This window comes from Nonomuraea sp. bgisy101, from assembly GCF_057708945.1.
The window spans coordinates 57,004-100,937 of the sequence record NZ_JBYITD010000036.1 but is presented as its reverse complement, the minus strand read 5'-3'; the positions used below and the strand labels follow the sequence as shown (position 1 = coordinate 100,937).

The following is a 43,934-nucleotide window of genomic DNA, read 5'->3' as shown; positions in this document are numbered from 1 at the left end:
CGCCACGGTCGCCGTACGGCCGCCCGCCGAATCCCAGAAGGACAACCCGGTGCCCGCGGTGGCCAGCCAGGTGCCGTCCCTGGCCACCGCCACGGCGTTGGCGATCGTGCGACGGTGGTCCTCGCCCCGGGCAGGGAATCGTGCGGGGTCCCAGACCTGGATCATGCTGGGCTCGATCGCGGTCACCAGCAGCGTGCTGTCCCGGCTGACGGCCAGGTCGTTCACAAGGGCGTGGCGGGCGACGAACCCCATCTCCTCTCGCGGCCGGTCGATCCTGGCCGTGACGAATCCCTCGGGGCGGTTGACGGACGAGGCGAGCCACCGGCCGTCGGACGACATCGCCATGTCGGAACAGTCGTCGAGAGCGGGTTCCACCACGCCCTCCATCGCCCCCTCCGGACTCCAGCAGCGCGCGCGGGAGTCCATGTGGAGTGCCACGATCGCGTCTCGAAGCGGATGGGCCACGACCTCTGCGACCTGCAGATCCTCTGACAGCGGGATGGCGCACCGCTGCGTGCCGTCCCTGTTCCAGACGCGGATGCCATCATCGCAGGGATGCGCCACCCACGCGCTGCCGGCGCCGATGGCGATCTTCGAGTGCTCGTCGGCCTGCGCCTGCACGCGCCACAGCGGGTTGCCCGTGTCGCTCCACGCCATCAGGCTGCCGTCGTCGGTCACCGCGGCGATCCAGGTGCCGTCGGGGGCGATCGCGACCTGCTGCACCTCGCCGTGGGCCGCCTCCATGACCGCGATCGGCGTGCCGTCGGCCAGCCAGGTGCGTACCGTCCGGTCCCAGCTCGCGGTGGCCAGCCACGTCCCGTCGGCGGAGATCGCGACCGAGGAGACGGCGTCCTCGTGACCGCTGAGGGTCGCGCGCAGGCTGCCGTCGAGGTTCCAGATCCTGGCCTTGCCCTCCCAGCTCGCGCCGGCTATCCAGGTGGAGTCCGGGCTGATGGCCACCTGGGTCACCCGCTCGTCGTTGAGCCGCATCGTCCGGACGAGCGCCGGATGGGGCAGGTCAGGCGGCGCCCACAGGCAGTCCAGCCACGGCTCGCCGGCAGCGTGGAGCATCTCGCGCAGCTCGCCGGCGTTGCCGTACAGGCGGGCCGCGAGGGTGGGCAGGAGCGCGCCGCGGTCGCCGTGGGTGAACAGATGCGCGTTCCTGGCCAGCGTACGGCGCAGCCGTTTCGCCTCGGGAGCGCCTGCCCTGGCCAGGTCACGGTCGACGGCGGCGATGCCTAGGGAGGCGAGCTTGGACGCGATCCAGCCCGTCTGGGTCACCAGGTCGGCCAAGTCCTCCCCGGCCGCCACGTAGTGGTCGGGCAGGTGGGCGAGGCAGTACATGACGGCCTCGTCCTTGACCGTCTCCTCGACGATCGCCTCCTCGACGTCCGTGAAGGTGCCGATCAGCGCCTTGGCGGTTCGGGAGACGACCTCCCCGCTCGATGCCTGGCGCAGGTAGTCACGGACCACGTCGGGTACGAGCAGCAGGTCGCGGTCGGGGCGGTGATCCGCTAGCCCGGCCTCGCACAGCTCGGCCAGCAGCCGCTCGGACGCCCCCTTCGACAGGCCCGCCGTCCGCTCCCACACGGCGGGGACGATGCTCGCAGGGATGTCGCTGTCCGCGGCGAAGGCACCGAGCTCCAGCAGACGCGGCAGCGCCCCCGGCGAGAGCGACGGTAGCCCGGCGTCCAGGACCTTCCGTACGGCGTAGGCCCTGGCGGCCGGATCGGCGAGGTCGAACGCGTCGTCCACCGATGTCCCCAGCGATCCGGACAGCCTGGCGAGCAGGGGCCAGCCTCCGTCAGGGACCTTGAGCCGGATGATCGACGGCAGTCCGGGCAGGATGTCCGCGGTCCTGGCGGTCACCAGCACGGTGACGTCCGAGGTCAGGCTCAGGCAGGCGCGCAACTGCTCGGCGGTCCGCACCCCGTCGAGCACGAGCAGGCCAGTGCCGGGCTCCTCGAAATCGGGCTCGGCGTCCGCCGTTATCCACGGGACGCCGAAGGACTCCAGCCGGTCGCGTACGAGGGACTCGACGACGTGGGGCGGGGCCGCGCCGACGGTGAGCCAGTCGATGCCGTCGCCGAAATGCTCGGCCACCTCCGGGATATGGCAGGCGGCGGCGGCCAGCGCGGTAGTGCCGAACCCCTCGACGCCGTCCAATTCGGGGAGGACGGCGACGAAGCCGTGCTCATCGGAGGTGAGCCGCGCGACCAACTCCGTCAAACCAGGAATCTCGTTCATCACCGAGCCCAACGCGCCGGACGGAGATCGGGTTCCGTCACGGGCGCGTCTTCACCAGCCCGTGCCTATCGTCAGCAGCATCACCATGGCCACGATGAGGGCGCCGAAACGGGGAGCCTGCCGCCACTTGCGCTGGAAGAGGCAGATCGCACAGCCCACGACTCCCGCGAGGGCCACGACCAATCCTGGCCGTCCTGATCGCCGGGGCCACCAACCTGGGCCTGACCCGCATGTCGGAAGCGTGCGGGGTGTCCTATGACACCCTCGCCTGGACCCAGGAGTGGTATGTGCGGGAGACGCTGCGCGAGGCGAACACGGTCCTGGTCAACCACCACTACAAGCTGGAGCTGGCCAAGAAGTTCGGCGGCGGCACCATGAGCTCCTCGGACGGGCAGTGCATCCCCGTCCGCGGCAAGAGCCTGACGGCCCGGGACATGACCATCCACGGCGGCCGGGTCCTGTCGACCTATACCCATGTCTCCGACCAGTGGTCGACGTACGGCACAAAGCAGATCGTGCCAACCACCCGCGAGGGCCACTACACCCTGGACGAGATGCTCGGCAACGCCACCGATCTGCCGATCCACGAGCACGCGACCGATACCCACGGCGCCACGCTGGTCAACTTCGGGTTGTTCGATCTGGTCGGCAAGGTCCTCACCCCCAGGATGCGCGATCTGGGCAGGATCACCATGCTGCGGGTCGACACCCCGGCGGCGACCAACGCGCTCTACCCGCACGCCGGGCCGCTGCTGGCCGACCGGTGGAACGAGGACCTGATCTGCGAGTGCTACCCCGACCTGCTGCGGGTGGGCGGATCGCTGAAGTTCGGGGAGGCCACCGCCTCACTCATCGTCGGGAAGTGGTCGGCCGCCTCCCGGCAGAACACCCTGGCCGCGGCGTTGAAGGAATGGAGGCGGATGCGCCGCACCATCCACGCCGCGCGCTACCTTTCGGATCCGGTCTATCGACGCAAGATCTCCCGGCAGCTCAACAAGGGCGAATCGCTGCACGCGCTGTGCCGGGACTTGCACTACGCCCAGCAGGGCACCATCGTCCGGCCCCACCTGCAAGACCAGACCGAGCAGGCATGGTGCGTTACGATCCTGACGAACGCAGTGATCACGTGGACGACCGAGTACTACGGCATGGCAATCAAGGAACTGCGCGTCCAGGTCCGCGAAGTCCCCGACGAACTGCTGTCGTTCATCGCCCCCGGCCACCGCGAGAACATCGACTTCTTCGGCTTCATCGAGGTCGACATCGAAGCCGAACTCGGCAAACTGGACGACGGCTGGCGACCGCTGCGGCCAACCCTGGTGAACGAGTCAGGCACCACCTTCCTGATCAACCCCTGATGCCCGAACCCTGGAAGAACCATGATCGTGGCCGCCTGTCGGCGTGCGGGGCCGTATGAGCGGGGGCTCACCCCTGAAGACCGCCGCAGGCTCAGCCTCTGTTCTGGCCCCCGCGTGTAGCTCTACGGCCGGTTCCGGTTGGACAGGGACATCCGGCTCCACCTCATCACCGCTTGCCGCTCACATCCCCTCACCGAGGGCGGATGTAGCCGGGCCGGCCGGCGGGCTCGCGCCGCGGCCGGCCAGCCTGGTGGCCTTCACTCGGCGGAGGGCGGGGATGGCCGGCTGTCGGTCCAGCCGGACTCCAGCACCCTGTTGACCCGGTCTTTCACCTGTGGCATGCCGCCGGTGAGTTCGAAGGTCAGCACCCTGGAGGTGTCGGGGTCGATGATCAGTCTGCCCTGGGTGGATTGGCCCTGCTGGATCGGGAAGGTCACGGAGACGCCCGGCCGCCCCTGCGGGTCGGTGGTCCGGCCTTCGACCCGCACTGCGGGCAGCGTCGCCAGCGCCTGGTAGGCGGTGCTACGCACCTGTGGGGAGGCGGGCAGTTCGTACAGGAGTGATGCCAAGGTGGGCGGCAGGCCGTCCTCCACCGAACCGGCGAAATCCTGATCGCTACGGATCGCCTCAGCGGCCCGCTTCTTCAGCGCTTCGGGGTCGGCGGGCAGCGCCTCGATCTCCTTCAGGGTCATGGGCATGGCACTCCAGTAGAGCTTCCGCTTCCCCTTGAGCCGGGTGAGCGTGCCCTGACCTGGCGAGGTGGAGTAGACGCCGCCGTCCTTCCCCATCTCCCATTCGGTCGGCGAGCCGTCCCGGCGCCATGCCTCCACATCCAGGGGACGTGCGGCCAGCTGCCTGCGGCCGATCCAGCCTCGGCCATCCTTGGCCACCCACGTCTCCGAGAGGTATGCGGTTTCCAGACGGTAGGTGTTGCCGTTCCGGCCGTACGGTCCCGCCGAGCCCACGTACAGCTGCTTGAGATGCCAGTAGGCGCCTTCTGGGGCGGCTTCGGCCTTGGCAGCGGCAGCCAGCAAGATCGACGTGCCCGACAGGGAGGTGACGCCGGGTGTGACCGTGGGAGAGGGCGCTGCGGTGAGGGTGGCCTGGCCAAGGAAGACCGCCGTCGCGACCGCGGCCGCGGCGAGCCCGATGGCACCGGCCCGCCACGGCAGACGCCGGGCCGTCCGGCCTGGGCGCGCCTGGGTCGCCATGATCGCCTCACGCAGTTCGCGCGCGCCGGGCCCCTGATCCGGCGCGTGTGGTGCCGGGTCGATGGCCCTCACCAGGTTGTCGATGTCGCTCATGCTTCCCCCATCGCGATTGTCAAGGACGCCTGCCGCTCCAGCGCCGCTGCCATCCGTTTGCGCGCCCGATGCAGCCGGGTCCGGGCGGCAATGGCCGTACATCCCATAACTTTGGCGATCCGCTGGCTGGTCAGGCCCTCCCAGCAGGCCAGCGCCAAGACCTCGCGGTCGCGTTCGGGTAACCCGTCGAAGGCGGCGCGAACATGGTCCAGATCGACCGGTCCGACCGGCCGGTCGGCGGCCAGTTCCGCGCGCAGCCGCTCGGTGAGCACAGCTCTGCGCATATCGCCGCGCTGCTGGTTGGCCAGTACGCGGCGGGCCACCCCGTACAGCCACAGCAGCGCCTCCTCACCCTCGGGCACATCCCCGATGCGCCGCCAGGCGGTGAGGAACGTCTCGGAGATGACGTCGGCCGTGTCGTCGGGCGAACCGGTGCGGCGGGCGGCGTACTGGTGTATCGCCGGGTAGTACGCGTCATAGACCGCTTCGAAGCGATCTCGGTGTGTCACAGAGTCTCCTTGCCGAAAGGTGCCGGACACCTGGTAAATGTCCGGCACCTTTCGGAATGTGGCAGCTGGCAATGAGCAGTTTTGCGCTACTCACCCTGCAGTCCGGACGCCATACCGTCGCCGGGGCTGGTGTAGCTGGAGCGCATCAACCGGACACCGACACTGCTGACGCAGGTGCCCGAGGACGGGAACGCCCTCAGGGTTGTGATCGGGGCCCGGGGCTCGACCAGTTCTTAGATAATCAGCGTTATCAGGCAAGATAGCGATCACCGACCTGGCGCGAGCTGGGCGAGCGTCCCTCACTTCGGAGGCTTCGTTTCCCGGTTATCTGGCAACCCGGCGGATCAGGGAGGGCGACACGATGGATCTGGTCATCGCCGAGCAACTCGGCCGCGCCCACCCGCTCGCCCGGCACCTCGATGACTTCCTCACCGACCTGGCCAACGCCGGCGCCTCCGCCCACACCCGGCGTGCCTACCGCGGAGACCTGATCGCCTTCGCCGCCCACCACGGCGAGGAGATCGGCGAGCTGACCGCTGCGCCCGTCCGCGCCTACCTGGCCGAGCTCGCCGACCTGTCGTCGGCCAGCCGCAAGCGCAAGCGCGCCGCCATCGCTTCCTTCGCCAAGTGGGCCGTCCGCCACGACCTCCTGGCCGCCAACCCGATGGACCGCATCGACACTGTCAAGGTGCCCAAGAACCTGCCCCGCCCAGCGTCGGCCACCGACGTCGCCAAGGTCATGGCCGTGATCTGCTCGCGGCGGCCGCGCAAAGATCTGTCGCTGGACCGGCTGCGGGATCGGGTGCTGTTCGAGACCGCCTACGTCTGCGGCGCCCGCGCCTTCGAAGTGTGCGGCCTGTACGTGGAGGACCTCGACTTGCGCCTGGACGACGAACACGTCCGTATCCACGCCAAGGCGGCAGCGTGCGCACCGTCCTGTTGGACGACCGCGGCTACGTCACCCTGCTCAAGCTTTACCTGGCCCGCGCCGGCTACACCGCCGGGCCACTGTTCCGCGCCGGTATCAACGGCCGCGGCGGACCGCTGTCCTACGACGCCGCTCACCACCGCCGGCGGAACTACTGCACCGCCGCACGCGTCGAGATCGACATCCATCAACTGCGGCACGCCCACGCCACCGAGCTCATCAACGCCGGGGTGTCCATCGAGGCCGTTCGCCGCCGCCTCGGCCACGCCTCCACCGAGACCACCCAGCTTTACGCACTGCTGGACGACAAGGTCGCCGACGCCGAGATCCGCGCCGCCCGCCGACGTCGCGACCAAACGATCCACTGACGACAAACCGCTCAGGGCCGTCGCACCCTCTTGCGTCATCAGCGCAGGTCAGAGATGGGTTCGATGAATCCTCCGCGATCTTCACCGATGCGGTGAGATGGGTGCGGGAACGCGACGTGCTACTGCCTGGGGTGACGACGCTGGCACGGGTGCGTGATGAGACGACCCGACGATTGTGGGGCGTGCTGGAGGGGTTGTTGACGGTGGGGCAGCGCTACGTGCTGGACCAGCTGTTGGAGGTGCCGCCGGGATCGCGCATCTCGGACCTGGAGCGCTGGCGCAAGGGACCGGTCCCGCGCGGGTCCGGACCGACGCTGATCAAAGCGCTGGACCAGGTCGCGGAGGTCATGGGGCTGGGCATGGGCGAGCTGGGCGCCGATCGCTTGGTGCCGCCGCGTCGGTTGGCGGAGCTGGCCAAGTACGGGATGAGCGCGGATGCCTCGCAGATTCGCCGCCACCGCGACGGCCGCCGGTTGGCGACGCTGCTTGCCACGGTCGCCTTCCTGGAGGCGAAGTCGATCGACGACACCCTGGAACTGCTGGATCTGCTGATGACGACCGAGCTCTTGAACAAGGCGCAGACGGCCGCGGACAAGGAGAAGATCCGCAAGCACCCGAAACTGGCCAAGGCCTCGGCCCGCCTGGCGGTGGCGGTGGAGGCGTTGTTCGACTCCGACTCCTGGGGCGGCCCGGAGGAGGAGCCGCGGGTCGCGGAGGTCTGGGAGGCGATCGAGGCGGTGGTCTCACGGGCGGAACTGCGGGCCGCGCTGGTGTTGGTGAGTGAGAACGTGCTGCCCGCCGACGCGGAAGATCCCGAGGACTGGCGTAGTGAACTGGTCGGCTGATACGCCACGGTGTCGGGATTCTTGAAGCTGTTGCCCAAGACGATCTGCTTCGGCGCGAACGCCGAAGGGGTGGTAGTACTGGCGGCGATGCAGAAGCTGCCGGATGTGCTGGCCTATCGCAGCCGGCTGACCGCGCCGCTGATCCCCGGCCGCCTTCATAGAGGCAGCCGTGGTGAGCGGCCCGTGGAAGCGTCTGGTGTTCGGCCACCCCGCCCACGCTCCACCCGGTGGCGCAATCCTCAGGCCAGGCTGTTGGAGGGCAAGGCGTGGGAGGCGGTCCGAGTGGACGTGCTCACCCAGACGATCCGGACGCGCTGCTGGCTGACCACACGCGCGCCCTGGACGCGGCCTATCGGAAGTCAGCGGGCGGCTTGACGCCAACACCGAGGTGCGGATCGACGACGCAGGAAAGATCCACCTGACTGGCGTGAAGGCCGTCGAGGAGCCACCGTCGCTGGTCGACCTGCGCAACCGTACGGCGGGCGATGCTGCCGCGGGTGGACCTACCCGAGGTCATCTTGGAAGTGATGACCTGGGAGCCACAAATGGTGGAGGCGTTCACCGCGGTGTCAGGCGGCCGGTCCCGGCTGGAGGACCTGCCAACCTCGATCGCGGCATGCCTGGCCGCGCACTCCATGAACGTCGGGTATCGGCCGATCGCCAAGACCGGCGTGCCTGCCCTGGAGCGCTCACGCTTGTCGCACGTCTTCCAGAACTACTTCCGGCCCGAGACCGCTCAGCCTGGCCGACGCGCCGCTGGTCGCCTGGCAGGCCAGGCTGCCTCTCGCCCAGGCCTGGGGCGGCGGCATGATCGCGGCAGTCGACGGGATGCGGTTCGTGATCCCCATCCCGACTGTCCTACTCACCGACGACGCCCGATCCACCGTACGTCCGGGCCAGGCACGGCGCCGCCATCTGCAGTGGTGACCTGACCGGCGAGCCAGCTTTGCACATACTGCCGGAGCGCGTCGTTGACGGCCAGCTTGCACAGCTTGGGGCGACGAGCTTGGCGGTCGGCGTGCCACTGCGCGACCGAGGCGCGATAGTCCAGACGGCCACCGCGGGTGGCCGCATTGCGCCGCAGTTCCCGCGAGATCGTCGACGGTGCCCGCCCCAGACGGCGGGCGATCTCCCGCACCCCGCACTTTCTGCGCGCGCAAGATGGCGATCTCCTCACGCTCGGCGAACGACAGGCCGCGGCCCGAGGACGGATCAAGGCTAATCGGTGGCATGCCGCCACCTTCACGAAACCACCGTGGTCCCAGCGGCATCGACACGCCGCACGCGACCGCCGCCTCCTCACGCTGCAGCCCTTGGGCGATCAAACGCCAGAACCGCTGCCGCTCCTCTCGCCGGTTGACCGGCGGCCGTCCCGGTGACTGAAGCGGCGGACGCCCAGCCTTGAGCGCCTCACGTGCTCTTCCCTGCGCCACAACATCCTCCTGCGATCAAGGTGTTGCGACGATCAGTTGAATCCGCCCTCCTCGATCGGCAACATCCCGCCGCAGGAGTACGAAGCCCTCTACTACGCTCAACGCCAGCCCAACGAGACCGTTGGAATCAACCCCTGAGCTCTCCATCAAAGTCGGGGCGGTTCATTCCGCGCTGACGACCGCGAACCCGAGGAGGTCTGGGAGAAGGGGCTCGAACCCAATCCCACGGGCTGGTCACGTCCTCTGCGTGTCGTCCACACCTCACTGTGGCTCAGCTGGCGCGGGTGGGGTCCGGCGTACTTGTCGAGCAGGACGTGGGCGCGGTCGTAGCCGAGGCGGGCGCGGTTGGTGTGCGGGCACGTGTCAGCGGCGGTGGTGCAGCGGGCGGGCATCGGTGATCCTCGCCATCGAAGTTCGCCTTCCGGTCAGATCGAAGGGATGGCCCGCGCTCCGGAAAGGACACGGGTCATGATCGTCGCACTATTTCCGGCGCATGGGAGAACTCGTTCTCTACCGAGAACCTGCACGCGCATGTGAGTCCTCAGCAGGCTTACCTGTTGGCCAAGAAGTAGGCCGACATCTCCATGGACGCCTCGATGACGCGGTAGGAAGGCTTGTGCCAGGTGGTCTGCTCGCCATGGCTGCGTGGCTTCTTCGCGTGGCTGCGCGGCGGTTGCCGGCGAGCCTGCGCGGGCTTGTTCTGCTCGTTCATGATCTCTTCCTTGTTTCGGCGGATGCCTCTGCGGTCGCAGCCCGGCGCCGGTTGAGGATTAACCGCTGTACGGCACCGCCAAGATCGCTCCGGTGTTGGCCAGGTTGGTGGTGGGTGCTCCGCGCAGGTCCCTCGTGATCCCGGCGGAGTCAACGGCGATGTACAGGGTCTTGCCGTCAGGATTCAAGGCCGTGTCACGGTAGCGGTTGACGGTTCGATATAGCTTGTCCTTGATCTGGCCGTCGCTGGATGCCCGGTAGACGATGCCTTCCTTGAGCATGGTGATCACCAAGTCGTCGCCTGCGACTTCCAAGCTTGACGGCGCCAAAGTAGGCCAGCACATGTAGGCGGACTTCGGGTCGGTGCACGTCGGTGTGAGGCCGAAGTTGTAGCCGGTCTTGACGGTCGTGCCATAGGTCGACAGCGGCTTCTGGAAGGCTTTGGTGAAGGCGCTCTCCTTGGTCTGTGGCACTTGCGAGGGGATCTTGTTGGGGTCGTAGGGGAGGCTGGCGCAGTCGGGCGCCTGGGCCCAGGCGCCGTAGACGTAGGCCTGGTCGTCCTTGTATCCGGCGATATCGGGCCAGCCGTAGTTCTTGCCGGCCTCTACCTGGTTGATTTCGTCGTCGGTGCTCGGCCCCTGATCGGCCACGAACAGCTGGCCATCCTTGAAGGCCATCCCGTCGGGATTACGGAAGCCGTAGGCGTAGACATGGCTGCGCACCCCATTGATCACGGGATTGTCGCCCGGGACCGAGCCGTCGGGCGCGATCCGCAGCACCTTGCCCTGGTAGGTCACCCAATCCCGTTTGGCGACCTGGTCGACGGTGGGCAGTGTCTGCGCGTGATTGAGGTGGCAGTGATGAGTTTCGTAGTTGTTGCCCTGGTCGCCGATCGTGTAGTACAGCATGCCGTCCGGCCCATAACGCAGGCGAGCAGACTGGTGATCGTTGCTGGACGGCAGTTCGGTGAGGATGTCATGGGCGTCGGCCAGCTTGCCGTCGGCCCAGGTGTAACGAGCGAGCTTGGTCTTGTTCTCGTCCCGGCCCTTGTAGGTGTAGGACAGGTACACGTAGTCAGTGCCCTTTCCCTTACCGAAGTCAGGATGCAAGGCCAGGCCCAACACCCCGTCTTTGCCCATCGGGCTGTGGATCGCCTGGCCGGACAGATCCAGCACGGTACTCACCGTGCCGGTGTCCGGCTTGACCCGGTTAACCTTCAGTCCGCTCTTCTCCGTGAACCACAGGTGACCATCGGGACCCATGATCAGCTCATACGGATCCTTCAAGCCTGCGGCGACGACCGTCGGCTCGGGCCCGGGGCTAGCGCCGGAGCCCGGCACTGGACTGACCACAATTGCCGCCGCGGTTGCCCCTGCGGCGAAGACCTGCAGTATTCCGTCCATGCTGCACTTGTGCCCGTAGCGGGCCACAAAGCAACGCATAAGCGGATATGGCGGGCGATTTTGGGGTGTCTTTAACGCACGTGCCACCAGCCCCAAACGCTGATGATCTAAAGGCTGACCTCCACCTGAGGAGGCGGGACTGTAAGAAGAACGGCTCTGGCACGAATATGCAGACGCCGGCCGTGCCGCGGGCGGCCGGATCGACGTCGCGGGCCGGCGTTGCAAGGCGCCGCGAGCGGCCTGGCGCCATTCGTTGATCGCCACGACGGAGATCGCGGCTTCGTAGCGCACGGCGAGCTTGTCATCGCGAGTGGCCCAGCGCGATGGGGTTTGAGCCGGTTGATGCCGAACTCGACGGCGTGGCAGATGCCGTTGCTCTGTTTCACCGGGGAGTAGCCTCAAAAGAGAGGCCAGGTCGACCGTCGACCTCACACCAAATCGTCCGCTGACAGGACCCGGGTGACGCGCACGACTGCGTAGAAGGGGGAGTCCGATGGGAAGCGCCTCCACGGTGGTGCAGGAGATGCTCGACGCTTTCGGCAAGCGGGACTTCAGTCGGCTACGGGAGCTCTGCCATCCCGAGTACACCAGCATCACCGGCGACGGAGCCGAACGGCGCGGTGCAGACGTCGCCGTCGAGCTTGCCGAGATGTTCACGAACGCGTTCCCCGACCTGTCCTTCGACGTGCGAGGCCGGTACGAGCAGGGCGGCATCGTCGTGACGGAGCTCACATTCCGCGGCACGCACCTGGCCGACTTCCGCGACATTCCTGCCACGGGTCGCAAGATCGAGGTGTGCTCCTGCAATGTGGCCGAGGTGCGTGACGGCAAGATCTATCGGGAGCGGGACTACTACGACATGCTCACCGTCTTGCACCAGCTCGGAGTCCCCGCGGGGTAACGGAGAGCACCGCCTCACAGCAGGTTCGTCAGACGCGCCAGAGAGGGAGACCTGGTTGACGGTGCGGCCGGTGTCCCAGATGGCCGCCACGATGACTGTCCTCCGGCACGCTGCGGCGCCTCACGTTGTTGATCCGACCTGACACGATCCTGCCCCGGCATCGTGATCTGCTGCGGCGCCGGCACGCCGCAGCCAGTGCTCATCGGCGGTGGGGACACCCACGCACCGTCCGATCCATCCGCGTCCTGGTGCTGCTGCCGGTTCGGGAGAACTCCTCGTGGGGCTACCGGCGGATCCACGGCGAACTGGCCGCGCTCGGCATCAAGGTCGCCGCCTCCACGGTCTGGGAGATCCTCAAAGCCCACGGCATCGGCCCCTCTCCAGAACGGGGAGCACACCACCTGGTCCGATTTCTTACGCAGTCAGGCCGATGCGCTGCTGGCCTGCGACTTCTTCGAGGTCCGCACGCTGATGGGGGCGCGACTGTACGTCTTGGCGGTCATCGAGCACGCCATCCGCCGGGTGCGGATCCTCGGTGTCGCTGCGCACCCGACGGGGGAGTGGGTCATCCAGCTCCGGCCGTAGCCTCGTCATTGACCTGCAGGACGCGAGCACCGCAGCGAGACTCCTCATCCGTGACCGAGATGCCAAGTTCACCGCGGCTTTCGACGCCGTGCTGGCAGCGAACACCGGCCTCATCGGGCTCTGACAGGCTGCTCCGGTTCGACCACTCGTTGATCCCGGCATCGACTCGGCCTCGATTGCCTTGTTGGATCTCCGCCGACGTGATCGGCTCGGAGGTGTACTGAAGGAGTACCGACACGCGGCTTGACCTAGTCGGATGATTAATCGGCACCCGCAGGGCTGAACCGTGCGGCGTTCTTGCTCCAGGCGTGCGGTCGCAGCGGGGGGCATATGTGCGTAAAGTTGGATAAGTAAGAAAAGTCGTACTTGGCTCACCGGAGGGTGGGGCGCATGGCAGGGAAGATGATCGAGGGGCCGGACGGCCGGTACATCGTGGGGACCGTGAAGATCGGCGAGAAGGGGCAAATCGTCATTCCGAAGGATGCGCGGGACCTGCTCGGCCTCCAGCCGGGCGACACCCTGCTCGTGCTCGTGGACCGCAAACAGGGCATCGCGCTGGTCGACAACGAGAGGTTCCGGAACTTCGCAACAGGTGTCCTCGCCGTGCAGGAAGAGGCGCACACCGATCCCGGCCAGGAGACGGACCAGTGACCGGCTACCGAAACCCGTTCGAGGGGCAGCGTGAACCGTTGCCACCCGAGCTGGCCAGGGCCGGCTTCCGCCAGGAGTTCGCCGAGTTCGACGGCGTCCTCATCAATTGCGTCCGCGGTCCCGAAGCAGGCGTGCCCGTCCTCCTCATCCCTGGCCAGATGAGCTTGTGGAGCAGTTACCGCCAGGTCATGCCGAAGCTCGCGCGACGGTTCACGGTGTACGCCATCGATGTCCGAGGGCACGGGAACTCCTCCTGGACGCCCGGGGACTATTCATGGGACTCCGCGGGCACGGACGTGGCGCGCTTCGTGCGGCAGGTCGTCGGCAGACCCGCGATTGTCAGCGGGAACTCCTCCGGCGGCATCCTCGCCCTGTGGTGTGCCTCCCACGTCCCTGAACAGGTCGCAGCGATCGTACTGGAGGACCCGCCGATCTTCTCGGCCGAGATGCCGCGCTTCCGCGACCGGGACCGCTGGGTCTACAACAGTCTCGCCCACTACGTACAGGTGCTTGGTGATCTCGATCATCAGCGTCTGGCCGACATCTATCGCCAGGAAATCCCTGTAGCCGAGTCCAAGACCATCCGGATGCCGGATCGATTCGTCGACTTCCTCGACCGCCTGGTGACCCGTTACCAACGGCAGCACCCCGGCCGCCCGGCCAGTCTCGGCGTTCGGTGGTTACCACGGTCCCTGAACGAGCTGATCCGGGCCGCATCGATGTTCGACCCCGACTTCGCCAGGGCGTTCGTCGACGGCCGCTTCTACGGCAGCCTCTCGCACGAGGCCGCCCTACGGACGACGACCGCCCCCGTCCTGCTGCTGCACGCCAATTGGAACCGGTACGACAGGTACGGACTCGTCGGTGCCATGGACGATGACGATGCTGGCCGGGTACGCGAGCTCGCCCCTCAGACCGTCTATCGCCGAATCGACGCCAAGCATGTCATCCACGACGACAAGCCCCGGGAGTTCATCGCTGCCGTGACCGATTTCGCCGACACCCTGCCGTCCTTGAAACAATCTCATCCCATGAGATAGAGCTCGCTCTTGCCTCCACGATCAGGCTGCGCTCGCACAGGTGGATGGGGGCTGCCGCGGACTCGGCGCCCTCCAGCGAGACTGGAGGCGGGGCGAGCGCCGAGGTTCTTGCCGCCGCTCTGGCCGAGCACGCATCGGTCACTCCGTGTCGCCGGCACTCCGGAAGGCGCGGCGGTAGGCGGAGGGCGTGGTGCCGAGGACCTTCGTGAAGTGCCGGCGCAGGCCGTTCTGATCTGTCGACTGGACCTTGCTGGTCTGCCCGCCCCTGGAGCGTCCGATGAGGACGGCCTTCAGCCGGAGTTTCCGCCGGCGCCGGATGTGCCGCCGCTCTTCCCTCTCGGGATCGTCTTCGGTGTCCCGGCCGGTTCGCCGAGGCCGCCCCCTTTGACCTGGTCTTCTCCTGCTCGGCCGCCTTCGCCAGAGCGGCGAGGCCGTCCTGGTCCAGGCGCATCCCGGCAGCGTCGTGATGGGCCCGGGCGGTGGTGGAGTCGATACCGACCAGGGACAGGTCCGCGTCACGCAGCACGATCTACCGGTCCAAGCCCCGACGCGAAGGTGAACTGCCCCTATCGCTGTGATGGATCACCCCAGCGTCTGGCCGGCGCTGATGGATCGCCATCGCCAGCGCGTCGGTCACCAGCTCGGTGCGCATGTGATCGGCCATCGCCCAGCCCACGATCCGCCTGGAGAACACATCCAGCACCACCGCCAGGTAGACGAAGCCCTGCCAGGTCGGCACGTACGTGATGTCGGCGGTCCAGACGCGGTTCGGCTCGGCCGTGGTGAACTGACGCTGAACCAGGTCGGAGGCAGCCGCAACCTGCCGGTCGGAGACGGTGGTGCGACAGCCCTTGCGCCTGCTCACCCCGGCCAGCCCGGCGGCGCGCATCAGCCGGGCCACCCGCTTGCGGCCCACCCGGACACCGTCGATCTCCCGCAGATCAACATGGATGCGCGGCGCCCCATAGATCTCATCGGAGGCCGATCGAAGATTCGCTTGGAGGTGTGCCGCTGTTTGCGGGGAGCGTCAAGGTCGGCCCGCAGCATCTGATCGATAGCGGTCTTGAACGAGTCCAGCACCGACTTTCGCGGCGCCATCTTCTTGCGCGGCGTCGACCAAGCCGACTTCAGTGCGTCCCGGACCGTTCTGCGGTGCACCTTGTACTTGAGCGCGAGAGCTCGGACCGACAGGTGCTCCATCCGAGCATCCCGCCGGATCGCCGCATACAGCTCCACCTTGGTCTTCGGCATCACCCGAACCCCGCAACGTCACGCGCATCTCGAGAGTCTCACGGCTGCTGGAGGGGTGGGGCCAAAACTCGCCGAACACATACCCGCGCCCATGGGGTGGGGCCAGAAGACCTTGGTAGGTGGGGCCTCTTCTCGTCCTTCAAATCAGACGGTGGTGAAGACCCCGCCGCGCACGCCGCGGGCCAACTGCTAGGCCGAGCGGTGGGTACGCACCGTACGGGCCGAGTGCACCGACCGCATGCTGATCTACAACGAACGGCACCTGCGGTCGGTGCTGGCCGAGTATGCCGATCACTTCAACGGCCATCGGCCGCGCCAGTCCCGCGCGCAGCAGCCACCCGATCACGACGAGCAGACCGTGATGCCGCTGGAAGGATGGATCGAACGCCGGAAGGTGCTCGGCGGGCTGATCAACGAGTATCACCGAGCCGCGTAGCCGCTTCGGAGAAATCCCAGCTCAAGCCCTGCATGATGGATTTTGAAGCAGCACAGGAACTGCGATAGCTGGGGCTGCTGTGCAGCACCAGATTCCTGCAGCGGGAGGTTCAGCTTCTACCGGACATGGCGGTGAGTCGTCTGGGATCTAGCACCACGATGATGCCGGGCTCGATACGGATGGCGCCTGCCTCGGCGAGGACTCGCAGAGCGCGGTTAACCGTGACCCGCGACAGACCGATCTCCTCGCCGAGTCCTTGTTGCGCCCCTGGCAGCGTGATCCGGCTCCCTTGTTCGCGCATGGACTCGGCGACCCAGCCTGCGATCTGGACGACCGGCTGCGGCGCGGCGCGGCGGACATGGGCCCGCCGGTCACGGTTCACCTGCCCCGACAGATGGCGCAGTACGTGGTCGCGTAGCGTCGGCACTTCGTCGATGAGACCTCGAAGGAGGCTTGCTGGCAGGAAGCGAACCCGGCAGGCGGCCGAGGCGGTCCAGGTGGCCGTGTGCGCTCCGCCGTCCAGCACCGAGGCTTTGTCGATCACGCAGGGCCCTGTCACCGTCGCGAATCGAACCCTTGAGCCGTCGCCGGTGTCGTAAGTGGCAGACAGGGTCCCCCGCTCAAGAATGACCAGATGCTGAGCCGGGTCACCGAAATGCGCGACAGTGGCGCCCGCGGGGATTTCCCGCGGCGGGCACTGCTCGGCGAGCCAGTCGAGGCGCGCATCCTCGAGCATTGAGAACAGAGGTACCGCCGCCAGTTTCCCCTTGTCCACATCTGGGAGAGTATCTCGCGATACAGCGGCGCGGGCGAGGAGTCCGTACCGTTCCCTCCGTGATCTGCGTAGAACTGTCCTTTACCAACGACCGCGCGCGTCTGGCGGCGCGGCCCGCTCACCGGGAACGGTTGCGCGCCCTGCACGAGCAGGGCGCTCTGCTTCTGGCCGGCCCGTGGGAGGACGACTCGGGAGCGTTGTTGGTATTCACCGTCGACCGTGCGCGGGTGGATCGGATCATGGCCGAGGACCCGTACTACTCCACGTCGGGCGTCGACGTGGTCTCGCTGCGCGTGTGGTGCCCCATTCTGAAGCCTGAACATGGTTGAAAAGAACTGATCTGGTGATATCCGCAGGTCTTCTGGCAATGCCGGTGATTGTCGTGGTGGCGGCTTTCGCTCAGGGGGTCACAGGGTTTGGGTTCGCACTGGTCGCTGCGCCCTTGCTCGCGGTGGTCGCGGGCCCCAAGGAGTCGGTGGTGGCTCTGTGCTTGATCGCCCTGCCGATCAACGCCTGGTCGTCGCTACGTCACCGCCGGGTGGCTTGCCGCGATGTCGCTGTCCGGATGGTGGGGGCTGCCGCGGCAGTTGCGCCAGTCGGTGTGTGGTTGCTATCGGTGCTGAGTGACCGGGTCATGCAGGGGGTGATCGGGGTCGTGGTCCTCTGCCTGACGGTGACAATGATCAAGGGCATCAGGGTCAGCAGTCATGGAGGTCTCCTCGATCTGCTCGGCGGTGCCTGTGCAGGAATCCTGTCGACGAGCACAGGAACGAACGGGCCTCCGCTGGTGATCGCCATGCAGATACAAGGCATTTCCGGGCCTCGACTGCGAGCGACTCTCGCGTGGGTGTTCTTCGCCAGCGGGCTCGTCAGCCTGGCCCTGCTCAACGCTGCCGGGTCCGTGAATACGGAGTCCCTGATCAGTGCCGGCATCGGCTGGCCGTTCGCCTTCGTTGGCCGTCAGCTCGGCGAGCGAGTAGCTGGACTACTGGCCCCTCGTTGCGGCGAAGGTTTCGTGGCCATCCTGCTGTTCGCCAGTGCTGCCACCGCGATCGTCACTGCGATGAAGAGTTGAGGGGTGTCTGGCTGAGATGGGGGTCGGCGCAGATTGGAGAACGCTGGGCCCGGCGACCGAAGGATCCACCGCCAGGAAATGGCGGCAACAAGCCCTGATGAATGCAACAGGAGTAACCATGACCACCCTCATCACCGGCGGCCGCGGCAAGGTCGGTCAGGCGATCATCAAAGCCTCCATTCCACTGGCCTCTCCGTCCGCGCCGCCAGCGCCAAGCCCGACGAGCTGACCGTCCCGGCCGGTGCCGAGATCGTCCTGTTCTGCCGGCGCACTGTGGACGCCGCCCATATCATCCCGGATCGCGAGGTCCGAGGTGTCGCGGCGGTGTCCAGTGGGATGGCGTTGTGCAAGATTCACCACGCTGTTGGGACAGTCGCGTCTCAGTCGGTCTTCGCCACGCGGCGCCGGCGGTAGGCGCTCGCCTTGCGCGGTTCTGGCACGACAGGCCGCAGAACCAGCGGAAGCGTTGCGCGTGGTGTCGAGGAAGGCCCGCTCGCGGCCTCGCAGGACCGGAGTCTCGCTCTCTGACCGACGCCGATCACCATGGCCAGGGCGGTGCCCGCGTCCGCGGTCCAGGCGTCGATCAGGCTCGCATCCGCGCGATGGAAGGCCAGGACGGGGGGCCCGTCCGGATGGCCGTGCAGGTTGGGGACGGCCGCATGCCGTACCAGCAGCTGATTGAGACCTTCGATCATGGACTCGGCGCGTTCCCCCGCGCCGAAGGCGGGTCGCAGCTGGGCTGCGACGGCCGCGAGCGCGTCGGCGCCGGCGGGGGTGAGCGGCTCGCTCCGTGGCAGTCCGGCCGCCGCGAGCGCCTCCTGGATCGCCGCCCGGCGGTCCGGTCCCGCGGTGGGCGGCGTGACCCGCCGCCCGTGTGCCCGGTCGATGGCCAGTTCGTTGACCAGAAGGACGGCGCGCTGCACGTGCCGTTCGACATCGCTCCACCACCCACCGTTTGGGCTGGGGGACGAAACTGGCCTCGGCGGGATTGCGTTCAGCCGAGGCGGGCGCGGCGGCCGCCGCAGGGGCGGCGAGCAGGGGCAGGGCGGTACTTCCCGCAAAGGTAAGACGAACGATCATGGGCAGATCAGTTCCGCAGAGAAGATCGGAACGGCAGTCACTGTGAGAAGCACGATCTCGGCCGTATGCGGCTTTGCCAGTGTGTTGGGCGTCAGGAGGATGACCGCGCTGACGACATGCTCTGTCAGTAGCGGATTGTGATGGCGACGCCACAGGTGTGATCAGTAGGCCGGGTGGTAGCCGTGTGCAAGAGCTCGTCATGGGCTTCGGCGTTATAAGCGGCCTGTAGCGCGTCAAAACACCTTCGCTACCGCATCGAGCTGCGGTTTGACCCAGCCTCCCCGCGCCGACAAGATCACGTCGTGTGCCTCTTCGCCTGCTCTATCTGCTCACGGTCCGGGTGTTCGGCTGGCTGATGTTGCTGGGCCGTCGCCAGGCGTCGAAGGACGTGGAGATCATGGTGTTGCGGCATGAGGTGGCGGTGTTGGGGCGTCAGGTTGGGCGCCCGAAGCCGGACTGGGCTGATCGGGCCGTTCTCGCGGCGTTGGCCCGGTCGCTGCCGGCGGTGCTGCGCGCTCATCGGCTGGTCACTCCGGCGACGTTGCCGGCGTGGCATCGTCGCCTGCTCCGACGCGCATGGATCTACCCGCATCGTGGCGGACGGCCGAGGACGAGCCGGAGACCCGGGACGTGATCGTCCGTCTTGCGCGAGAGGATCCGGCGTGGGGGGAGATCACGCCCAGCGGTATGCCCGTGGCCGACGACGGAGTCTCCGCGAGGTAGGAGATCCACTCCAGGCAGTGGTCGCGGGCCACGGGTCCAGGAGGTGATGTCAGGGTGGTACTGGGTGAGCCAGTCGCCGAAGTTGCGCACCGCCAGCTCCAACTGCGCGGTCGTCGAGGGCGCGTCAGTGAGCCGCCGCGCAGCCGCCCAGCCACCGGCAACGCCGTCTTCCGCGCTGGCGTCGGCCCAACGGTCAGCCAACCGAAACCCAACAGCCGATCCCTAGCCTGATGATCACTCCGTTCGGCCACCACTGGCCGACTTCTCGTGAGGAGATCCGATGAAGATCAGGCACTTCGCGGCCGCCTCTGCCGCCATCGCGGTGGCGCTGGTAACTGCCTCCGCGACTCCGGCCAGCGCCGGGAGTTCCACCTGCTGGCTCAACGGCGACGCCACCTGCACGAGCGGGTCCGTCCCGGCCACCCATGGTTACATCATCGCCAAGCTGGCGGGCGACGTTAAGGGCACTGTGTGGGACACGATCAACAATGTGTCGGTCGGGTCCTTCTCCTGCGACCAGACGACCAAGCCATGCGTGAAGACCATCAGGGGGCTGACCCACCGGTACAAGATCGTCGTCAAGGCTGATTGGGACAACTTCTGGAACAACGGTTGGGGGTCGGTGCAAGACGCATAGCGCTCGGATTCCGATCGTTCGCCCTCCGAGCTAGCGAAGGTGATGATGTCTTCCTGTCGCTCAATCAGGGCGACAGGAGGCAGACGGGTTGCGGCGACGAGGTCGCGGATGCTGGTCATGGGGTGTCCGTTCGGCTGGTCAGGCGTTCGGCTGGCGGGTGAGGCGGCGGGCGAGTTCGGCGCCGCGGTGGGCGACGTCGGGGGTGGGGGCTCGGCGTGGGGTGAGGGGCGCGCGGGCGTCGGGGATGGCCGTGTTGAAGCGTCAGGTCGTCCGGCCGAAGCCGGACTGGGCCGATCGGGCGGTCCTGGCGGCCTTGGCCCGCTTCCTGCCGACGGTGCTGCGAGCACCTCGCCTGGTCACCCCGGGCACCTTCCTGGCTTGGCATCGTCGTTTGATCAAACGCTGGTGGACGTATCCCCAGCGCCCTGGCCGTCCTGGAACGAGTAACGAGGTCCGGGATCTCGTCGTCCGTCTGGCACGCGAGAACCCGAGGTGGGGGTATCGGCGGGTACACGGTGAGCTGGTTCGCCTGGGGTTCCATGTCGGTGAAGCGACGGTGAGACGGATCCTGCGCTCGCGCCGATCCGGCCCGGCTTCCCGAAGCTTGGACGCCTCCTGGAGGAGGTTCCTGCGCCTGCGGGCGAAAGGGTTGTTGGCCTGCGATTTCTTCCACGTCGACACGGTCTTCTTGAAACGTCTGTACGTGTTGTTCGTGATGGGGTGGAGACGCGGCGCGTGCACGTCCTGGGTGTGACCACCCATCCAACAATCTGCTCATGAACCTCGGGCAGAGGGCCGGCTCGTTCCGGTTCCTCATCCGTGACCGGGATGCCAAGTTCACCGCCGTCTTCGATGAGATCTTCGCCGGCGAGGGTGTCGTGGTGCTTAAGACTCCGCCGCGGATGCCGCGAGCCAATTGCTATGCCGAACGCTGGGTGCGTACCGTGCGAGCCGAGTGCACCGGCCAGATGCTGATCTACGGCGAACGTCACCGGACGAGTACGCCGAGCACTACAACGAGCATCGAGCGCACCAGTCCCGTCAGCAACGCCCACCCAACGAAGACAACCACGTCGTCGTGCCACTGGAAGGCCGGATTCAGCGCCGAAAGGTGCTCAGCGGAGCGATCAACGAGTATCACCGAGCCGCGTGACTGACCCGATGAAACGCCAGCTCAGACCACATGCACGAGTTTTGAAGCGCTACACGCGCGCGTCCTGGACGAACATCAACACACCTGCACCCAGCTCCTGCTGTCCTCGATGTCCAGATGGGCTAGGCTCATTCCTAACGAAAATTTCAGTCAGGAGGCTGCTGTGCGGATATCACGACGTCAGACACTACAAACGGCGATCTTGGCGGCTTTCGGCGGCGCGTTGAGCGCCTGCGACTCGTCCTCGGCCGGGAGTGGGGCGACGACCGCCGCGATGAAGGACGCACCGGCCGCGAAGGCGGCCAGATGGCTGATGCCCGAAGAGACGCATCCACACCAGATGACCTTCATGTCGTGGCCGACCCAGCTGATCTGGGAGCCCGACACCGCAGGGGTACGCCGAGACATCGCCGGCATCGCCCGCGCGATCGCCGACTTCGAGCCGGTGGTCCTGCTCGCCAACCCCAAGGACGTCAAGGCCGCCCAGCGCGCCTGCGGCTCCCAGGTCGAGGTCGTCCCGATCCCCGTCGACGACCTGTGGATGCGCGACACCGGCCCCACCTTCGTGCTCGGCGGCAAGAACATCGCAGGAGTCGACTTCAACTTCAACGGCTGGGGCGACAAGCAGGAACACACCCGCGACGCCGGCGTCGCCCGGGAGATCCTGGCCATGGAGAAGGTCACCAGGATCCAGGCGCCGATCGTCGGCGAGGGCGGCTCGATCGAGGTGGATGGCGCGGGCACGCTGATGGCGACGGAGAGCTCGCTGATCAACGACAACCGCAACCCGGGCAAGACCAAGGCCGACATCGAGGCTGTGCTGACGGAGACCGTCGGCGCGACCACCTTCATCTGGGTGAAGGGCGTCAAGGGCAAGGACATCACCGACTACCACATCGACGCGCTGGCCCGCTTCTCCGAGCCCGGTGTCGTGGTGGTCAGTACCCCGCCCAAGGACGCCGCCCAGGACGTCTGGCTCGCCGCCTACGATCAGGCGCGCAAGGTCCTGAACTCGGCCGTTGACGCCCGCGGCAAGCGGCTCGAACTGGTCGACCTGCCGGAACCGGTCGATATCGGCCGCCGGGGCGAGGGCTTCCTGGCCACCTACGTGAACTACTACGTGGTCAACGACGGGGTCATCCTGCCCCGTTTCGGCGACAAGAAGGCCGACAGGGACGCCGTCGCCATCATCCGCGACCTCTACCCCGGCCGCGAGGTCGTCCAGGTGCCCGTCGACACCTTCGGCGAAGGCGGCGGCGGCATCCACTGCGCCACCCAGCAGATGCCCAAGCGGAACTAGACAACCGCTCCGGCCCCGTTGAGCCGCCGCCCGCACGGGGCAGACCACGCTGGGACGGGGGAAGGGATGCCATGAACCGGCGCGTACTGGTGGTGGCGGCCGTCGTGGCCGTTGTCGCGGCGATCGTCGGGGTGTTTGGCTCCAGATCGACGAGCGCCGAACCCTCGGCGTCAGCCACGCCGCCATCAACACCGCCAGGGACCGCATCGACATCAGTGCCTCGATCCAACGCGTGGACCTGACGGCCAGGGAACTCACCCTGCGCCTGCTCGTCGTACCGCGCGGCGACCGTGGCGAGGCCGGCGGCCTGGCCCCAGCCTCCGACCTGACCCTGCTCACCTCTGCATCCGTTCGCGGCGACCTGCGCCTGCCCGCCCACGCCCGCATCTCCAGCGTGGACGTGCCGGTGACACTGGGTGGCAGGACGGTCGCCGACTACCCGTTCGACGCCTACGGGACCGAGATCGAGGTCGTCGCCCAGATGGACGGCGCCGCCGTACCGGTCAACATGACCCTCACCGGCAGCGACCCCCTGTTCACCCAGCTCGTCACGGCTGAGCAGAGCGGCGGCATGGCCTACTTCGACGTGACCGTCGAGCGGACGACCAGCGTGCTGCTGTTCGCGATCTTCTTGATGGCCGCCATGTGGGCACTGGCCAGCGCGGTGGTCACCGCCACCTGGTTCCTCATCTCCCGCCGGCGCGGCCTGGTCTGGCCGGCCCTGGGTTGGATGGCGAGGCACAACGCCGAGGTCGTGCCCGTGGCGTACGGTGAGATCACCAAGAACGGCGGCAGCCTGCACTGCAGCACGATGGAGCTCCGTCGTGATTGGTGAGCGGCAGCATGAGTTCCTGCGCGACTTCGCCTACCTGTCGTCGATCGGCGCGATGCCGAGTGGCGGCGTCGACCGGGAGGCGGCGACCCTCCCAGACGCCATGCAACGGTCGTGGCTTGGCGGCTGGTTGACATCCCGCGGGTTCGACGTGCGGGTAGACGAGATCGGGAACCAATTCGGGCTCGTCGAGCTGGTTCCTGGCGCGCCGTACATCCTCACCGGGTCGCATCTGGACAGCCCGCCGACGGCGGGCCGGTTCGACGGCGCGTACGGGGTCGCCGCGTCCGCTCACGCCGCGGACGCTGTGGCCCGGCTGGCACGCAGCGGGCAGATCACGCCTCGGTACAACCTCGCCGTGGTGAACTGGTTCAACGAGGAGGGGAGCCGGTTCACACCGAGCATGATGGGAAGCTCCGTGTTCACCGGCAAGCTACCGCTGGAGAATGCCTACAGCGTCGAGGACGATCGCGGAATCAGCGTACGCGAGGCGCTGACGCGCATCGGCTCCATCGGCACGCCGCCCGATCTGCCGCTGGCTGGGTACGCCGAGATCCACATCGAGCAGGGAAAGGAACTCGAGGCCGCCGGCGCCCGCATCGGAGTGATGACCGGCACGTGGGGGGCACGAAAGTTCCTCGTCACCGTGGACGGGGAGCAGGCGCACACAGGACCCACACCCATGGCCGACCGGAGGGACGCCCTCCTGGGCGCAGCCCTGGTCATCGTGAGAGCCAGGGAACTGGCGGACGAGCCGGCCTTGCACACGACCGTATCGAAGCTCAACGTCCAGCCGAACTCGCCCGTGGTCGTGGCCAGGCAGGTCATCCGCAATCTCGACCTGCGCAGCCCCGATCCCGACGCGCTGGAAACGGGGGAGCGGCTCCTCAGGCAGGCCTCCGCCGGCTTCGAACGTGCCCACGGGGTGTCCATCACGCTCGACCGTACGCATCACTGGGACCGCAACGATTACGCGGGCGACGGCATCGAGCCTGCGGAGGAGGTGTGCGTGGACCTGGGCCTGGCCAGCCATCGCATCCTGACTGTCGTGGGCCACGATTCGACGAACCTCAAGGACGTCACTCCCACGGTGATGCTGTTCGTCCCCAGCCGCGACGGCATCTCACACAACGAATGCGAGTGCACCAGCGACACCGACATGCTTGAACGCCTCCGCACCGAAGTACCGGCAGTTCCGTCTCTCCTCCTCGCCAGGGGTTATGACTCTCCTCGGTGGCGTGCCGATACGGCGGGGCCGCCCGTACCGGCACGAGAGGGGACGGTCAGAGGCGCGCGTGGCTGGTGATGTCGGCGGGCGTGAACGGCTCGCTCGCGGCAGCCGGCATGTCCAGGTCGACGTCGCCACGCCCGTCCGTAACGCTCCAGATCGCCGTGCGCGCGGCTGCGTCCGGGGTCCCCATCGGCAGCAGATAATCGAACCGGCCGGGCCGCAGAAACGCACAGCCCATAGACAGCGGACAGAGCTCGAACTCCTGCTCCTCCTCGAACTGCAGGAGGAGCAGGAGCTACTCATCAACAGAACCACCTGGGGCGAACTGCGCGCTGCGGCCGCCTTCGAGATCGAACTGCGCGGGCCTTTGCGAGAGCGAACCGACAAATGGACCACCTTGCTCTCCGAGGTGAGCGAGCGGGAGCTTGCGCGACGCGTTCGCGCGGGTCGCCGAGCCGGAACGGGTGCTGGTCTTCATCACCGAGGTCGCGGAGATCGCCGCCGTGCGCGGGGAGCGGCCAGGCTTCGGCAGCCACGGCATCACCAACGAGTCGCTCAAGCTGATCTCCGGCTTCCGCGAGCGAGACGAGCGGTTGCCGATGTGCGACCAACACGACCCGCTCGCTGACCCGGGCAATGGCGGCGGCTTCGCCGGTGTAGGTCTGGGCGGTCTCGTAAACACCCGGGATCGGCGGCGAGAAACCTGGGGTTCAAGCCCCGCCAGGCCGTGCTCGCCGACGAGGCGGATCGCAGCCTCCAGGATCAGTGTCCGGTTCTCCGACATGGCCGTTCACAGGAAGTAGAGCCGGTTGAGGCTGACACTCTGGGCGGGCGGGGAAGAGATAGGCTCCTCGTCGAGGGTGACCCTGCCGGTAGAGACATCCACCTGTACCTGTCCCGTACGGTTGTTGTGGACCATCGCCGAGGACCCGATGCCGCGCGTGTTGCGAACGCCCACCCGGCGGCGGCGGGTGGGCATGAGGTCGGATGCGGCCGCAGCAGCCTGGCTGACGAAGGCCACCGACAGGTCGGCGGCGGTGGCCCCGTGGGCGCCGAACTGCGGGCCGAGCACGAGCGGCTCGCACGCGTCGGTGGAGGCGTTGGGGTCGCCGGTCACACCGAAGGCGGGAAACCCGGCCTTGAGGACGAGCTGCGGCTTGGCCCCGAAGTACTGCGGGCGCCATAGCACGATGTCGGCCAGCTTGCCGACGGTGATCGAGCCGATCTCGTGGGCGAGGCCGTGGGCGATCGCCGGGTTGATGGTGAGCTTGGCGATATAGCGGAGAATCCGGTCGTTGTCATCGGTGCCCTCGGCCCCCAGCTCGGTCTTCATCTTCGCGGCCATCGCGAGAGTCCGGCGGACGGTTTCCCCCGCCCGGCCCATGCCCTGGGCGTCAGAGGAGGTGATGGGGATGACACCAAGGTCGTGCAGGACGTCTTCGGCGCCCATCGTGCCGGCCCGGATCCGGTCACGGGCGATGCTCGCGTCACCAGGTAGGTCGGTTTTGAGACCGTGCGCGTTGACGATCATCCCGAAATGCTCGCCGAGGGCGTCGCGGCCGAACGGCAGGGTGGGGTTGGTGGAGGAGCCGATCACGTTGGGCACGCCGGCCATCCGCATGACGTTGGGGACGTGACCACCACCGCACCCTTCGATGTGAAAGGCGTGGATCGTCCGCCCGTCCAGGACGGCGAGAGTGTCGCTCACCGACAGGCACTCGTTGAGCCCGTCAGAGTGCAACGCGACCTGAACGTCGTATTCTTCGGCGACCCGCAGGGCGGTGTCCAGGGCGCGGGTGTGCGCGCCCATGTCCTCATGCACCTTGAACCCTGAGGCGCCGCCCTCGGCCAGCGCCTCGACCAGCGGCGCGGGGTCGGAGGAGGAGCCACGGGCGAGAAAACCGATGTTGACCGGCCAGGCGTCGAAGGCGTTGAAGGCGTGCCGCAGCGCCCACGGCGAATTGACGCCGACCCCCCAGACCGGGCCGAACTCCTGGCCGATGATGGTGGTCACGCCGGAAGCGAGGGACGCCTGCATGATCCGGGGGGAGAGCAGGTGGACGTGGGTGTCGACGGCACCGGCCGTGGCGATCATCCCTTCTCCCGAGACGATCGTGGTGCCGGTGCCGACGACGATGTCGACTCCGTCGAGCGTGTCGGGATTGCCGGCCCGGCCGATGGCGCAGATCCGCCCGGCCCGGATTCCGATGGAGGTCTTGCGGATCCCGAGCAGGGCATCGATCACCAGGACGTTGCTGATGACCAGGTCGCAGGTGTCGCGTACGGCGGCGGCCTTGAGATGCATGCCGTCTCTGGCCGTCTTGCCGAAGCCCGCAAGGAACTCCTCTCCTGGTCGCTGCGCGTCATGCTCCACCCGGGCGACCAGGCCGGTGTCGCCCAGCCGTACCAGGTCGCCGGTGGTCGGCCCGTGTACCGCCGCGTACTCGAAGGCGTCCAGCGTCATGATGCGATCTCCCTGTCGCTGCGCGGGGTTCCGGGACGGGTTTCTTCACCGGAAGTGGAGTGGGTGTGGGATCCGGTGTCTGAGGGCAGGTCGAGGTAACCGCAGGCACGGGCCCGCCGCAGCGCCTCCTCGCGAGCTCCCGGGGCGTCGAGCGGGCCGTCGACCAGCCCGGCGAATCCCACGGCCACCCGCGCGCCGCCTATAGGTGTCAGCTGGACGGCGACAGTGGCCCCCGGGTCGAAGCGCAGCGTGGACCCGGCCGGGATCGCCGCCCGCCTCCCATAAGCCTCCGCTCTGTCGAAGCGCAGCCTCGGGTTGACCTCGAAGAAGTGGAAGTGGGAGGTGACGCTGATCGGCACCTCGGCGGTGTTGGTGACCTCGACGGTCGCCACCGGCTTGGCCACGGTGGATTGTCCGCCGCCTGCGACGATCGCCCCGGGCGCGAGCGTGCCGAGCGAGCCGGAGCCGATCGGGTCGGTCACCACGGCCAGCCTGGTCCCGTCCTCGAACACCGCCTCCACCTGGATCTCGGCGACGATGTCGGCCACGCCAGGCAGCACGTCGTCCGCTTCGAGGACCGCCCGTCCTGCGGCGATCGCCTCTGCCAGTCGCGCACCGTCCCTGGCGGCCTCGCACACGGTGTCGGCGATCAGCGCGGTCGCCTCGGGGACATTGAGCCGCAATCCGCGTGCTCGCCGGGTCCGGGCCAGTTCCGCGGCGGTGAACAGGAGCAGCCGGTCCTGCTCGGTAGGGGTGAGACGCATGAGCTCTTCCTGGAGTCGGGTGTGAGGTACATCGCCGCGCGTTTCAGGCGAGGGCGCGGCGATCGGCGGCTACCTGGTCCGGGTCCCAGCCAGGGTGGGGCACCGAGTCCAGCAACAGCCGGGTGTAGGGGTGCTCGGGTGTGGCGAGGACTTGGTCGGTGGGGCCGCGTTCGATGATGGCGCCGCGCCACATGACGACCACGTCGTCGGTGACGCAGCGGACCACGCCCAGGTCGTGGGTGATGAACAGGTAGCTGATGCCGGTCTGCTCGCGGATGTCGCCCAGCAGGTTGAGGATCTGGGCCTGTACCGAGACGTCGAGCGCCGCGACTGCCTCGTCGAGCACGAGTACGGCGGGTTCCACAGCCAGGGCGCGGGCGATGGCCACCCGCTGCCGCTGGCCGCCCGACAGTTCGCGGGGCAGTGCCGCGGCCGTCCTCTCGCCGAGGCCCACCTGGTCGAGGAGTTCGATGACGCGGCCGTCGCAGTCGTCGCGGGGGAAGTGCAGCTTGAGGGTCTCGCGCAGCGCGGCACCCACGGTGATCCTCGGGTCCAGAGATAGGAAAGGGTCCTGGAAGACCATCTGCACCTCCCGGGCCCGCCTCAGCCGCGCGACGCGGCCGTGCTGCCTCCCCACCGCGCGGTCGTGGCCGGCCACCATCACCTGCCCGGCGTCGGCGTACTCCAGTCCGACGATGATCCGGGCGGTGGTGGTCTTGCCCGACCCGGACTCCCCGACGATGCCCAGCGAGCGGCCCTGGTTCAGGGCGAACGAGACGTCCTCCACGGCGCGTACCGTCCCATATGCCTTGCGCAGCCCGCTCACCCGTAGGATGGGTTCGGCACGCGGCGAGCCACCGGCCTTCAGCGGCGCTTCATCCATCGCAGCGGTCTCCTTCCAGCAGGGCGCTCAGGACGAGTTCCCCGGCCCGGTGACAGGCGACGCCCTCTTCCGGCTCGGGTCGCTCGGCGCGGCAGCGGTCGATCACATACGGGCACCTGGCGGCGAATGGGCAGCCCGTCAGCTCGGTGTGGAGGTCGGGCGGTTGGCCGGAGATGGCGGCAAGCCGGGCGCTGGGCGCCTCCAGCCTCGGCGTGGAGGCCAGGAGCGCGGCCGTGTAGGGATGGCGGGGCGCGCCGAACAGCGAGTCGGCTGGGCCGTGCTCGACAATTCTCCCCGCGTACATGACGAACACCCGATCGCTGATCGCGGCGGCCAGCCCGAGATCGTGGGTGACGAAGAGCACCCCGGTCCCGAATCGCCTCCGTATCCTTGCGAGCAGCGCCACTATCTCGGCCTGCGTGGTGACGTCCAGCGCGGTGGTCGGCTCGTCGCACAACAACAGTCGCGGATCGCTCATCAGCGCTGAGGCGATCACGATCCGTTGGAGCATGCCGCCGGACAGCTCGTGGGGGTACTGGAGCAGGACCCTGTCGGTGAGCCCGACGGCCGCGAGCAGCTCCCGCGCCCGCGCCGTCGCCAGCTCGTCGGCGACCGCGTGGTTGGTGCGGGTGCTCTCGGTGAGGAAGTCCCCGATCCGCCGCAGCGGGTTGATGGCCGCCCGCGGGTCCTGGAAGACCATAGAGGCTGTGCCGGCCCGCAGGTCTCGCAGGCGGGTGGGCGTCATCGTCAGCACGTCCTCGCCGGCGATCCGTATCGATCCTCGCACGGTGGCCTGGCGGGGCAGCAGCCTCAGCGCCGCCCGTAGCGTGAGTGACTTGCCTGAGCCTGACTCACCGACGAGCGCGACGATCTCGGCGGCGCCGACGGTGAGGTCGACACCGTTCAGGACCGGGCGGGCGGTGCGCGGCAGATGCAGGGCGAGCCCTTCGATCTCCAGTACGTTCGTTTCCACGCTCATCGCTCCCTCCTGGCAACCCGGTCGGCCCAGTGCTCGCCGACGACGTTGAAGGCGACGACCGTCAAGACGATCGCGGCGCAGGGAAGCATGGCCGAGAGCGGTTTGCCTTGCAGGAGGGCAGTCTGCCCGGCATTGATCATCGACCCCCAGTCCGGCGTCAGCGGTGCGACGCCCAAACCGAGGTAGGACAGCGCCGCCAGATCGAGCAGCGCGTACCCGAAATTGACCGTGGACTGTGCCAGGACGACAGGTGCGATGTTGGGGATCAGATGTCGCACGCATACCGACAGGCCGGAGAACCCCTGAACCCGGTAGGCCGCCAGGTAGGGGCGCTGGCGTTCGCTGATGGTGAGGCTGCGGGCCAGCCTGCTGACGAAGGGCAGGTATGCCAGCGACAGTGCGATGACGGGGGCGATGAGGCCGTCGCCGTAAAGGGCGACGAACAGGATCGCCAGCAACAGCCCCGGGAAGGCCAGCAGCAGTTCGCTGCCGCGTGACAGGACGATGTCGATCCATCCACCGCGCCAACCGGCGGTCACCCCGACGGCGACGCCGAGAAGGGTGGAGAAGGCCACGACTCCCAGGGGGCCGAGTAGTGAGGTACGCGCTCCCAGGAGCAGCCGGGACAGGGTGTCGCGGCCAGAGCCGTCCACGCCGAGCAGATGGCCGGGCGACGGGTCGGTCAGCGCGGCGCCCAGGTCGGTGGCGTTGGGGTCTGCGGGCGCCAGCCACGGGGCGGCCAGCGCGATGACGACCACCAGGCCGGCGAATCCCAGGCAGGTCAGGTACAGCCAGTTCCGCCGGGTTCGAAGGTGTTTGAGCCCGGGGCGGCGGATGAGCGCGGTCGCCGTCATCGCGAACTCTCCGTGCTGAGTCCGACCCGCGGGTCGATCAACGGATACAGGAGGTCGACGACCAGGTTGATCAAGGCGAACAGGGCCACGATGAGCATGCAGACGGCCTGAACGACAGGGAAGTCCTTGACCGACACCGAGCGGGCCAGGAGCTCTCCCAGCCCGCCCAGGCCGAACGCCGATTCCACCAGCACGGTGCTGATCACCAGCCCGGAGATGGTCAAGCCGCTCATGGTGGTGATCGGGCCGAGCGCGTTGCGCAGGACGTGCCGGAGGATCACCGTCCGTTCGGGGATGCCGCGACTGCGTGCCACCTCTACGTGCTCCCTTCCGAGCTGGTCAAGCATCGATGCCCTTGTCACCCGGGTCAGGACGCCGATCCAATAGAGGGACAACGCGACGGATGGCAGGACCAGGTGGTAGATCATGTCTCCCAGGCCGTGGCCGCTGCCGATCGTCGGGAACCAGCCGAGCCTCACCGAGAACAACCACAGCAGCACGATCGCCGCCACGAACGATGGAGTTCCCAGCGCCACGGTGGTGGCGACCAGGATGGCCGAGTCGGCGCCGCCGCCCCGCACCGCGCTGACCCAGCCGAGGCCTACGCCGACCACCACGACGAGTACGGCTGCCATCGCGATCAGCAGCAGGGTGCTGGGCAGCCTCGCCTCGATCAGGCCGAGCACCGGGCTGCGGTACTGCACCGACTGGCCGAGATCGCCGGCGACCATCCGCCCCAGCCACTTGCCGTACTGGATGAGGAACGGGTCGTCCAGGTGGTACTGGGCGCGGATCGCCGCCAGCGCCTCGGGGTTGGCCGCGCGACCGCCGAGCAGGAAGGTCTCCGGCCTGCCGGGAGCCAGGTAGACCGCGCCGAACACCAGGAACGAGGCGGCCACCAGGGTGGCGGCCAGCCCCACCAGCCGTCGCATCAGAAAACCGGCGATCATCCTGCCGCACCCACGTCTGCCGCCCACGGGTAGTACATGTAGGAGATGCTGGTCGGCGCGCCGGTGATCCTGTTATTGAGGAACATGGTGGTGGGCCACTCGGCGACCGGTATCCACAGGGCCTGGTCCGTCTCCAGCTTCTGCAGCTGCGCGGTCAGCACCGCCCGCTTGGCCGGGTCGTATTCGGCGAGGGCCTGATCGACGAGCTTGTCATAGGCCGGGTCGCTGAATCCGGTGTAGTTCTCGAAGTCACCGGTGCGGAAGAGCGAGTAGTTCGCCAGCGGGTCGGTGACGGACAGGTAGTAGGTGTTGGGGAACAGGTCCACGGCCTCTCGCGCCTTTGGGTCGGAGAACAGGGCGGTGTAGGCGTCGGGCGCGATCGTCTTGAGTTCCACGTTCAGGCCGATCTCGGTGCCCGCCGCCTGTACGGCGGTGGCCAGCAGCGACACGTCCGGCCCGATCGGGCTGGTCGCCACGACCACCTTCTTACCGGTGGCGCCGGCCTGCTGGACCAATTGCTTGGCCTGCGCGAGATCCCGAGTGGCCGGCGCCAGACCGTTGTACGCGGCGTCGACCGTCGCCTTGGGAACCCCCTGCCAGGCATCGCGTGAGGCCGGTGCGGCGGAGACAGAGCCGAGGCCGCCGAGGCCCGTCTTGAGGAAGCCCTGGCGGTCGAGAGCCAGCATGAGCGCTTTGCGGACCCGGACGTCCCCCACGGCGCCCTTGAGGTTGGTCACGCCCAGGTTGACCGTCGTCAGGCTCTTGCCGAAGTACAGCTTGCCCTTGCCGCTGGACTCCAGCCGAGCGTAGCTGTCGGGCGTGATCAGGTAGCCGCCATCGGTTTCCCCGGTGACCATGGCGGTGGTCCGGGCGGCGATATCGGGGATGAAGCGGAAGGTCACCTTGCCGGCCTTGGCCCGCTTCCCCCAGTAGCCGTCGAAGCGGTCCACGTCTATCGACTGGCCCTTGGTCCAGGTGCCGAGCTTGAACGGGCCAGTGCAGTCCAGCCCGCCGTCGGCGGTGCCGAACTTCTTGCCCATCGCTTTGGCGGCCTTGGCGCTCACCACGGTGCCGGCCGAAGTCGCCATCCACTGCGGGAACAGTGCGTCGGGGCGCTTCAGCTTGACGGTGACCTGCATCGCACCGGTCTTGGTGACCGAGTCGACGTTGCCGACTGCCTTGTTCCAGTACGACCCCAAGGCAGGATCGAGATGCCGGCGGATGCTGTAGACGACATCGTCGGCGGTCATCTCACCGCCTCCGTGGAACTTCACGCCCGGCCGGATGGTGTAGACGAAGGTCTGCGGATCAGGGTTTTCCATCTGTGTGGCGAGGCCCGGTTCCATGGTGAGCTGCGGAGTCCACCGCATCAGGCTCTCGCAGACGTTCGACAGGATCATGTTCTGCGGGTAGTCGAAGGCGTAGATGTAGTCCAGGCCAGGAGGCTCGGCGTACAGCCCCCAGGTGAACGACGCGATGTCCCCCTTGGGCAGCGGGGTGCTCGCCGACAGCGTGTAGGCCCCAGCGCCAGGGGTGCTGGTCGCCGTGGTGCCGCTGCATGCAGCGAGGAGGAGTGAAAGAGCGGCGGCTGCCGCCACGTAGTGCGGCTTCGAAGGTCTGCGCACGGAGGGCTCCCTAGGTAGTGGATCAGTGGAGACGGTCGACGAGCTCACCCCCGCGCGCTCATCCGCCGGCCGGTCGGTGCCGTCACGGGCGAGGCGCGGGGATCTGCTGGGTGATGCAGTGCACACCCCCGCCGCCGAAGGCGACGGCACGTGCACGCACCCCGACGACCTTGTGATCAGGGAAGGCGTCGGCGATGACCGCCAGGGCACCGTCATCCGCCGGAACACCGGCGACCGGCACGACCACACCACCGTTAGCGATGTAGAAGTTCAGATAGCTGACCTCGGTCTCCGCGCCGTCGACCGTCACGAAAGCGCTGTGCGGAATCTCGACGATCTTCAACCTGCGGCCCCGGGCGTCGGTTGCGGCCTCCAGCACCGCCCGGTTGGCACGCATCCGAGCGTGGTCGGGGTGCGCCGGGTCCGAGGGAAGCGAAATGATCACGGTGCCGGGCGCCGTGAAGGCGCAGACCCCGTCCACGTGACCGTCGGTCTCGGTATCCAGCAGACCGCCGTAGGGCAGCCAGATGATCTTCTCGACGCCGAGCAGGCCACGGAGCTCGGCCTCCATCTCGTGGCGGTTCAGGTGCGGATTGCGGTTGGCGTTGAGCAGGCACTGTTCGGTGGTGATCAGGGTGCCCTCGCCGTCGACGGTGACCGCGCCACCCTCCAGCACCATCTCCGAGCGGACGGCCTCGACACCGAGCCGGTCAAGGATCAGCGAGGCGACCCTGTCATCGGAGTCGTAGGGCGTGTGCTTCTCACCCCAGGCGTTGAACCGGAAATCCACCCCGACCCGGTCACCATTGCCGGTCAGAGTGAAGATCGGTCCCGAGTCGCGCAGCCATGAGTCGTCGATCGGCAGCCCGATCACCTCGACGCTCCCGCCGCAGGCGGCGCGGGCATCCTCGACCTGGTCCGGTCTGGCCACCATGGTGACCGGTTCGAAGGCCGCGATCGCCCGAGCCGTCGCGGCGTACTCGGCCCTGGCCTCGGCGAGCACGTCCCCCCACAGATCCTGGCGGGTCGGCCACGCCATCAGGCAACCCTCATGCGCATCCCACTCGGCCGGCATTCGCGTCCGCATGGCAATCCCTTCTGCTGGCTGAAATTTCAGTCAGCGCTATAGTCGTGCTGACTGAAAGTTTGGTCAATACTCGCAAGGCAAATTCCCAGTCACGTGAGGCGATGTGTCAGATCGTCAGGTATTGATCCTTGAGGCCGCGATCCGGGTCATTGCCCGCCGCGGTGTGCGCGGGCTCCGCGTCGGGGAGCTGTCCGCAGAAGCAGGAGTCTCGACCGCGCTGATCTACTACCACTTCGGAGACCGCGCCGGGCTGCTGCGCCGAACCTTGGAGTTCGTCAACGATCGCGCCCGCCGTTACACCGACGATTCCTCCAAGGGCGAGCCGCGTGCAGCCCTGGAGCACGCGCTGATGCTCGAGCTGCAGGACGTACCCCCCGGGCGAGAGAACAGCATCGCCTGGGGCGAACTGCGAGCCAGCGCCATCTTCGAGCCCGACCTGCAGGAGCAGATGCGCACGTCGACCCGGCAGTGGATCAACGACATCGCCGAACTGGTGGAGCGCACGCAGTCGGGTCCGGTGACCGCCGTTGACCTGGACCCTATGGACACCACCGAACGCCTTACCGCCCTGGTTGAGGGACTCAGCGAGCGATGGCTCAGCGGTTCGATCACCTTGGAGCGAGCCCGCGACCTGCTCCGTGGCGCGATCGCCGCCGAGCTCGGCGAAGCCCTGAGGACGAGTTAGTCGGCGCCTGCGAGCCGTACCCGCTAGCAGAATTGACTGACTCTTTCATCAAGAACTCGATCAGGCGAGGGCGCCATGGGCGAGCTGAGTTTGCCGGCCGAGTGAGGGTTGCCTGATGGTGTGGCCGACCCGCCAGGGCTGCGCGGGCCCCAGGCCCTTCCCCTCGTCCGGGACCCGCGCGGCACCACCCGTGTCACCGCACGTTCTCAGGGCGCGCAGGCCGTACTCGATGGGGCAATGGCGGTGGCGCCGCAGCCACCACGCGCTCAGCGCCGCCAGCACCACGTAGATCGCCACGGCCACGCCCATCACCGCGATCGGCGCGAGCCTGCCGCCCAGCGCCAGGCCGTACCCAGTGAAGAGCAGGCACGTCAGCACCGACTGGCCGATGTGGTTGGACGCCGCCAGCCGACCGGGGTTGGACAGGACAGCGCCCACCGCGGGGAAGCGCCTGACCCGCTGGAGCAGCGTGACCACGTAGGCGTCCGACAGGAGCGGCGAGGCCAGGCCGTTTACCGCGAGGCCGACCAGCTGTCAGGCGTCCGAAGCGCTGTTCGACCAAGTGAAAATGACCGGGGCGGGCAGGCCGGCGCCGAAGCCCAGCAGCCGGCCAGGGGAGGCGGGAGACCCGGGCACCGCCGGGCCGGTTCCCGGGTTCTAGATGGGGAGGTCAGAGGGCGGCGAAGAAGGCTCGGGCGTCCTCGACGAACGCCTCGTGCTGCTCCAGCGGCCAAAATTTCCCGCCCGCTCCAGCTCGGTCACCGCGTCACCGGGGGCGTCCCGCTCGGCGAATCTACTGATCGTGATGTCGGTGAGGATGCCCGCGCCGCCTGCGGCGGGAGCGTCGAGGTGATCGGGCTGCCGATCGACGACTCATGGCTGCGCGACTCGGGACCGATCTTCACTCTGACCGGCGATGGGGACCGGGTCGGGGTGGATTTCCGGTTCAACGCCTGGGGTGAGAAGCACACGCCCTACGACTCCGACGACAGGGTCGCCTCGCTGATCCTTGACCGGCTCGGTGTCGAGGCCGTCCGCTCGGAGATGGTGCTGGAGGGTGGCGCGATCACCGTCGACGGCGAGGGCACCCTGATCAAGTGGCCGCGCTGAAGCTGGCGGCCGACCGCCTGGCGGCGGGGTTCGGTGTCATCGCGATCGCCGCTCTACTCGTCGGCCTGTTGTCGATCATGGCCATCAACCAGTACGGCGGAAGCCTCACGATGATCTCCATCGTCGACTCCTTCCGTCCGGTCACGCCCACCAGGACGATCCGGGTCGTGACGATCGGCGTCATGCTCGTCACGGTGGGTTCGATTGCCAACTTCGTCGGCGTCGAACACTTCAACTGGTTCTACGCCAACGTCGTGGTCATCTTGACCTACCTGTTCATCCCTTGGACCGCGATCAACCTGGTGGACTACTTCTTCGTCCGCAAAGGCCAGTACGTCGTCCGTGAGATCTTCAACCCGCACGGGATCTACGGCCGCTGGGGCTGGCGCGGCAACCTGGCCTACCTGTTCGGGCTGGCAGCGATGATGCCCTTCATGGTCATCGCGGGCCTGTATACCGGCCCCATCGCCGCTGCTCTCGACGGCGTCGACTACTCCCTGTTCGTCGGGCTGCCCGTGGCCGGCGGCCTCTACCTGCTCTTCGCCCGCGGCCTGGATCTGGCGACCGAGCGGCGCATGGTCCAGGAGGAGGGCCTGCTGGCACCACGGCACTGAGCGCTCCCACCCCCAACCGAAAGGAAACAGGAGCATGAATGACCTGACCCGCCGGGCGATGCTCGCCCGGACCGGCCTGGCCGCTGCGGGACTGACCGCGGCGCACGTGCTCGGCGACGCCGCGCCGGCACTGGCCGCCACCTGGCGCGTGCCCGGCGAGGAGGTAGCGCACAAGCGGAGCTGGATGTCCTGGCCGCACAGCACGACGATCTGGGGCAACCTGCTTTCCATTATCCAATCGGACATCGCCAAGCTGGCCAGGGAGATCGCCAAGTACGAACCGGTGATCATGTGCGCCAACGGCTCCACCAACGCCTCCAAGGCGCGCACGATGTGCGGCCCCACCGTCACCGTCATCAGCTCGGTCCCGGTCTCCGACTGCTGGATACGCGACACCGGTCCGCTGTTCCGCGTCAACGGCGCCGGCGGACGCGACGCCGTCGGCCTGAACTTCAACGCCTGGGGCGAGAACGCCACCAGCTTCTACGGCATCCCCGCCTCCGCCTACAACAACGACCGCACGCTCGCACAGAACCTGACCGCCCACCTCGGCCTGCCGTTCGCCAAGGCCGGCGTGGTCGGCGAGGGCGGCGGCATCGAGTACGACGGCGACGGCACGCTGATCGCCACCGAGAGCTGCTGGGTCAACCCCAACCGCAACCCCGGCAAGACCCGCGCCCAGATCGAGGCCGAACTGCTGGCCAGATTCGGCGCCAGCAAGATGATCTGGGTGCCGGGCGTCACCGGACAGGACGTCACCGACGGGCACATCGACGGCACCGCCCGCTACATCGCGCCTGGCGTGGTGATGGTGCAGCTGGCAGGAGCGGTCCGCCCCGACGTGTGGACCGAGAACGCGCAGGCCATCCACGACGCCCTGGTCAACGCGACCGACGCCCGCGGACGCAGGCTGCAGGTGCTGACCATCGAGGGCCCCGACACACTGCCCCGCATCCCTGCCGGCAAGCGCAAGGACTTCCTCAGCTCCTACATGAACTGGACGGTGACCAACCAGGCCATCATCACCGCGCAGTTCGGCGACACCGCCAAGGACGCGGCGGCCAAGACGGCGATCGAGGGCGCCTTCAGCCGCCCGGTGGTTCAGCTCAACCTCGACAACCTGTACGGCAACGGCGGCGGTGGCGCGCACTGCGTCACGATGCAGGAGCCACAGCCCTGACAACGGACTTCAGGGGCGATCGAATTCGACTTCGATCGCCCCTGACAGCAGCCGCTGCGCCCGCTCCAGGCTCATCGTGCCGCTCAGCCACCGCTCGCTCAATCCCTCGACCAGCGAGGTGAGACGTTCGGCGGCGTCCACTGGCTCCACCTTCGCCGAGACCAGACCGGCGGCGCGGGCCTGCTCGACCAAAGCGACCAAGTCGCCGACCCACTCGCGGGTCGCGGCCAGTAGCGGCTCGCGCAGGTCGGGATCGAAGGTGGCGCTGGCCCGCAGCTCACCCCAGGCGGAGCTGTTCTCCCGGACAGAGGGAGTGTCCTGCAGCTCCAGTGTCAGCAGCAACTCGATCTGGGCGCGCGGGTTTTCGCCTTGCTCCAGGGCGTCCTTGGTGTAGCGCCCGGCCCGCTCGCTGACGAACTCCAGGGTGCGCCGCATCAGGCCGGCCCGGTTCTCGAAGTGGTAGTAAATCAACGAGGTCGACACCTTGGCCTCGGCGGCCAACTTCTCCACCCGCAGGCCACGCACGCCGTCACGGGCGATCACCCGGACGGCTGCTTCGAGGATCAGTTGCTGACGCTCAGACATGGCACCTCACGTTACCTTGATCACACACTCATCGTTGACTGAAACTTCAATAAGTATCACTCTAGGCTGACGACATCCGTGCGGCTGCGTGTCCCGATCGGGATCCCGAGCTTGAGTGGTGGGTATGGCGGCGCAAGGGTGCCCAGGACCTGGCGCTGAGGGCCAGGCTGATCCTGGCGCGTGAAGCTGTCGGCGAGGACGGTTTCCCAGTCTCCACCACAGGTGATCGCGGACCAGGTCGGGGTGTCGCGCGAGACGGTCTGCTCGGAGACGTTCAAGCTGTCTACCGGCCCGTTCTTGGTCGACAAGATGCATGACGTGGACGGCCTGTACCTGGATCCGCCGGAGCGGGCGCCGGCGCCATGCGTGGACGAGAGTCCCAGATCCAGGCTTTGGATCGCGCCCAGCCTGTGTTGCCAATGATGCCCGGGGTGCCCGAGTGGGCCATCCACGATTTCCCACAAGACGCCCGCCATCAAGAAGTGGCTGCTGGCGCACCCGCGTTACACCTTCGCCTCACCCCGACCGGCTCTTCGTGGCTGAACCTGGTGGAACGCTGGTTAGCCGAGCTGACGACCAAGCGGATACGACGCGGAGTCCACAAGACGGTGCATCGCGCTGACCACCGTTGGTGTCCTGCTCGCGGGCCGGCTGGTCCATCTGCACCCAGTTGGCCAGCGTGCCCGCATTGATGCCCAGATCCTTTGCGACCTGCGCGATCGGCTTTCCTGTCTCCCGCACGATGCGCGCCGCACCCGCCCGGAAATGCGGATCGAACCTGCGTCTGGTCTCTCCCACGACCCAACCTTCTCCTTAGGTCAGGTCTCCACGCTAGAAGGGGGAGTGCCAGCTCAGAGCCGTCGCAGCCGCATTTGGCCGCGGTACAGGTCGCCACCACGGGCCGCATACACGGGCTGGCCGGCCTGGTGCTGTTCGCCGCACCGGCGGCCGCGCCGTTCGTCCTGGCACGAGGCCTGCACGCCGGCAGCAGGGGATGGGTTGCTTACTCACGCTGGTCGGGTGCGCTGCTCATCACCTTCGCCATCACCGTCGGACTCGCCTTCCGCATGGACGTCCAGGACGTGCTCCGGCCCGCACCTGCCGGACTGCTCGAAACCACCGCCCTCCTGGTCGGAGTCGCCTGGATCACCGCCGCCGGTGCCCGTCTGCGCCGCCAGAACGCCCTCATGGAGGGGCGAGGTGGAGATGGGGCCGACGGCGCGCACCCTTGCTCTTGTCGCGACGCCCGTCCTGTCTGATCCTGCACCCGACCGCGTGTCCAAAGGTGGCGGGGCCGGTGACCGCGTCGAGCATCGCCCTCGCGCGATCGCCCCTGCTGATGTATGGCCTGGCCGGCGCCAAGCACCACCATGCGGCTTGCCCCGGCCGGATGAGTGATCGGCACCCGCAGAGCTCGACAAGCCTCTGCGGTGCATTCGGCTGATCTACCAGTGCAGCAGCCGAGCTGGTCGTACACATGCTGGAGCCAGAGCCCAACCGGCGTCGCCGCTGGCCTCCACCTGGTGTTCTGACTGCCCGACGGCCTCCGGAGGCCGAGGTGATGGCGGCCATCGCCGAGCACGGGGTGCACATGGTGGGCGTGCAGCCGTACCGGCTGGTAGAGCAGGGGCGGCAGGGCCTGATTCTCGGCTGCTCCGACCTCAGCGAGGGCCGCATCGTGGAGGGAAGGCCGCAGGGGGTGGGGCCAGGAGCCGGAGGGGGTCGTTACGGCGCGGCAGGTCGGCCGGCGGCCGGGACGTAGCTCAGGTTGAGCACTCCCGTCTCGAACGCCTCAGACTTGACCAGCTTCAGCGTGTGCGTAGGGGAGTCCTCGAACAGGCGCTGCCCGTGGCCGACGGCGATCGGGTGGACGAGGAGGTTGAGCTGGTCGAGCAGTCCGTTGGCGAGGAGCCAGCGCACGGTCGTCGCGGAGCCTGACATGTGGATGTCACCGTCGACCTGCTCCTTGAGCGCGCGGATCTCGGCGACCAAGTCGCCCTGGATGAGGGTGGTGTTGGACCAGTCAGCCTTGTCCAGCGTGCCGGAGACGACCCACTTGCGGGAGCCGTTCATGATCTTGGAAATCTCCTCGTCGACCTCGGCGGTCGGCCAGTAGGCGGCCCACTCCTCGTACAGCTTGCGGCCCATCAGCATGCCGGCCGAGTTGGCCATGCCAGCCTGGACGGCGGCGCCCATCTCGTCGTTCCAGTACGGGAAGTGCCACTGGTCGGGGGACTCGACCACGCCGTCCAGAGCGATGAAGAAGTTAGAAATGATCTTAGCCATGGCTGGCTCCTTATGACCGCTGGGGTTGGTGAGGAAGAGGGTAGACCGTAAGGCGGGCTCAGGTCTTGTACAGAAGCGACAGCGGTTTCACCGGGTCCGGGTCGCTGAGCTGCGTGGCGGTGTGCCCGACGTATCGGGTCAGCGACCGCGCCAGGTGCGGCTGGTCGAAGTAGCCGAGCCGGTCGATCACCCCCTGGGGCGGCACGCCCTCCTGGATCAGGACCGCGGCCTGCCGGGCGCGCTCGATCCGCCGGATGGCTCCGCGGGTGAGTCCGGTGGACGCGGCGAACCGCCGCTGGAGGGTGCGCTCCGACACCTCCGGCGGGTCGCCGTCCAGGGCCGCGGCGACGATAGGGTCTCGCTCGAGAACGCCCTCGCGCACCATCCGTCGGACGAACTCCTCGGCGTTGTCGTAGTCGGGACGGCGCCAGGTGGATCCTTTCAGCCAGAAGGATCTGCGCGTACTGCCGGGGATCACAATGGACCTGTCTACGAGCCTGTGGACCGGCAGGTGGGGCATTGAGCTACCGAGTGAGAACACGATCCCGAAGAAGGTGGCGTCCTCGGGCACCGGGGCGGTGCTCGCCTTCGACTCCGGCCCTTGGACGGACGTGCTGACGTGGCCGCGGTGCTCCCAAAAGACCAGGTCCCAGTACGGCGTCGCCACCGAGGCCATCTGATCGACCGCGAAGCTTCGGCTCCGCCACACCCGTTCGATGTACGGCGAATCAGACGACCGGCTCTCGACCTCCAACCCCATCCGCGCAGTGTGCCACGAGATGGGGTAACTCGCTCATTGACAATTGAAATGATCAAGCTACGGTGAGCTCCGCCACGACGGCTCTCACCTGCGGTTTGACTGGGTGCATCCCCCGCAGGAAAGATCGCGTCTTGTGCTCGTCCGCCTGCTCTATCTGATCGTGCTCCGGGTGTTCGGCTGGCTGATGTTGCTGGGCCGCAGCCAAGCGTCGAAGCACGTTGAGATCATGGTGCTGCGTCACGAGGTGGCGGTGCTGCGGCGTCAGAACGGATGCCCGAAGCCGGACTGGGCAGATCGGGCCGTTCTCGCGGCGCTGGCCCGGTGGCTGCCGACGGTGCTGCGCCCATCGGCTGGTCACCCCGGCGACCTTGCCGGCTTGGCATCGTCGGCTACTCCGCCGGACCTGGACCTACCCGCATGGGCCCGGGCGTCCAAGGACGAGCCGGGAGATCCGGAACTTGATCATTCGCGTGTCGCGGGAGAACCCCGCGTGGGGCTACGGTCGCGCGCATGGGGAACTGGTGCGGCTCGGCTACCAGATCAGCGAGGCGACCGTGCGGCGCGTGCTGCGCTCACGCCGCTTCAGCCCGGCGCCTCGAAATCTCGATACTTCCTGGCGGGCCTTCCTGCGTGCCCAGGCCAAGGGGCTTCTGGCCTGCGATTTCTTCCATGTTGACACGATCTTTCTGAAGCGCGTGTCCGTGTTGTTCGTGATGGAGGTCCATACCCGGCGCGTGCACATTCTGGGTGTGACCTGCCACCCGACCGGCGCGTGGACCGCTCAGCAGGCCCGCAACCTCCTGATCGACCTTGGCGAGCGAGCGGCGTCGTTCCGCCTTCTTATCCGCGATCGGGACGCCGAGTTCACCACCGTCTTCGATGAGATCTTCGCCGCCGCGGGCATCACGGTGTTGAAGACGCCGCCTCGGACGCCGCCGGATACTCGGCGGAGCGATCAGCGAGTACCGCCGAGCAATCGCCGAGCGGCGCCGCGACTCTGTCACTTCCGAGAGCCGGAGCCGGCGCCCGTCGGGACCAGTTGGGCAAACTGGATGACCTGAACGGATGACATCATCGGCAGGGACAGTGTCCCCACCGTCGTGTCCGTCGACAGTCCCGGGGGTGAGCGGGTCGGGGCGGTCGTACCCGGTCTCACCCGCTGGGCGTGCTCGACCGGCGGGGCCTCAGCTCGGCGGGGATGAGCCGCGAGCCGCCGGACGCGCGACCCTCGATGCGCTGGACGAGCAGGTCGACCGCCTCCCGCGCGGTCCTGACCGGGGCGAGGTCGAGGGCGGTGAGCGGCGGCTCGCCGGTGCGCGCGAGCTGGCTGTCGACTCCTACGGAGACCAGCAGGTCGTCGGGGACGCGGACGCCGCGCTCCTTGGCGGCTTTCAGCAATCCGGTGGCGAGCCACTGGGGTGGTGCGTAGACGGCGTCGGGTTCCAGGTCGAGGGCCGCGGTGGCGGCTTCGACGGCGCTGCTGTCGAGCCTGTCGGGCCGGGTGAGGATCGTGATCGGCTCGATCCCGTGGTCGTGCGTCCACGCGGTGTAGGCGCGCCTGCCCTCGACGAACCACGACCACTCGATGTCGACGGTCAGCAGGGCGATACGGCGGGCGCCGGCGGCCGCCAGATGGTCGAGGACGGCGCGGGTACCCGCCGTGCTGTCGGTGGCCACCCACCAGGGGTCGGCGGGGCGGGCGGCGTCACGTCCGACGGTGACCGTGGGCAGGCCCAGCTGGTCGAACAGGCGCAGCCGGGGGTCGGCGGGCAGCGGGTCGACGACGATGGCGCCGTCGACGACGAAGCGGCGCAGGTCCTCGGGTGCGCGCAGGGGCGGGAGCTGTAGGAGGGCCTGGTCGTGGTCGAAGGCGGCCTCGACGACGCTCATCGCCAGTGTCAGGTAGAACTCGACGGCCAGGATGTGCTGGGCGTGCTCGGCGGCGGCGCCGAACGGCAGGAGGAGGCCGATGGTGTCGGCACGGCCTGAGCGCAGCCGTTTGGCCGTGCTGTTGGGGCGGTAGCCCAGGCGTTCGGCGGCGGCGATGACACGAGCGCGGGTGGCTTCGTCGACTCTGCCCTTGCCGTTGAGGACATGGGAGACCGTGGTCGCTGAGACTCCGGCGACCTCTGCGACGTCGCGGATGCGCGGACGCGGTGGGGAGGCCATGCCCGCCAGCATAGTGCCAAATCGATTAGGCACGCCCTCTTGCGGTGCCAAATCGATTTGGCTTACAGTCGCCGCCATGGTGAAGCCGCTGGCAAAGCGTCTCGACGACCTGTGCGAGACGCAGCCCTTCGAAACGGGTTGGTCCCTGCTCGATCTCCGTACC

General features: G+C 67.8%; 52 protein-coding genes and 6 pseudogenes (1 of these 58 running past the window's edge). 30 read left to right on the top strand and 28 right to left on the bottom strand.

Going from position 1 to position 43,934, the window contains the following annotated elements; all coding sequences use genetic code 11:
• Together AC3EO4_RS45275 and AC3EO4_RS45270 are read right to left on the bottom strand one after the other, a co-directional pair.
• A partial coding sequence (locus AC3EO4_RS45275) for a WD40 repeat domain-containing protein (RefSeq protein ID WP_431902019.1) occupies positions 1 to 2,229 on the bottom strand: 2,229 nt, incomplete at its 3' end.
• A 69-nt stretch (positions 2,230 to 2,298) separates the two neighbouring features.
• Positions 2,299 to 2,424, bottom strand: coding sequence for a hypothetical protein (locus AC3EO4_RS45270; protein WP_379580804.1), 126 nt, complete (start codon positions 2,422 to 2,424; stop codon positions 2,299 to 2,301).
• Between the two features lie 5 nt (positions 2,425 to 2,429).
• On the opposite strand from AC3EO4_RS45270, the gene AC3EO4_RS45265 reads away from it, so the two are divergent.
• The gene (locus AC3EO4_RS45265) at positions 2,430 to 3,605 is read left to right on the top strand and encodes a Tn3 family transposase (RefSeq protein WP_431902034.1); all 1,176 of its coding nucleotides are present in this window, start codon (positions 2,430 to 2,432) and stop codon (positions 3,603 to 3,605) included.
• Between the two features lie 257 nt (positions 3,606 to 3,862).
• Here the strand turns inward: AC3EO4_RS45265 and AC3EO4_RS45260 are convergent, their stop codons facing one another.
• Positions 3,863 to 4,909 (bottom strand): CU044_5270 family protein, encoded by a 1,047-nt coding sequence (locus AC3EO4_RS45260; protein WP_379580805.1) that lies wholly within the window; start codon positions 4,907 to 4,909, stop codon positions 3,863 to 3,865.
• Positions 4,906 to 5,466: an RNA polymerase sigma factor gene (locus tag AC3EO4_RS45255; protein WP_379580806.1), complete on the bottom strand. Its 561-nt coding sequence runs from the start codon at positions 5,464 to 5,466 to the stop codon at positions 4,906 to 4,908. The genes AC3EO4_RS45260 and AC3EO4_RS45255 overlap by 4 nt, the downstream gene beginning before the upstream one ends.
• 313 nt (positions 5,467 to 5,779) lie before the next feature.
• On the opposite strand from AC3EO4_RS45255, the pseudogene AC3EO4_RS45250 reads away from it, so the two are divergent.
• The 6 genes and pseudogenes from AC3EO4_RS45250 to AC3EO4_RS45225 form a co-directional block, all read left to right on the top strand.
• Positions 5,780 to 5,998 (top strand): annotated as a pseudogene (locus AC3EO4_RS45250) (site-specific integrase); the annotation flags it as partial.
• Between the two features lie 344 nt (positions 5,999 to 6,342).
• Entirely contained in the window at positions 6,343 to 6,714 is a 372-nt protein-coding gene (locus tag AC3EO4_RS45245) for a tyrosine-type recombinase/integrase (protein WP_431902016.1), read from the top strand.
• Positions 6,715 to 6,815: 101 nt separating this feature from the next.
• Complete coding sequence (locus AC3EO4_RS45240) at positions 6,816 to 7,559, top strand: hypothetical protein (protein ID WP_431902013.1); 744 nt, start codon at positions 6,816 to 6,818, stop codon at positions 7,557 to 7,559.
• Between the two features lie 21 nt (positions 7,560 to 7,580).
• Positions 7,581 to 7,934, top strand: a complete 354-nt coding sequence (locus tag AC3EO4_RS45235; protein ID WP_431902011.1) for a hypothetical protein — start codon at positions 7,581 to 7,583, stop codon at positions 7,932 to 7,934.
• 110 nt (positions 7,935 to 8,044) lie between these two features.
• A pseudogene (locus AC3EO4_RS45230) lies at positions 8,045 to 8,287 on the top strand (Tn3 family transposase); the annotation flags it as partial.
• A complete protein-coding gene (locus AC3EO4_RS45225) occupies positions 8,208 to 8,486 on the top strand; it encodes a Tn3 family transposase (RefSeq protein WP_431902031.1) in 279 nt (92 codons plus the stop codon). The pseudogene AC3EO4_RS45230 and the gene AC3EO4_RS45225, both read left to right, overlap by 80 nt.
• Here the strand turns inward: AC3EO4_RS45225 and AC3EO4_RS45220 are convergent.
• The 3 genes and pseudogenes from AC3EO4_RS45220 to AC3EO4_RS45210 all read right to left on the bottom strand — a co-directional run.
• Positions 8,449 to 8,992: pseudogene (locus tag AC3EO4_RS45220) on the bottom strand (transposase); the annotation flags it as partial. The gene AC3EO4_RS45225 and the pseudogene AC3EO4_RS45220 sit on opposite strands and share 38 nt — an antisense overlap.
• A gap of 550 nt (positions 8,993 to 9,542) precedes the next feature.
• Entirely contained in the window at positions 9,543 to 9,704 is a 162-nt protein-coding gene (locus AC3EO4_RS45215; protein ID WP_431902008.1) for a hypothetical protein, read from the bottom strand.
• A 58-nt stretch (positions 9,705 to 9,762) separates the two neighbouring features.
• Positions 9,763 to 11,106 (bottom strand): glucose/sorbosone family PQQ-dependent dehydrogenase, encoded by a 1,344-nt coding sequence (locus tag AC3EO4_RS45210; RefSeq protein ID WP_431902006.1) that lies wholly within the window; start codon positions 11,104 to 11,106, stop codon positions 9,763 to 9,765.
• Between the two features lie 493 nt (positions 11,107 to 11,599).
• Between AC3EO4_RS45210 and AC3EO4_RS45205 the strand changes: the two genes are divergently transcribed.
• From AC3EO4_RS45205 to AC3EO4_RS45195, 3 genes are all read left to right on the top strand, one after another.
• Entirely contained in the window at positions 11,600 to 12,007 is a 408-nt protein-coding gene (locus AC3EO4_RS45205; protein WP_431902003.1) for an ester cyclase, read from the top strand.
• Positions 12,008 to 12,982: 975 nt separating this feature from the next.
• On the top strand, positions 12,983 to 13,243 hold the full coding sequence (locus tag AC3EO4_RS45200; RefSeq protein ID WP_379570241.1) for an AbrB/MazE/SpoVT family DNA-binding domain-containing protein: 261 nt from the start codon (positions 12,983 to 12,985) through the stop codon (positions 13,241 to 13,243).
• Between the two features lie 38 nt (positions 13,244 to 13,281).
• A complete protein-coding gene (locus AC3EO4_RS45195; protein ID WP_431902001.1) occupies positions 13,282 to 14,283 on the top strand; it encodes an alpha/beta fold hydrolase in 1,002 nt (333 codons plus the stop codon).
• A gap of 243 nt (positions 14,284 to 14,526) precedes the next feature.
• Here the strand turns inward: AC3EO4_RS45195 and AC3EO4_RS45190 are convergent.
• The 3 genes and pseudogenes from AC3EO4_RS45190 to AC3EO4_RS45180 form a co-directional block, all read right to left on the bottom strand.
• Positions 14,527 to 14,794: pseudogene (locus AC3EO4_RS45190) on the bottom strand (hypothetical protein); the annotation flags it as partial.
• A gap of 18 nt (positions 14,795 to 14,812) precedes the next feature.
• On the bottom strand, positions 14,813 to 15,223 hold the full coding sequence (locus AC3EO4_RS45185; RefSeq protein WP_431902029.1) for an IS3 family transposase: 411 nt from the start codon (positions 15,221 to 15,223) through the stop codon (positions 14,813 to 14,815).
• Positions 15,172 to 15,534, bottom strand: coding sequence for a hypothetical protein (locus AC3EO4_RS45180; RefSeq protein WP_379570245.1), 363 nt, complete (start codon positions 15,532 to 15,534; stop codon positions 15,172 to 15,174). Before AC3EO4_RS45180 ends, AC3EO4_RS45185 begins: the two co-directional genes overlap by 52 nt.
• A 205-nt stretch (positions 15,535 to 15,739) precedes the next feature.
• Between AC3EO4_RS45180 and AC3EO4_RS45175 the strand changes: the two are divergent.
• A pseudogene (locus tag AC3EO4_RS45175) lies at positions 15,740 to 15,970 on the top strand (integrase core domain-containing protein); the annotation flags it as partial.
• A gap of 109 nt (positions 15,971 to 16,079) precedes the next feature.
• Here AC3EO4_RS45175 and AC3EO4_RS45170 read toward each other — a convergent pair.
• A complete protein-coding gene (locus AC3EO4_RS45170) occupies positions 16,080 to 16,745 on the bottom strand; it encodes a Crp/Fnr family transcriptional regulator (protein WP_379570247.1) in 666 nt (221 codons plus the stop codon).
• 59 nt (positions 16,746 to 16,804) lie between these two features.
• Here AC3EO4_RS45170 and AC3EO4_RS45165 point away from each other — a divergent pair, with 59 nt between their 5' ends.
• On the top strand, positions 16,805 to 17,074 hold the full coding sequence (locus tag AC3EO4_RS45165) for a YciI family protein (protein WP_379570249.1): 270 nt from the start codon (positions 16,805 to 16,807) through the stop codon (positions 17,072 to 17,074).
• A gap of 38 nt (positions 17,075 to 17,112) precedes the next feature.
• Positions 17,113 to 17,820: a sulfite exporter TauE/SafE family protein gene (locus AC3EO4_RS45160; RefSeq protein ID WP_379570251.1), complete on the top strand. Its 708-nt coding sequence runs from the start codon at positions 17,113 to 17,115 to the stop codon at positions 17,818 to 17,820.
• 380 nt (positions 17,821 to 18,200) lie between these two features.
• Here AC3EO4_RS45160 and AC3EO4_RS45155 read toward each other — a convergent pair whose 3' ends face one another.
• On the bottom strand, positions 18,201 to 18,743 hold the full coding sequence (locus AC3EO4_RS45155) for a CGNR zinc finger domain-containing protein (RefSeq protein ID WP_431901998.1): 543 nt from the start codon (positions 18,741 to 18,743) through the stop codon (positions 18,201 to 18,203).
• A gap of 461 nt (positions 18,744 to 19,204) precedes the next feature.
• Here AC3EO4_RS45155 and AC3EO4_RS45150 point away from each other — a divergent pair, with 461 nt between their 5' ends.
• The 4 genes from AC3EO4_RS45150 to AC3EO4_RS45135 all read left to right on the top strand — a co-directional run bounded on the left by AC3EO4_RS45150 (position 19,205) and on the right by AC3EO4_RS45135 (position 21,417).
• Positions 19,205 to 19,534, top strand: a complete 330-nt coding sequence (locus AC3EO4_RS45150; protein WP_431901996.1) for a hypothetical protein — start codon at positions 19,205 to 19,207, stop codon at positions 19,532 to 19,534.
• A 369-nt stretch (positions 19,535 to 19,903) separates the two neighbouring features.
• A complete protein-coding gene (locus AC3EO4_RS45145; protein WP_379572293.1) occupies positions 19,904 to 20,260 on the top strand; it encodes a hypothetical protein in 357 nt (118 codons plus the stop codon).
• A gap of 244 nt (positions 20,261 to 20,504) precedes the next feature.
• On the top strand, positions 20,505 to 21,014 hold the full coding sequence (locus AC3EO4_RS45140; protein WP_431901993.1) for a helix-turn-helix domain-containing protein: 510 nt from the start codon (positions 20,505 to 20,507) through the stop codon (positions 21,012 to 21,014).
• A gap of 22 nt (positions 21,015 to 21,036) precedes the next feature.
• Positions 21,037 to 21,417 carry a hypothetical protein gene (locus AC3EO4_RS45135; protein ID WP_379572294.1) on the top strand — a complete coding sequence of 127 codons (381 nt, stop codon included), beginning with the start codon at positions 21,037 to 21,039 and terminating at the stop codon, positions 21,415 to 21,417.
• Positions 21,418 to 21,593: 176 nt separating this feature from the next.
• Here the strand turns inward: AC3EO4_RS45135 and AC3EO4_RS45130 are convergent, their stop codons facing one another.
• Positions 21,594 to 21,764, bottom strand: coding sequence for a hypothetical protein (locus tag AC3EO4_RS45130; protein WP_379572295.1), 171 nt, complete (start codon positions 21,762 to 21,764; stop codon positions 21,594 to 21,596).
• Between AC3EO4_RS45130 and AC3EO4_RS45125 the strand changes: the two genes are divergently transcribed.
• From AC3EO4_RS45125 to AC3EO4_RS45110, 4 genes are all read left to right on the top strand, one after another.
• Positions 21,754 to 22,713: an agmatine deiminase family protein gene (locus AC3EO4_RS45125; RefSeq protein WP_431901990.1), complete on the top strand. Its 960-nt coding sequence runs from the start codon at positions 21,754 to 21,756 to the stop codon at positions 22,711 to 22,713. The genes AC3EO4_RS45130 and AC3EO4_RS45125 overlap by 11 nt on opposite strands.
• A gap of 49 nt (positions 22,714 to 22,762) precedes the next feature.
• Complete coding sequence (locus AC3EO4_RS45120; RefSeq protein WP_431902027.1) at positions 22,763 to 23,548, top strand: DUF4436 family protein; 786 nt, start codon at positions 22,763 to 22,765, stop codon at positions 23,546 to 23,548.
• The gene (locus tag AC3EO4_RS45115; protein WP_431901989.1) at positions 23,538 to 24,851 is read left to right on the top strand and encodes a M20 family metallo-hydrolase; all 1,314 of its coding nucleotides are present in this window, start codon (positions 23,538 to 23,540) and stop codon (positions 24,849 to 24,851) included. The genes AC3EO4_RS45120 and AC3EO4_RS45115 overlap by 11 nt, the downstream gene beginning before the upstream one ends.
• A 350-nt stretch (positions 24,852 to 25,201) precedes the next feature.
• Entirely contained in the window at positions 25,202 to 25,579 is a 378-nt protein-coding gene (locus AC3EO4_RS45110) for a hypothetical protein (protein ID WP_379572299.1), read from the top strand.
• Here the strand turns inward: AC3EO4_RS45110 and AC3EO4_RS45105 are convergent.
• The 8 genes from AC3EO4_RS45105 to AC3EO4_RS45070 all read right to left on the bottom strand — a co-directional run bounded on the left by AC3EO4_RS45105 (position 25,567) and on the right by AC3EO4_RS45070 (position 34,370).
• Entirely contained in the window at positions 25,567 to 27,240 is a 1,674-nt protein-coding gene (locus AC3EO4_RS45105) for an urease subunit alpha (protein ID WP_431901987.1), read from the bottom strand. The two genes, AC3EO4_RS45110 and AC3EO4_RS45105, sit on opposite strands and share 13 nt — an antisense overlap.
• Positions 27,237 to 28,004: an urease subunit gamma gene (locus AC3EO4_RS45100; protein WP_431901984.1), complete on the bottom strand. Its 768-nt coding sequence runs from the start codon at positions 28,002 to 28,004 to the stop codon at positions 27,237 to 27,239. Before AC3EO4_RS45100 ends, AC3EO4_RS45105 begins: the two co-directional genes overlap by 4 nt.
• Positions 28,005 to 28,047: 43 nt before the next feature.
• Entirely contained in the window at positions 28,048 to 28,887 is an 840-nt protein-coding gene (locus AC3EO4_RS45095; RefSeq protein ID WP_379572302.1) for an ABC transporter ATP-binding protein, read from the bottom strand.
• Entirely contained in the window at positions 28,880 to 29,866 is a 987-nt protein-coding gene (locus tag AC3EO4_RS45090) for an ABC transporter ATP-binding protein (RefSeq protein WP_431901982.1), read from the bottom strand. The genes AC3EO4_RS45095 and AC3EO4_RS45090 overlap by 8 nt, the downstream gene beginning before the upstream one ends.
• Positions 29,863 to 30,720, bottom strand: a complete 858-nt coding sequence (locus AC3EO4_RS45085) for an ABC transporter permease (protein ID WP_431901981.1) — start codon at positions 30,718 to 30,720, stop codon at positions 29,863 to 29,865. Before AC3EO4_RS45085 ends, AC3EO4_RS45090 begins: the two co-directional genes overlap by 4 nt.
• Positions 30,717 to 31,670: an ABC transporter permease gene (locus AC3EO4_RS45080; RefSeq protein WP_431901979.1), complete on the bottom strand. Its 954-nt coding sequence runs from the start codon at positions 31,668 to 31,670 to the stop codon at positions 30,717 to 30,719. Before AC3EO4_RS45080 ends, AC3EO4_RS45085 begins: the two co-directional genes overlap by 4 nt.
• Positions 31,667 to 33,295, bottom strand: coding sequence for an ABC transporter substrate-binding protein (locus AC3EO4_RS45075; protein WP_431901978.1), 1,629 nt, complete (start codon positions 33,293 to 33,295; stop codon positions 31,667 to 31,669). Before AC3EO4_RS45075 ends, AC3EO4_RS45080 begins: the two co-directional genes overlap by 4 nt.
• Before the next feature lie 82 nt (positions 33,296 to 33,377).
• Positions 33,378 to 34,370 carry an agmatine deiminase family protein gene (locus tag AC3EO4_RS45070; RefSeq protein WP_431902026.1) on the bottom strand — a complete coding sequence of 331 codons (993 nt, stop codon included), beginning with the start codon at positions 34,368 to 34,370 and terminating at the stop codon, positions 33,378 to 33,380.
• Positions 34,371 to 34,503: 133 nt separating this feature from the next.
• Between AC3EO4_RS45070 and AC3EO4_RS45065 the strand changes: the two genes are divergently transcribed.
• Positions 34,504 to 35,067, top strand: a complete 564-nt coding sequence (locus tag AC3EO4_RS45065; protein ID WP_431901976.1) for a TetR/AcrR family transcriptional regulator — start codon at positions 34,504 to 34,506, stop codon at positions 35,065 to 35,067.
• A gap of 60 nt (positions 35,068 to 35,127) precedes the next feature.
• Here AC3EO4_RS45065 and AC3EO4_RS45060 read toward each other — a convergent pair whose 3' ends face one another.
• Positions 35,128 to 35,598: a DUF418 domain-containing protein gene (locus AC3EO4_RS45060; RefSeq protein ID WP_431902024.1), complete on the bottom strand. Its 471-nt coding sequence runs from the start codon at positions 35,596 to 35,598 to the stop codon at positions 35,128 to 35,130.
• A 130-nt stretch (positions 35,599 to 35,728) separates the two neighbouring features.
• Here AC3EO4_RS45060 and AC3EO4_RS45055 point away from each other — a divergent pair, with 130 nt between their 5' ends.
• The 4 genes from AC3EO4_RS45055 to AC3EO4_RS45040 are packed head-to-tail and all read left to right on the top strand — an operon-like array spanning position 35,729 to position 37,971.
• Positions 35,729 to 35,920: a hypothetical protein gene (locus tag AC3EO4_RS45055; RefSeq protein ID WP_379572309.1), complete on the top strand. Its 192-nt coding sequence runs from the start codon at positions 35,729 to 35,731 to the stop codon at positions 35,918 to 35,920.
• Positions 35,917 to 36,177 carry an agmatine deiminase family protein gene (locus AC3EO4_RS45050; protein WP_431901973.1) on the top strand — a complete coding sequence of 87 codons (261 nt, stop codon included), beginning with the start codon at positions 35,917 to 35,919 and terminating at the stop codon, positions 36,175 to 36,177. The genes AC3EO4_RS45055 and AC3EO4_RS45050 overlap by 4 nt, the downstream gene beginning before the upstream one ends.
• Complete coding sequence (locus AC3EO4_RS45045) at positions 36,165 to 36,791, top strand: cytosine permease (protein WP_431901970.1); 627 nt, start codon at positions 36,165 to 36,167, stop codon at positions 36,789 to 36,791. Before AC3EO4_RS45050 ends, AC3EO4_RS45045 begins: the two co-directional genes overlap by 13 nt.
• 34 nt (positions 36,792 to 36,825) lie before the next feature.
• Positions 36,826 to 37,971 (top strand): agmatine deiminase family protein, encoded by a 1,146-nt coding sequence (locus tag AC3EO4_RS45040; protein WP_379567742.1) that lies wholly within the window; start codon positions 36,826 to 36,828, stop codon positions 37,969 to 37,971.
• 9 nt (positions 37,972 to 37,980) lie between these two features.
• Here the strand turns inward: AC3EO4_RS45040 and AC3EO4_RS45035 are convergent, their stop codons facing one another.
• Positions 37,981 to 38,556 (bottom strand): TetR/AcrR family transcriptional regulator, encoded by a 576-nt coding sequence (locus AC3EO4_RS45035; RefSeq protein ID WP_379567740.1) that lies wholly within the window; start codon positions 38,554 to 38,556, stop codon positions 37,981 to 37,983.
• Between the two features lie 56 nt (positions 38,557 to 38,612).
• On the bottom strand, positions 38,613 to 38,864 hold the full coding sequence (locus tag AC3EO4_RS45030) for a hypothetical protein (protein ID WP_431902036.1): 252 nt from the start codon (positions 38,862 to 38,864) through the stop codon (positions 38,613 to 38,615).
• Here AC3EO4_RS45030 and AC3EO4_RS45025 point away from each other — a divergent pair.
• Positions 38,821 to 39,179, top strand: a pseudogene (locus AC3EO4_RS45025) (transposase); the annotation flags it as partial. The gene AC3EO4_RS45030 and the pseudogene AC3EO4_RS45025 sit on opposite strands and share 44 nt — an antisense overlap.
• Here AC3EO4_RS45025 and AC3EO4_RS45020 read toward each other — a convergent pair.
• On the bottom strand, positions 39,073 to 39,354 hold the full coding sequence (locus tag AC3EO4_RS45020) for a transposase (protein WP_431901966.1): 282 nt from the start codon (positions 39,352 to 39,354) through the stop codon (positions 39,073 to 39,075). The pseudogene AC3EO4_RS45025 and the gene AC3EO4_RS45020 overlap by 107 nt on opposite strands.
• 74 nt (positions 39,355 to 39,428) lie before the next feature.
• Here AC3EO4_RS45020 and AC3EO4_RS45015 point away from each other — a divergent pair, with 74 nt between their 5' ends.
• Positions 39,429 to 39,815 carry a DUF998 domain-containing protein gene (locus AC3EO4_RS45015; RefSeq protein ID WP_431901965.1) on the top strand — a complete coding sequence of 129 codons (387 nt, stop codon included), beginning with the start codon at positions 39,429 to 39,431 and terminating at the stop codon, positions 39,813 to 39,815.
• 466 nt (positions 39,816 to 40,281) lie between these two features.
• Here AC3EO4_RS45015 and AC3EO4_RS45010 read toward each other — a convergent pair whose 3' ends face one another.
• Both AC3EO4_RS45010 and AC3EO4_RS45005 read right to left on the bottom strand, forming a co-directional pair.
• Entirely contained in the window at positions 40,282 to 40,842 is a 561-nt protein-coding gene (locus tag AC3EO4_RS45010) for a dihydrofolate reductase family protein (RefSeq protein ID WP_379567736.1), read from the bottom strand.
• Between the two features lie 58 nt (positions 40,843 to 40,900).
• Positions 40,901 to 41,602, bottom strand: a complete 702-nt coding sequence (locus AC3EO4_RS45005) for a helix-turn-helix domain-containing protein (protein ID WP_379567734.1) — start codon at positions 41,600 to 41,602, stop codon at positions 40,901 to 40,903.
• A gap of 458 nt (positions 41,603 to 42,060) precedes the next feature.
• On the opposite strand from AC3EO4_RS45005, the gene AC3EO4_RS45000 reads away from it, so the two are divergent.
• The gene (locus AC3EO4_RS45000) at positions 42,061 to 42,663 is read left to right on the top strand and encodes a hypothetical protein (RefSeq protein WP_431901960.1); all 603 of its coding nucleotides are present in this window, start codon (positions 42,061 to 42,063) and stop codon (positions 42,661 to 42,663) included.
• A 91-nt stretch (positions 42,664 to 42,754) separates the two neighbouring features.
• Here the strand turns inward: AC3EO4_RS45000 and AC3EO4_RS44995 are convergent, their stop codons facing one another.
• The gene (locus AC3EO4_RS44995; protein ID WP_379567730.1) at positions 42,755 to 43,771 is read right to left on the bottom strand and encodes a LacI family DNA-binding transcriptional regulator; all 1,017 of its coding nucleotides are present in this window, start codon (positions 43,769 to 43,771) and stop codon (positions 42,755 to 42,757) included.
• Between the two features lie 76 nt (positions 43,772 to 43,847).
• Between AC3EO4_RS44995 and AC3EO4_RS44990 the strand changes: the two genes are divergently transcribed.
• Positions 43,848 to 43,934 carry the beginning of a serine hydrolase gene (locus tag AC3EO4_RS44990; protein WP_379567728.1) on the top strand. The gene runs 753 nt beyond the window's last position, so only the first 87 of its 840 coding nucleotides appear in the window; the start codon lies at positions 43,848 to 43,850; its stop codon lies off the right edge, out of view.

Coding starts and splice junctions, on each gene's coding strand:
- AC3EO4_RS45260 (WP_379580805.1), bottom strand. CDS start 4,909: ATGAGCGACATCGACAACCTGGTGAGGGCCATCGACCCGGCACCACAC.
- AC3EO4_RS45215 (WP_431902008.1), bottom strand. CDS start 9,704: ATGAACGAGCAGAACAAGCCCGCGCAGGCTCGCCGGCAACCGCCGCGC.
- AC3EO4_RS45210 (WP_431902006.1), bottom strand. CDS start 11,106: ATGGACGGAATACTGCAGGTCTTCGCCGCAGGGGCAACCGCGGCGGCA.
- AC3EO4_RS45205 (WP_431902003.1), top strand. CDS start 11,600: ATGGGAAGCGCCTCCACGGTGGTGCAGGAGATGCTCGACGCTTTCGGC.
- AC3EO4_RS45200 (WP_379570241.1), top strand. CDS start 12,983: ATGGCAGGGAAGATGATCGAGGGGCCGGACGGCCGGTACATCGTGGGG.
- AC3EO4_RS45180 (WP_379570245.1), bottom strand. CDS start 15,534: ATGCCGAAGACCAAGGTGGAGCTGTATGCGGCGATCCGGCGGGATGCT.
- AC3EO4_RS45160 (WP_379570251.1), top strand. CDS start 17,113: ATGCCGGTGATTGTCGTGGTGGCGGCTTTCGCTCAGGGGGTCACAGGG.
- AC3EO4_RS45145 (WP_379572293.1), top strand. CDS start 19,904: ATGAAGATCAGGCACTTCGCGGCCGCCTCTGCCGCCATCGCGGTGGCG.
- AC3EO4_RS45140 (WP_431901993.1), top strand. CDS start 20,505: ATGGCCGTGTTGAAGCGTCAGGTCGTCCGGCCGAAGCCGGACTGGGCC.
- AC3EO4_RS45135 (WP_379572294.1), top strand. CDS start 21,037: ATGAACCTCGGGCAGAGGGCCGGCTCGTTCCGGTTCCTCATCCGTGAC.
- AC3EO4_RS45125 (WP_431901990.1), top strand. CDS start 21,754: ATGACCTTCATGTCGTGGCCGACCCAGCTGATCTGGGAGCCCGACACC.
- AC3EO4_RS45130 (WP_379572295.1), bottom strand. CDS start 21,764: ATGAAGGTCATCTGGTGTGGATGCGTCTCTTCGGGCATCAGCCATCTG.
- AC3EO4_RS45105 (WP_431901987.1), bottom strand. CDS start 27,240: ATGACGCTGGACGCCTTCGAGTACGCGGCGGTACACGGGCCGACCACC.
- AC3EO4_RS45100 (WP_431901984.1), bottom strand. CDS start 28,004: ATGCGTCTCACCCCTACCGAGCAGGACCGGCTGCTCCTGTTCACCGCC.
- AC3EO4_RS45095 (WP_379572302.1), bottom strand. CDS start 28,887: ATGGATGAAGCGCCGCTGAAGGCCGGTGGCTCGCCGCGTGCCGAACCC.
- AC3EO4_RS45090 (WP_431901982.1), bottom strand. CDS start 29,866: ATGAGCGTGGAAACGAACGTACTGGAGATCGAAGGGCTCGCCCTGCAT.
- AC3EO4_RS45085 (WP_431901981.1), bottom strand. CDS start 30,720: ATGACGGCGACCGCGCTCATCCGCCGCCCCGGGCTCAAACACCTTCGA.
- AC3EO4_RS45080 (WP_431901979.1), bottom strand. CDS start 31,670: ATGATCGCCGGTTTTCTGATGCGACGGCTGGTGGGGCTGGCCGCCACC.
- AC3EO4_RS45070 (WP_431902026.1), bottom strand. CDS start 34,370: ATGCCGGCCGAGTGGGATGCGCATGAGGGTTGCCTGATGGCGTGGCCG.
- AC3EO4_RS45055 (WP_379572309.1), top strand. CDS start 35,729: ATGGGGAGGTCAGAGGGCGGCGAAGAAGGCTCGGGCGTCCTCGACGAA.
- AC3EO4_RS45040 (WP_379567742.1), top strand. CDS start 36,826: ATGAATGACCTGACCCGCCGGGCGATGCTCGCCCGGACCGGCCTGGCC.
- AC3EO4_RS45035 (WP_379567740.1), bottom strand. CDS start 38,556: ATGTCTGAGCGTCAGCAACTGATCCTCGAAGCAGCCGTCCGGGTGATC.
- AC3EO4_RS45010 (WP_379567736.1), bottom strand. CDS start 40,842: ATGGCTAAGATCATTTCTAACTTCTTCATCGCTCTGGACGGCGTGGTC.
- AC3EO4_RS45005 (WP_379567734.1), bottom strand. CDS start 41,602: ATGGGGTTGGAGGTCGAGAGCCGGTCGTCTGATTCGCCGTACATCGAA.
- AC3EO4_RS44995 (WP_379567730.1), bottom strand. CDS start 43,771: ATGGCCTCCCCACCGCGTCCGCGCATCCGCGACGTCGCAGAGGTCGCC.